This is a genomic window from Corallococcus sicarius (assembly GCF_003611735.1).
Taxonomy (GTDB): Bacteria; Myxococcota; Myxococcia; order Myxococcales; family Myxococcaceae; genus Corallococcus; species Corallococcus sicarius.
The window spans coordinates 1-57,418 of the sequence record NZ_RAWG01000012.1 but is presented as its reverse complement, the minus strand read 5'-3'; the positions used below and the strand labels follow the sequence as shown (position 1 = coordinate 57,418).

The window sequence follows — 57,418 nt, the reverse complement described above, 5'->3', positions numbered from 1 at the left end:
GGGGCTCGAGGCCCTGGACACGCCCGCTGACATGTCAGCGAAGCCGGATGACGTGTCAGCGCATCAGACCGCCTACTCGATGACGTGGGTGGGCCCCGGGCGTCCGAAGTACCAGTTCCCGAACGCCTGCCGCAGGGACACGCCGTTGACGAGGGGGTTGTTGAACGCGGGACTGCGCACGAGCGTGTGCTGCTGGTCGGCCGGGCTGAACACGCCGCTCACCGGCGCCAGGGACTGGCGAACCTTCCACGCATGCGCCACCGCGAAGGCCTGCTCGGAGCTGTCGAGCGGCTCCGTGAGGCCCATCTTCTCGAGCGGCACGGGGTCATACTGGTCCTGGTGCACGAAGAGGGGCGTGCTCAGGTAGGGATAGAGCGTCTGTCCCACGCCGCACCGGCCCGGCTGCTCGGGCTCGGCGGCGGAGCACGAGGTGTCAGCCACGCTGTTCCAGAACTCCGCGAAGATGGCCGCGGCCTCCACGGTGGTCCCGAGCGCGGGGTCATACTGGAGCGTGTCGACCCGCCAGCCCGCGTCGGTGAAGCCCCGGACCCGCTTGCCCGGGAAGGCCGCGCCCAGCCGGTCCAGGTTGAAGAGCACGCCAGCCCCGCCCGCCGAGCCTCCCGCGAGCAGCAGCTCCGTCGCCTGGGCGAGGTTGGGAGCGGGCGTCACCTCGGGATTCACGAGGTCCTCGATGACGGCCTGGACGATGCGGCTCCCCCGGAAGTGGTAGTCGCCCGGCAGTCCGGAGCCACTCTTGTCGCCCGAGTACGCGTCCGAGCTGCAATACGAGAAGAAGACCTGGTTCGCGGTGAAGAAGTCGGGGTTCTCGGCCGGACTGGTCGACAGGAGCCCGCGGTTTGCCTCCATCGTCGGCGGGTCATCGTTCGACGACAGCAGCCGCTGACCCCGGTCCGGGCAGTCCGGGGGGTAGCAGGCGCCACCGCCTTCGAAGAAGAGGACCCAGCGGCTCGCCCCGCAGCCCACGCCGCGCCGCACGTAGTACGAGGGCGCCGAGCCGTCGTTGCACACCGCGCCCCGCGCCGCGGCGTTCCGGATGCTCCTGCGCACCAGGACGTCCGGAGGAGGCGGCGTGGTGACCGGGTCGACGCAGCCGACCGGCGGCTCGGCGACCACGGCGTCGCGCGTCCGGGCGCCGTTGGTGTCGGGCTCCACCGGCGCGGTGGGCCCGCCACAGGCGAGAAGGGACAGCAGGGCGAAGCCGGGGAGCAGGAGGCCTTCGAGGACGTGGGACGGACGGCGCATGAGCAGAAGCTCCGGGATGGGACGCGCGACGTGCGCGGCCCTGCCCTGAACCCCGAGGTTCCGGAAAGGTCTCGCGGCCCTACGTCCGGCCCTCGATGAAGTCCGTGAGGTCGTCGGGCAGCGGCGCCTCGAACGCGACCTCCTGGGGGCCCGGAGCGGATGGCGCAGCGCTATGTTGAATCGCTTTACCTGCCGGCCATGGATGCGCCCGTGTCACTCGCGGCGGTCGGGTAGGGGTTGCCGCAGGCGCCGTAGCCGGCATTCACACAACGTTGGTCGTCGTGGGCTGGCAGGCCGCCGCGAACGCCCGGAGCATCTCTTCATCTGGCTTCGGCGTCTCTTCGAGCAGCGCCTTCACCTGCTCCGCTGATCGCAGGCCAAGCCCGATTTGAGGTCCTTGCCGGGGATCCGGGTCAGGCCCACAGCCGCGCCATCCCGTCAGGGGGGACACTGGGAGATGCAGAACGCCTTGTAGCTGTCGCAGGTGGGCTTCGGCGTGCCGCCACCGCCATAGACGCACTGCATCCACTTGATGTCACAGTCGCTGACGCACTCCCAGCGCGTCACCCCCTGGTGGACCTGCCCCTGCTCCTCGGGACTGACAGTCTCATCCACTTCTTCCGCGCCGCCACAGCCCGCCAGCAGTCCGACTGTCATCAGCCCGGCAATGATTGCCACTCGCATGTGCTTACCCTGGTTGGAAGGTTTGTGCTGCCTTGCCAGGATAGTCCGATTTTTCAACGCCAGACCAGGGAGATCCAGCGCTACCGTGAGAGGCTCTCAATTCCGGCCAAGGTGAACCAAGTCTTTGCGTCGGTGGTCCTTGTTGCTCGTTCCCGTCTGTGCGGTCTGGCTGGGCTGCGCGGGAGGAGACCCCTCGGCTGAGGAAGTGAACCCGCAGGAGGTCGTGCAGGCGGACCCTCGTGAAGGGGCGAGGTTCCACGGAGTCTTCGCTCCAGGCGCCAAACTGCGGCCATTTCTGGTCCCCCAAGCGGAGGAGACGAGCGCGGGGAGTGAGGCAGCGGCCAGGCAGGAGCGGATGAAGCAGAGGACGCCGCGAGTGGATGGGGCAGAGTTGCTGACGAGGACGTTCGACTTCGACGTGTTCGCATGCATGAGGTGTGGAGGCAGGCGGCGGGTCTTGGCGTATGTGAAGGGAGCAGCAGGGGTGAGCGCGATCCTGGAGCACCTGGGGTTGCCCCCGGCGAGTGCGCACCTGGCCCCCGCGCGAGGGCTGGCTCATGGGCTCCCCGTCAGCGTCCCTCACCTCCCGCTCTGCTCCCGCCCGCTACGCCCAAGAGGGCTCTTGTCCTTCCTATGCTCGACGTGTGGCCGCGCATCAAGGACGACATGTCGCGCAGCAAGAAGCTGGAGCTGCTCTTCGCCGCGCACAGCGTCAGTGAGGTGATGGGCCGGGTGTCCTGAGCCACTCCAGCAGCGCGTCGGACTGACGGCGTTCCTCTTCCAGGCGTTCCTGGTCCGGACCCTCGGCCACGCGGCACCTCCGGGCCCAGGCGACCACGCGCCGCGCGGGCGTGTCAAACCCCTGACCCCATCAAGGCCTGGAATCAGCGCTCCCCCAGCTCCCCCACGAGGGGTCGATGAGCGGCTGAATGGAAGCTTGATATCAATGAAAAAGAAGAATTCCATTCTCACCCTGCCTCTTCCTGTTGTATGGGGGCCGCGCTCCATCACAGGAGGGGGAAGACAATGAGACACACCGGGAAGTGGCAGGGCTTGCAGGTGGCCGTGGTCTGGATGGGATTGCTGATGGCGCCCTGGACGGCGAGGGCGCAATCCGTGGACCCGTGCACCGGCGGGCCGGGCTCGGGCGCCGCGGTGGAGATCACCGGCGGCAACCTGGAGATGCCGGTGCCCAACACGGGCAACGACTGGAAGCATACGGCGGGCTCCACGGCGCATACGGGGCGCGACCTCAATGCGCTGGACCTCAACGAGAACGCCACCGCGCCGAACTTCGACAACCAACTGCCGGTGCTGGCCGTGGGCGCGGGCACGGTCCGCTTCGCGGCCTTGACGCCGGCGTCGTGTGGTTACGGCAACAGCGTCATGGTCGAGCACAACGTTGGCGGGAACATCTTCTACTCGCACTACGCCCACCTGGACGCCTCGATGCTGGTGGCCCTGGGCGACGTCGTCCAGCAGGGACAGGTGCTCGGCTACGTCTCGCAGACCGGCAACGCCTCCACGCCGCATCTGCACTGGAGTGTCCGCCAGGGCACGACCCCCCGGTACACGACCCTCAACGGCTATTCGACCGCGAACGCGAACACCCAGGGCCTGTCGTTCACCTCCGACACGCGGATGATCTGGCTGGAGGACTTCCAGCAATCCAATACCTGGCAGGCCGCCGCGTCCAACGCGGCGACGTTCAGCGTGCAGGCGGGCCAGATGCGCATCGCCGGAGCGTCCGGGCTGGGCCTCGTGCAGCACAAGAACCCCATCTTCGTGCGGCCCGACAACGGGCCCTACCGGCTGAAGTACGCCGCCCGGACGGAGCGCTACCGCGCGAACCAGTCCGCCGTCGCGGGGCTGCGCCTGGAGTGCATGGGCAGCGACCGGACGACGGTCCTGAGCACGGTCATCTTCACCTCGGTGCTGGACACCTACGGCGGCTGGTCCGTGCTCTCCTTCCCCGTCACCTTCGGCTCCGGCTCCGGCCAGTGCCCGACGACCACGCGCTTCGTGCGCCCCATCCTCGTCAGCAGCTCCTCCGTGGGAGCGGCCGTCGTGGTGGACTGGGTGGGCCTGGAGGAGCGGGCCCCGGCCGCGAGCGCCGGCACCGAGCAGTTCAACGCCTATACCTACGGCGGGGTCCGCCGCTTCACCTACAACCTGGGTGATACGGCGGCGTTCAGCCGCGTGGAGGTCCTGGGCGCGGCGTCGCGCGCGGCGCTGTCCAGCGCGCCGCAGATCCTCTGCACCTTCCCTGGCAACGCCAGCTCCAACTTCTGCACGCAGCCGCTGAACTCCCTCCAGTCGATCCCCTTTCATGCCCTGCGGCTGTGGACCAGCGCGGGAGCCTTCCGGGACCTGGGGCCGGTGCAGGTGGACGCCTTCACGCGGGCCTACGTCCCGGGCCTGAACAACGCCCAGCTGATGACCCTGGACTTCCAGAACATCCCCCTGTGGGCCAGCTACCCGTTCGCCACCTTCGACAACTCCATCGACAACTATGGAATCGTCAACTACGCGCCCAACGCCGGGCTGATGATCTTCACCCCCGAGGCGCCCGTGACCGGCTTGAAGACGTTCAGGGCCTACTACGGCGGCAACACGACGCGCGCGACGGTCCGCGCGGTGGACCACGCCACGGGCAACCTGGTCGAGCTGGGCTCGGTGACGAGCACGCCGCTGAACTGGGTGACCCTGACCAACGCGGCGTGGCCGGCCACCACCCGGGCGGTCTGGGTGACGTTCGAGCGCCTGAACTACGACAATTACCTGCACGTCGACGAAGTCCTCTTCTCCCCCTAAGCCACCCGGGCTGAGTTCTGTCAGAGGGGCTTGCGTGGCGCGAGAGCCTGAAGCCGTCCGGTCCGCTGCAACCCATGCAGCAACCGGACGGCGTCGGGATAAGAGGTTTCGCGCTCCTTGGTGAGCATCCGGCTGAAGCAGGTGTCCTTCAGGTGCGCCCAAGAGCCTTCAATCCTGTTGAGGGTCTCGGGGGTGTGGATCTGATCCTGAGCATCGCAGGAGCTAAAGAGCGGGTTGGCGGTCGCAGGCCGAGGCGTAGGAGAAATCCCGGCCATGGTGAAGGTGACGCTGGAAGTGCCCGCGGAGGTGGCCGCGCTGCTCAAGGCCATGGAGGACAAGCTGCAGGCAGAGGCAAAGGCAGCCCGAGACTTCGCGCCGGTGGACCCGGAAGGGACGCTGCGCAGCATCTCGGGAGCGTGACGGCGCCTGGGTTCTCGATGGCGGCGAGCGCAGCGCGCCGCAGGTAGTGCCCCGGGTCCTCGCCGCGAAGGCGTGCCGTCTCGATGAGGGAGTAGAAGAGGCCGCGGCCCATTCCCTTCACCATCAACTCCATGTCATCGCACAGCGTGGAGGCAGGCGGCGGGTCTTGGCGTATGTGAAGGGAGCAGCAGGGGTGAGCGCGATCCTGGAGCACCTGGGGTTGCCCCCGGCGAGTGCGCACCTGGCCCCTGCGCGAGGGCTGGCTCATGGGCTCCCCGTCAGCGTCCCTCACCTCCCGCTCTGCTCCCGCCCGCTACGCCCAAGAGGGCTCCTGTCCTTCCTATGCTCTCCGGGTGGGTGTGAGGCGCGTGCGGTGGGCTCGCCACAGGCGAGAAGGGACAGCAGGGCGAAGCCGGGTCGCAGGAGGCCTTCGAGGACGTGGGACGGACGGCGCATGAGCAGAAGCTCCGGGATGGGACGCGCGACGTGCGCGGCCTGCTCTGAACCCCGAGGTTCCGGAAGAGTCTCGCTGCCATGCGGATGAGCTCCGTGCCCTCGACGATGGGCACGTCCACCACGAAGGAGTCCTCGGGCGGGTGGCGCTCGCAGATGGCGAGGTACTCCGTGTGCACGTCACCTCAAGCCCTGGTGGACGCGCAGATTCCCGGAGGACTGCGCCTCCTGAGCGTCGTCCCACGGACACCGGTCTGCCCTGGGATTGTGTCACCGGGATGGATTATACAGGATTGGCAGCTTGTGCTGGAAGTTCTTGTGTTTGCCATGCCCTCTCACGGAAGGCTCCCCCATGCAACGCTCCCCTGGCGCTGGCGCGATTCTGGCCGGACTCGTAACGCTTGGATTGTTGATGACCGGCTGCGAGGCGCAGGACACCCCGTTGCCTGGGGACGCGCCGCTGGGGGAAGCGCTGGGATCGCTGCTGGGCACGGTGGTGGATTCGGATGACACCTGCCGGCTCGTCAGCACCCTGCGCCCCACGTGTGGAGCCGTGGCCCACAAAGCACCGGGCGTCTCCTACGTCTGGCGGGCTCCGTCCTCGGACACGTTCACCTTCTCCACGTCGGATGCCCGCTTTGCTCCGGTGCTGGAGGTGAGGCGCGAGGAGGGCGCGGCGACGTCCCTGGGCTGTGACGACGGCGCAAGCCGTGGCACGGGTGAGGCATCGGTGAGCCTCGCGCTCGAGGTCGGGCAGGCGGTGCGCATCTTCGTGCAGGGGCAGGGCAGCTCCTGCGGCCTCTTCAACCTCCACATCCGTGCCGGCTCGCAGCCGGAAGCTCCGGACCTCAAGGACGCGCCGCTTCCCGATGCGACCGCGGACCGCGAGGAGCCCGCCAAGGGGCCCACGCAACTGCTGGCGGTGGACGTGGCACTCGGCAAGCCCGCGTCCTCCATCACCGAGTACGACGCGAGCTCCACGGCGGCCCTCGTGACGGACGGCGACCCCGCCACCGGCTGGAACAGCGGCACGGTCCGCCCGCACGTCTACGTGGAGGTGGACCTCCAGGGGTTCTACGCCATCTCGGAGTTCCAGCTCGCGCTGGGGACGACCACCGGGAGCGCTCCGGCCAACTTCCAGATCCAGCACTACGCGCAGGGCTGCTGGCAGACGGTGCCGGAGACGGTGGTCACCGGAAACACGGCGGGGACCCTCACCCGGACCCTGCCGCTCTCCACGCCGCTGGTCACCCGCAAGGTGCGCTTTGTCTGCACGGACAAGGTCTCCTGCCGGCTGCGGACGTTCTCCGTCATGGGCGAGCCCTCCACCGAGGCCCAGGCTCCGGCGCCCACGTGCACCGCGGGCACGCAGTCCGTGAAGCGCTCGCCGTCCTATGACTTCCTGCAGTTCCTGCCCGCCACCTACAACCAGGACCCCCAGGCGAAGTTCCCCCTCGTCATCGCCCTGCATGGGATTGGCGGGACGCAGCTCACCCCGGACCGCACGGGCATGTCGACCTCGCCGGAGGGCCTGTCGCGCCGGCTGAAGAATGACGCGACGTTCGCCTCCACCTTCCCGGCCATCGTGGTGTCTCCGCACTGCCGGGAGATTGGCGCCACGACCGGCGACTGCTGGTTCACCCAGGACCGGCTCGACCGGCTGTGGAAGGACGTGCTGGCCAGCTACCGCATCGACCCGGAGCGCATCTACCTCACGGGGCTGAGCGGCGGTGGCATCCGGGGACACCAGTTCGCGGTCAACCATTCCACGGAGCTGGCGGCCTTCGTTCCCATCTGCGCGAACACGAGCTCCGTGCCGTCGACGCAGAAGGCGTTCGATACCGCCGGCAATCCCATCCCTGACACCAACGGTCGCCACATCTGCGACCTCCAGGGCCTGCCCGTCTGGCTGCGGCACGGCACCAGCGACCCCACGGTCAACTACAGCGGCTCATTGGCCTTCAAGGACTACATGGACGTGAAGTGCGGGGCCGGTCCGAGGAAGGCCGTCATGACCCTCTACGCGGGCGCCACGCACAATGTCTGGGATACGACCTACAATGACAACCGGCTCTACACCTGGTTGTTCGCCCAGCACCGCGGCAGCGCGAGCGAGCCCGCGACGTTCCTGGAGCCGACCGCGAAGACGGGCACGACGGTGACCATCACCCAGCCGGCCTCGACCGCGACGGTGACGGGCAGCGGAACGGACCCGGATGGCACCCTCGCGAAGTGGAACTGGATCGAGCTGAGCCGCCCCGCCGGCGCCGCCGCCCCCACCCTGACGAACGCCAACACCCCCACGCTGACCGCGAGCGGCCTGACGACCGCCGGGACCTACAAGTTCCGCTTCATCGTGACGGACAACCACGGCGTGACCGACTTCGCCGACCAGTCCGTGTTCGTCCGGGCCCCCTGAGCTGCGTCCCCCCAGGTGTGCCCTGGAGGGCCCTGGTCCCGAGGGCGGTGCGGGTTTCGGGGGCTTGCGCAGCCAGGAGGTCCGGGGGAAAGCGTATTCCTCCTGCTGACTCCGCTTGCCCCACCTGCCCCCTCTGGATCCGCCCATGAAGCCACTGTGCATCCTGGTCCTGCTGGCCTTGGTCTCGCTGTCGGGATGTGGGGGAGGGGGGCCGGCGCCGGATCCCGGCGTCCCGGACGCGGTCGTCGGCGTGTCCGTGACGGGCACGGACAGGCTGGCCTCCCATGCCAGCACCGTCCTCACGGCGGTCGTGGAGGGGACCGGGACGTTCTCCTCCGAAGTGACCTGGAGCCTCCTGTCCGGCGGCGGCAGCCTCTCCGCCACGACCGGCGCGTCCGTTACCTACACGGCCCCGTTCGCCCGAGCGGACACCGCGGTGACCGTTCAGGCGACGTCCGAAGGGGATCCGTCGAAGCACGGCGTGTTCACCTTCACCGTGGCCCGGGCTCCCGCCGCGAGCTTGTTGGATGGCGCCTATTCAGGGTTTCGCTCCGTGGAGGGCACCTTCATCCCGACCGAGTCTCCTCCTCGCGTGGAGCAGTTCACGCTGGAGCCGGTCAGCGACACCCGGGTCCGGCTCAAGCCCATCACGGGCTTCCCGCAGGGGGTCCTCGTCGACGTCCACGAGGACGGCACGCTGGCCATTCCTCCGCAGGAAGGTCCCGCCAGCCGCTACGACAAGTACTGCTTCCGGCAGCAGTACTTCATGAGGGAGGAGTCCTCCGGGCCCGCGGGAACGGGAACCTGGGATGCCCAGGGGAATCTGTCCCTCACCTGGGTCTCCCAGCGTGAGCTGGAATGCATCGGTCCCGGCGGTCCCTTCCCGGGCACCCACTCCACGTCGACGAGTGAAATCACGTCTGTGTTCACGGGCCGCCGGGATGAGGCGTCCTGGCCTCCGGCGCCCTCGCTCCTCGTGGGTGTCTATGAAGGGACCTACTCCTTCTCGGAGACGACCTCGCCGGACACCGGGCCCGAGACCACCCAGTCCGGCACCAGGGCCTTCACGCTCAGCATTGAGCAGGCTGAAGACGGCCGGTTCCTGCTCAAGATGATCGACGACCACCCGGAGGGAATCCCTGGCACCGTCCAGAACGACGGCCGGGACCTGGGGTTCTCCGCGTTCTCGAAGCCCCCGACCGAGTCGGGCGAGGGCTGCCAGCGTCAACTCTTCATCGGCTGGTTTCCTCCCCCCGCAGGGGCGGGATGGGGGAGTTGGGGCAACCGGGGAGAATTGTCCCTGCTCTGGGTCAGCCGCAGCGAGACCGTCTGCACGGGGCCCGACGGCGCCACCCATCGGACCTTCTCGAGTACCTTCAACACCTTCACGGGCCGGAAGCGGTAGGCGTCGGGTAGCGTGGGCACCTCCTCCGGACCGGATCCTCAAGGAGAAGCCCATGTCGTCAGCGAAGCACCAGCCCATCGTCTCGCCCGCGCTGCCCAAGCCCGCGGGCCCGTACTCCCCCGGCATGCAGCTGGGCCAGTTGCTCTTCATCTCCGGACAGGCCGCCAGGGACCCCGCCACCGGCCTCCAGGCGGAGGGCATTGAAGCGCAGACGGAGCAGGTGCTGCGCAACCTGGAGCGCATCCTCGTGGCCGGCGGCTCCAGCCTCCAGCACGTCCTGCGCTGCGGCGTCTTCCTCATGGACATGAAGGAGTTCGCCCGGATGAACGCTGTCTACGAGCGCGTCTTCGGCGGCCACCGGCCCGCGCGCACCACCGTGCAGGTGGCCGGATTGCCTGACGACGGGCTGCGCGTGGAGATTGATTGTATCGCCTACGTGCCTTGAAGGTGGTTCAAGCCGCCCCGAACTCCGGACTGCTGAACGACCCCGGCGGCGTCACCTCCTGAGCGCGACGCGCCGGGGCTCCGCGCCCACCGTCCAGCGCGGAACTCCGGCGTTGAAGCGAAGGTGCCCTAGAACGGCGGCGGGTAGGGGCAGATCAGCGCGCCGGTGATGGGATGCCGATAGCAGCCCGACGGCAGCTCCGCGGCCTGGGCCGTGCCCGGCACCAGGGTGAGGCCCGCGATGCCAACACCCGCGAACGCGGAGAGAAGGGCAACGATGCGAAGGGTCTTCTTGGACATTCACGCACTCCTGAGAATGGGTCGATACAGCGAGACAAGACTACCAGCTCCCCCTGACTGACAGCAGGGACTGGGAATTCGTCTGGCGTTCACGCACGGTCCGGGAATGCGATAGTCCGGAGCAATCATCACCCCAGGAGCGCGACGCATGGGAATCACGATGTCGCCACATGAGTACGCCACGGCGTTCCGCCTGCTCGCGGCCACCGCCCGGCACCCCGAGAACATCGGACAGCTCGTCGAAACGAAGCTCCTCCCCCGACTGCCGGCGCACCCTTCGCTGCTGGATGTGGGCGCGGGGTCGGGCAGGGTGGCCGAGCGGCTCGCGAAACACTTCGGCTCGCTCACCCTGCTGGAACCCAATCCCGAGCAGATCACCGGGCTCGCGCTGGAGAAGGCGAAGGTCCACCTCCAGCCGCTGGAGCGCTACGACTCACCCGACAGGTACGAACTCGTCGTGTGCTCGCACGTCCTGTACCACGTGCCCTTCTCCGACTGGGGAGGGTTCATCGACAGGCTGCTGTCGCTCGTCCGCCCCGGGGGCTCCTGCCTGATTGCCATGGCGGCCGCCCGGGGACCGACCTACGAGCTGTGTCGCGACTTCGTGGAGCACCTGCTCTTCAGCGAACAGGTGGTGGCGACCATCCAAGAGAAGGGGCTGCCGCACGAAGTGATTCCCACGATGAGCGGGTTCCACGCGAAGACCTTCGAGGAGATGTACACGCTCTGCCGCTTCTTCGTGTTCGAGGGCTGCTTCACGGCGGCGCAGCTCGCGGCCCTGACCGAAGCAGAGGCGCGCGAACTGGATGCGAAGATTCGCGTACACGCCGAGCGCTGCCGCGGCGCGGACGGGGAATACCACCTGGAGCAGGACGAGGACCTCATCCTCCTCCCCCTCAGGGACGAACCCCTGCGTTCCATCGCGTGAAGTCGAATGTCGTGACGAATTAGGTCAAGTGACCTATATCATCCCCCCATGGGGCGCGGAAAGGGCCGTGCCCGTGCGTGGGAGTCGTCATGGGTGCCGAGGGCCGTGTCGTGCTGGTGGGGGGCTATGGCGTGGTGGGCGTCCAGCTCGCGGAGCTGCTGCGGGCGCGTCATCCGGACCTGCCGCTGCTCATCGCCGGGCGCAGGGAGGCGCCGGCCCGGGAGCTGGCCGCGCGTCTGGGTGGGGCGGAAGGGGTCGCGCTGGATGTCACCTCGCGCGAACCGTTGGCGGCGCTGGGGGGCAGGCCCCGGGCGGTGCTGGCCCTGGTCAATGATCCGGACGATGGCCTGCTGCTGGCGGCGACGCGTGACGGGGTGCCCGTGCTGGACATCACCCGGTGGACGTCCCGGATGATGGCCACGGTGCTGCGCCTCTCCGGCACGACGCCGCGCGCGCCGGTGCTGCTGGGCTCCGCGTGGATGGCGGGGCTCGTGCCGCGGCTCGTCGCCATGGCCGCGCAGCGGGTGGGGCCCCTGGCGCGCGTGGATGTGTCCATCCGCTTCGCGCTGGCGGACACGGCCGGTCCGGACTCGCTGGAGTACATGGACCGGCTGGGCCTGTCCTTCGAGGTGACGGAGGAGGGGCAGGCGCGTCAGGTGCTGCCGCTGACGGACGGTCGGCGGGTGACGTTCCCCGACGGCCGGGACACCCGGGTCTTCCGGCTCGACACGCCCGAGCAGGCGACGCTGCCTCGCGTGCTGGGCGCGCGCACGGTGACGACGCGGCTGGGCTTCGACTCGGGCTCCGCGACGTGGACGCTCGTGGTGCTCCAGCGGCTGGGCATCCTCCGGCTGCTCCAACACCCCCGCTGGACGTCGCTGCGCCGGACGCTGCTCACCGGCAGCAACACGGGGGGCGAGGCCGCGTGGGTGGCGGACGTGGAGGGCGCGCGGGGCCAGGTCCGCATCGAGGTGGTGGATCCCCGGGGACAGGCCCACCTCACCGCCGTCGGAGCGCTGCTGGGCGCCGAGCGGCTCCTGGGGCTGGATGGCGCGCCGCCGCCGCCCGCCGGTGTGTGGTTCCCGGAGCACGAGCCCCGGCCCGAGGAGACGCTGGCCACGCTGCACGCCTGCGGCGTCGAGGTCCGGATGCAAGAGCGACCCGCGAGCGAGGCGGCGTGATGCCCCGACGCGCGAGCAGGAAGGCTCCGGCGACACTCCCCTCGGCGAGCCCGCGCGAGGGGACCGCGGTGCACGCGAAGGGCACCGAGCGCGTGGGGAGCATCCTCGACGCGGCCATGGATGTGCTGGTCCAGGACGGCTACGCGGGCCTCAGCCTGCGGGGCGTGGCCCAGCGCGCGGGCGTGAGCCTGGGCAACCTCCAGTACTACTTCCCCACGAAGCAGGACGTGGTGCGCGCGCTGCTGGCGCGCTACCTGGAGCAGGCCCTGAAGCGGGTCCGCGAGCGGGTGGAGGGCGGAGGACGTGAGCCCGTGCAGCGGCTCCGCAAGGCCCTGGACGCCATCCTGGAGGATCAGGACTCGCCCCAGGCCTGTCAGCTCTTCGCGGAGCTGTGGGCGCTGGCCGCGCGGGACGCCATGGTGGCGGACGCGCTCGCGGTCTTCTACGCCGGCTATCGGGCGGGCGTCGCGGAGCTGCTGCGGGAGCTCTCCCCCGAACTCACCCCGGCGCGTCGGGAGCGGCGCGCGGCGCTGCTGGTCGCCTTCCTCGAAGGACTGTCCCTCTTCCGGGGGGGCGGGAATCTGCGCGCCGCCTCGGTGCCGGGACTGGAGCAGGAGCTGCGCGTGCTGCTGGAGCAGGTGCTGCTTCCCCCGGCGGCCACCTGATCCTGCCGAGACGGGACGGCTACACGACGTCCGTGCCCGACGACTTCTTCCCGCCGCCGCCCTTCACCGAAGCGTTCAGGTAGAGGTCGCCCAGGCCCGCGCCAATGCCTTCCCACGCGAAGGACTCCGCCATGCGGCGCGCGTTGTGCGCGAGCTTCCGGCAGAGTTCCGGATCATTGCGCAGCCGGCGCAGCGCGTTCGCGAACTCCTGGGGGGACTCCGCGAGGAGCACGTTCTGTCCCTCCACCACGGGGAGCCCCTCCACCGCGAGGCGCGTGGCCACCACGGGCACGCCCGCCGCGGCGGCTTCCAGCACCTTGAGGCGCGTCCCGCTGCCCGCGCGCAGGGGGATGGCCGTCGCCAGCGCGCGCGCCAGGTGCGGCGCCACGGAGGGGACCGCGCCCGTCACCGTCAGCCGGCCGTCCTCGCTCTCCAGCGCGCGCACGGAGGCGGACGGATTGCGGCCCACCACCATGAGCCGGCCGGGCGCCAGCTCCGACGACACCAGCGGCCACACCTCGCGGGCAAGCCTCAGCACCGCGTCCTCGTTGGGCCACCAGTCCATGGAGCCCACGAAGACCAGGTCGTTGCCCGCCTTCTCCTGCGGGATGAAGTCCGGCAGCTTCACGCCGTTGGGCACCACGTGCACCTGCTTCGCGCCCAGCTCGCGCAGCTGCGCGGCGTCCACCTCCGAGCACGCGAGCACGGAGTCCGCCTGGCTCACGCACGCGCGCTCCAGCTCCTCCACGCGGCGGAACTGCCAGTTCAGGAAGGGGCGCAGGGGCAGCGCGCTCAGGGGCGCCATGCGCGCGAGCAGCTGGCTCTCCACGTTGTGCTCGTCGATGACCAGGTGCGCGGACGGGTTCAGCTCCCGGGCCAGCGGCAGCAGCTGCGCCATGTGCAGGTGATCGAAGTGGATGATGTCGAAGGGGCCCTGCTCCCTCATCACCCGGCGGAAGGCCGCCTGCAGGCACTGGCGCGTGTAGCGGATGTAGGTGAGTGGCGTGCCCCGCAGGAGCGCCCGGGTGCTGCTCAGCGTCTCCCCGGGCGCGATGCGCGGCATGTCCACCAGGTGGAGGCGGGAGGCGGGGACGCCCAGCTCACCCAGCCACCGCGTGAACCCCGCCGCGTCGTTGCCCGGGCGGTGCAGCGCGAGCACGTCGATGGAGAAGCGGGAGGCGAGCGCGCGCACCAGCTCCAGCGTGCGCAGGGTGCCGCCCGTATCCGAGGGAAACGGGACGTAGGGAAGGATGGCAAGGACGCGTCGCACGGTGGAGGTCAGGCCCGGTTCAGGAGACAGGTGGAAGTGGCCTCGTGCTCCTCACCGAGGCCACTGGCTTGGTAAGCACCCCGAAGGGGACCGCCCAGGGGCACAAGGCGCCTTCTCTTCAGTGGCCAACACAATCCAACCTCCCGGCGGCGACCGCGCCGCGTCGCGTCGTCCGCCCGGGCACCGCGCGTACGGGCTCCCGGGTTCGGGAGCCCTCGAAAAGCGCCCCTGATTCCGGCATGACGGTGGGAGGCGGTACGACGGAGGAAGCCATGAGCCTTCAAGAGAGCCAGGGCGCCCAGACGCGAGAGCGCATCGCGCGGCTGCGGCAGGTGATGCGGGCCCACGACGTGGCGGCGGTGTGGGTGCCGTCGAACGACCCCCACCTGTCCCAATACCCGCCGCGCCGTTGGAAGGGGCGCGAGTGGCTGTCAGGGTTCACCGGCTCCCTGGGGACGCTGGTGGTGACGGAGGACTTCGCCGGCCTGTGGGTGGACAGTCGCTACTGGGATCAAGCGGACACCCAGCTGGCGGGCAGCGGCATCGTCACGGTGCGCATGACGAGCGCGCCCGGGCAGTCGCACCTGGACTGGCTCGGGGCCAACGTGACGGCGGGGCAGACGGTGGCGGTGGACGGCATGGTGCTGTCCCTGGGGCAGGGGCGGGCGGTGTCCTCGCTGTTCAAGGCGAAGGGCGTGAAGCTGCGCACGGACCTGGACCTGGTGGCGGAGGCCTGGCCCGACCGTCCGGGGATGCCGGGTGCGCCGGTGTATGCCCATGCGCTGTCACCGGGCCCGCGCGCGGAGAAGCTCCAGGCGCTGCGCGCGGAGATGAACCGGCTGGGGGCGACGCACCACCTCATCTCCACACTGGACGACATCGCGTGGCTGACGAACCTGCGCGGCGCCGACGTGGACTACATCCCGGTGTTCCTCGCACACCTGCTGGTAGCACCGGAAGGCGCCCGCCTGTTCATCACCGAGGGCAAGGTGCCGGACGCCCTGCGCGCGGCACTGGAGCAGGACGGCATCACGCTGGCGCCCTATGCGCAGGCGGCCCCGGTGTTGGGTGCGTTGCCGGACGGAGCGAAGCTGCTCGTGGATCCCCGGAGCGTCACGCACGGCCTGCGGCAGGCCGTGGCGCAGGGGGTGACGGTGGTGGAAGCGCTCAACCCGTCCACCGTGGCCAAGTCCCGCAAGACGCCCGGGGAGCTGGCGCACATCCGCGAGGCGATGGAGCAGGACGGCGCGGCGCTGTGTGACTTCTTCGCCTGGTTCGAGTCCGCGCTCGGCCGCGAGCCCATCACCGAGCTGACCGTCGACGAGCGGCTGTCCGCGGCGAGGGCCCGTCGTCCGGGCTTCGTGTCGCTGAGCTTCAGCACCATCGCCGCGTTCAACGGCAACGGCGCGATGCCGCACTACCGCGCGACGAAGGACTCGCACGCGACGGTGTGCATGCCGGGCACGCCCGCGCGGGGCCTGCTGCTCATCGACTCCGGTGGGCAGTACACGATGGGCACCACGGACATCACCCGCGTCGTCCCCGTGGGAGAGCCCACGGCGGAGCAGCGGCGCGACTTCACGCTCGTGCTGCGAGGCAACATGAACCTGGCCAGCGCCCGGTTCCCCCGGGGCACGCGCTCGCCGGCCCTGGACGCGCTGGCGCGAGCGCCGCTGTGGGCGGAGGGGCTGGACTACGGCCACGGCACGGGCCACGGCGTGGGCTACTTCCTCAACGTGCACGAGGGGCCGCACGGCATCTCGCCGACGATGCCCAACGAGCCGCACACGGCGCTGGAGCCGGGCATGGTCACCTCCAACGAGCCCGGCCTCTACCGCCCGGGCCACTGGGGCATCCGCATCGAGAACATCCTCGCCGTCGTCCCCGCGGAGACGACTGCCTTTGGCGAGTTCCTCCGCTTCGAGACGCTGAGCCTGTGCCCCATCGACACGCGGCTCGTGGAGCGCGGCCTGCTGTCCAGGGCGGAGACGGACTGGCTCAATGCCTATCACGCCACGGTGCGCGAGCGGCTGCTGCCCCATGTCGACGGTCCCGCGCGTGACTGGTTGCTGCAACGGACCGAAGCCCTCTGACGGACGCCGGACGCGCCCGGGCAGAAGCGCTGGACGGCCCCCTCCCGCCTGGACATGCTGGGCGCGCGGGGGGCCGGCCCTGCATGTTCCTGACGTGGATGCACATGCGCTCGACCTGGATGCTCCTGGCTTCTCTCGTGGTCCTTCCCCTGATGGCCTGTGGCGGCGCTACCGCGGGCGACTCCTGCGACGAAGACTCCTGCCCCGACGAGCAGGTGTGCCGTCAGGAGTTCCCCGGCGGCTTCTGCGCCCAGACGTGTACCCAGGAAGGCGTGCAGGGCGGGTGCCCGGAGGACACCGTCTGCGCCACCCAGTTGGGGTCGCTGCTGTGCTCGCCCGTCTGTGAAGAGCAGGACGACTGCCGCGAGAACTACGCCTGCAATGGCGTCAGCGGCTCCGACGTGAAGGCCTGTCAGGTCAAGCTCTGACCCAGGCCGCCCTGGAGCCGTGACGCATCCGGCCAGACGTTGCGGCGCGCGCGGCCGCTTCCATTTCGCCCGCAATGTCTTGCCGCGTCATCCTGGACGTCACCGGGGGATGTAACCCGCGGAGGGGCCATTTCGTAATGCAGCTGTCGGGGGGGACGGGCTTGTGGGTGTTCCCCCGCTAGCAACATTTGCCACGAAATGTAGAGAACCCCTGGAGCCGTTCCCGGCTCCTGAAAGCCAGGAGAGCTCCCATGTCCAGCCCCATTGAGGGTGGCGCGTCCGCTGCCGCCGCTGCTGCTGCCGCCGCCGCCCGCGCTGCCGCCGAGGCCGCTGCCCGTGCCGCCGCCGCGAAGGCCGCCGCCGAGGCCGCTGCCCGTGCCGCCGCCGCGAAGGCCGCCCAGGAGCAGGCGAAGAAGCCCCAGGTCCAGCTCTTCAAGCGCGACGAGTTCTCCGCGGGCACCAACCCCCGCGCCCAGAACCGGCTGACGGGGGAGTCCACGCCGCCGTTCGCCGCGCCCGTCGCCGCGAAGCCCGCGCAGGATGTGAAGGCTCCCGCGCCCCACGCTGACGCGCTGCCGGACAAGCCGGAGGACCTGCCCAAGCTCTTCCCGGAGCTGAAGGACCGGAAGAAGGAGGACCTGCAGAAGGCCTACGACTCGCTCAACAAGCTGGGCACCGGCAGCTTCTCCGAGAAGGCCACGGCGCTGGGCGAGCTGGCCTCGCAGTTCCCGGAGACGGTCCCCAACGCGCTGGAGCGCCTGGGCGTCCAGGACAGCAAGCTCGCGCAGCTGGCGACGAACTCCGACGCGCTGACGTCGCTGGGCACGCTGAGCGACCCGAAGAAGGGCGTGCTCGAGAAGGCCCAGGCCAGCCTCACCCTGGCGAAGTCCGTGGGCGACATCTTCAAGCCGGAGGACCTCAAGGGCGTGCTGGACACGACGCTCAAGGGCCTGCCGTCGGCGGAGAAGCTCATTGGCGCCATCGGCAAGTGGACGGACCCCAACGCCTCCGCCACGGACAAGGCGAAGGCCACGCTGGAGCTGGGCTCGGCGCTCAAGGGCTTCGCCGGGGACAAGTTCCCGGACCTGGCCAATGACTTGCGCAAGCTGGACGGTCCGCTGCGCGCCGCGGGCGCCGCCATCACCCTGTTGGATCCGAACGCGAAGCCGCAGGACAAGGCGCTCGCCGCCGCGCAATTGCTCGCGGAGGTGCCCGACCTCAAGAAGAACCTCACCGGCTTCGCCGACCTGCTGAAGGGCGCGGGCGTCACCAACGCCACGGACGTCGCCCAGCAGGGTGGACGGCTGGCGGACGTGAAGGTGAAGGGGTTGGATCCGTCGCTCGCGTCGAAGCTGACGCCGCAGCAATTGCAGAAGCTGGACGCCACCGCCACGAAGCTGGGCGGCGCCACGTCGCTGGAGTCCGTCCTCAAGGGCGTCACCGACCCGAAGGCGCTGGACACGCTGGTGGGCCAGCTGGACACGCTGGACGCCGCCGCGGGCAAGCGGCTGGTGAGCACCCTGGGCGGCCTGGAGCACAAGGTCCTCAACGAGGCGCTCTCCGACCCGAAGACGGCCGAGCAGCTCACGAAGCTCGCGGGCAAGCTGGATGACGACGCGGGCAAGGTGCTGGCCAAGGCCGTGACGGAGATGGACTCCGGCGCGCTCAAGGCGCTCCTGAAGTTCACCGACGGCGTGGGCGCGGACGAACTCAACAGGACGATGAAGGGCCTGGGGCCGCTCCTGGACAAGGCGGGCAGCAAGCTCGTGGGCCAGGGCCTCAAGGTGATGGAGAAGGTGCTGGGCAAGGTTGGCCTGGAGATCACCGCCGACGTGTCCAGCAAGGTCTTCAAGAACCTGGCGAAGGTCGTCCCGGTGGCGGGCGCGCTGCCCAACGCCATCGACGCGGTGAAGTACGAGAAGGAAGCCGCGGAGCTGCACGGCAAGAACAAGGACCTGGGCTACTTCGCGCACACCATCGCGACCCTGAACGTCGCGGACGCGGGCCTGGGCATCGCGTTGGACCTCACGGGCGTGGGCGTCGCCGCGGACGTGGGCGCCAGCGTGCTCCTGGGCGCGGCCGAGCTGGCGTTGGACATCGGCTTCAGCCAGGAGAAGGCGAAGTTCGAGGCGGATCCGGAGGGTTACGAGGCCCCGGGCTGGATGAAGGCCATCAACCTGGCCGGCGCCGCGGTGCAGGGCCCGGCGGGGCTGGTGCAGCTGGCCGCGTACTACGGCCCGGAGGGCGCCGCGGACCTGGCGAAGTGGGGCGTGGAGACCGCCGCCAAGGGCGCCGTGAAGCTCGCCGAGTTCGCGGGCGTGTCGACGGCGGAGGCGGCGGGCGAGGGCCTGAAGACGACCGCGGCCTTCATCCACAAGATGGCGGACGTGGTGCGCAATCCCTCCAAGTATGGCGAGGCCATCGCGAAGCAGGCGGCGGAGACGTTCAACGACGCGCTCGCCAAGGGTGGGGAGATTGCCAAGGAGGCCAAGAAGGTCCTGGGCAACGTCGTCGACGAGGCGAAGAAGCTGGGCGAGAAGGGCCTGGAGACGCTGAAGTTCATCGCCCAGAACCCGGGCGAGGCCGCGAAGGTGGCGCTCGATGGCATCAAGAGCGTCGTCAACGCGGGCGTGGACCTGGCCACCGACGCCGGCAAGGCGCTCTACAAGTCGGCCGTCTCCACGCTCAATGACTTGCAGGCGGGCTGGGAGAACCTGACGGGCGCCGCGAAGGAGAAGGCGAAGGAGCTCCTCGACGGCGCGAAGAACCTCGTCTCCAACACCGTCAACAAGGCGAAGGCGCTGGGCGAGAAGGGCCTGGAGCTGCTCGCGTGGACGGCCGCGAACCCGGGCGAGGCGGCCACCAAGGCGAAGGAGGCCCTCACCGACGTCATGGCCAAGGGCGGTGAGCTGGCGAAGAAGGCGTGGGACTCCGTGCAGGCGCTCGGCGCGAAGGGCGCCGAGGTGGCGGAGAGCGTCGTGCGCGGGCTGGCCAACGCGGGCGAGAAGGCCGTGGAGACGCTGCGCTACGTGGCGGCGAACCCGGGCGAGGCCGCGGAGAAGGTGCTCGAGTGGACCGGCAAGACGCTGTCGGACCTGGCGAAGAAGGGCGGCGCGGCGGCCAAGGCGGCGGCCACCGCCGTGAAGGACTTCGTCGAGGGCGGCGCGGCCTGGGCGAAGGACCTGGCCACGGACCTGCTCAAGGACGGCGTGGAGGCCTTCAAGGAGGTCGCCAAGGCCTGGAAGGACAACCTCACCGAGGGCGGCAAGGCGGTCCTCGTCGCGCTCGCGGACCTCAACGACGCGGGCGTGGACGCGCTCAAGGACCTGGCCAGCGCGGGCGGACAGCTCGCGGAGGCCGCGGTGGGCCACCTGGACGACCTGGCGCGCAAGGGCGTGGAGACGGCGAAGGACGCGCTCGAGGGCCTGGCGAACCTCCCCGGAGAGGTGGGCGAGCTCGCGGGCGACGCCTTCAACTCGGTGAAGGACTTCCTCGACGACCTCATCCCGGACATCGACATCCCGCTCATCGGCTAGGCGCCCGCTGCGTCCTTCGCCGCGAGGAGGTCCGCGCCCCGCCTCCTCGCCGCGTCCAGGAGCTCGTCACCCAGCTTCGTGCCGCGCACGGCCCGTGACAGCGACAGGGCGCCATACATGAGCGCGATGGCCGCGAGCGCCTTCTCGCGGTTGCGAGCGCCCGGGCCGAGCAGCTCCGCGAACGACTGGACGAACCCCTCCAGCTCCGCCTCCAGCGCGCTCCGGTAGGGCTCCCCCGCGCGGGAGACGTCCGCGGTGATGCTGGGCAGGGGGCACGCGAGCGTGACGGCGTCGCGGTGCTTGCGCGACAGGTAGCGCTCCAGCACCTTCAGCGCGGGTGCCTGGGGCGCGTCCTCCTTCGCCTTGCCCAGCAGCTTGTTCCACGCGGAGCGCGCGGTGCCCCGGAGCGTCTCCGTGAAGAGGTGCTCTTTTGATTCGAAGTGGCCGTAGAAGCCGCCCACCGTGAGCCCGGCGCCCTTCATCACATCCATGATGGAGCTGGCCTGGATGCCCCGCTCCAGGAGCAACCCGGCGGCGGACGCGAGGATGGCGTCGTGCGACTTCTGCTTCTGCTCCGTCTTCTGGGTCATGATGGATGATGGTCGTAATGTTCCGACCCTCATCCGTCAAGGTGACCCAGGGCGACCTGACGGGCTCCCGGGTTGGATGGACGGCTTCTGCGCGGGAAGCATAGTCTTGCCTGGAGCGGTGTGCGGAGGAAGCAGGCGCCTGGGTGCCTCTGTCCATCCAAGTCCCGCGGGGGGAGTTCCATGGCGATCATCCAGCGGCAATCCGGCATCCAGATCGAGGTGCCTGGCGACGCGAGCGTCTCCGATATTCCTTCCGCGGATGTCTTCACAACGCCGAAGTCCTCTGCCCGTCGCGGAAGACCTGACCTGCCCAGGGGCCCCATCCCCCTGGACGGTGGTGGGACGGTGGCGGGGGCCGATCCTGTGGCGGCGAGCATGCAGGGACAGGACTTCGTCCAGGTGGATGCCTTTGACGTCTCCCTGCCGGCCCGAGCCGTCCGGGTCCGTGGGGAGCCCGGCAGTGTCCGGGTGTCGCTGGAACTGCCGGAAGAAGACCGCGCCGTGGTCCTCCTCGAATCGGGGGGCGTCTATGCGTGGCGCTGGCCTGAGGCCTCCGAGGCCCCAGTGGTCTCCACCCGCCGAAGCAGTCCCCTCCTGGAGCCCGCGCGGCGCCGATGGGTGTTCGACCTGTCGACGGACACCGCGGGAGGTGGCGTCGCGGAGGTGCGGAAGACCCGCGGGCCCCTCACCGAGTTCATCGGCGGCAGGGTGCGTGCATTCGTCCTCAAGTTCGTGGCGCGTTTCGCCGTTCAGCAGGCGGTGACGTTCCTGGAGCGCGACACGCGCCGGGGCCTGGTGCTCATGGAGGGGGCTGACCCGAGCCGCTGGCGTTTCGTCGCGGACCTGGGGGACGTGAGGCTACCCAGGGGACGGCCCACGCGCATCCTGCTCTGGGTCCACGGCACGTTCAGCACCACGAAGGGAAGTTTTGGTGCGCTGGGGGCCTCGGAGGGCGGGCGCGCCTTCCTTGCCGCAGCGCTCCGCTCGTATGACCTGGTCATCGGCTACGACCACTCCACCCTGGCCGAGGATCCCTATGAGAACGCCGTGGATCTACTGGCGCGGCTGGAGTGTGGCGGCTTCGACGTTGCACCCCGCATTGACGCGGTGGCCTTCAGCCGGGGGGCGCTGGTCCTCCGCAGCTTGATGGAGTACCTGCTGCCAGCGTCCCGGTTGGGGGCTCGGGTGCGCCGAGCGGTGTTCGTTGGCGGGACGAACGGGGGCACCCGGCTCGCGTCGCCCGCGAACTGGGAGAAGTTCGTGGACCTCTCCACGAATCTCGCGGTGGCGGCGGGACGCGCGGTGTCATTCCTGGGGGCGCCGGTCGCGGGACTTGTCCTGAGCGAGTCCATCAGCACGCTCGGGTCGCTCGTGAAGTACCTGGTGGTCGCGGCCACCCAGGAGCGGCGGGTCCCCGGGCTGAATGCAATGGATCCGGACGGTCTCTTCATCCAACAGCTCAACACGGAGCAGCCGGGTCAGCCCAAGGCATCGGAATCGCTCTGCTTCGTCGTGTCCTCCGACTTCGAGGTCGTGCTTGGAGGGGCCGGCGCCCCAGAGCTTCCGGAGCGATTGAAGCAGTGGATGCTGGATACCCTGGCGGACAGCCTGTTCCAGGAGCCCAATGACCTCGTCGTCCATACGAAGGCGATGTATGGGATTGATGCGTCCGTGGGTGATTTCGTGAAGGATCGGCTCGACATTCCACGCAATCCGCACGTCTACCACACGATCTATTTCACGCGCCCGGAGGTGGTAGGCGCGCTGGCCCGCTGGTTTGAACTGGGGTCGCCGGACTTCGTGACGGGAGCGGTGAGACACCTCGCGCCGCCAGAGCCCATGACTGCGGGCGCGGATCCCTCCGTGCTGTTCACGGATGGGGGCGTGAAATACGGGGAGCTGTTGAAGGACATCCACCGCCAGCAGCCGGACTATGTCGTCGTTGAGCGGCACAAAGGGCCTACCACCTATCACCATGCCTTCCGTTCCGACGAACTCTTGTCGTTGGACAGGCCGCAAGCGGCGACTGTCAGAGCGAAGTTGGCGGGACTCCCCCTCCACGAGGCACTGGGCACGACGACGATGGCCCTGCATGAAGAGTCTGCTTCGGGACGGTTGGACACCGGAGGACCCATTCCGCCCCCAGCGCCGGTGGATGCACCGGTGACGCAGCGCCGCGTCATCCTCTTCGACGAGGGCACTCCCTGGGCCGTGGTCGAGCCCGCGAGTGCACTGCCATCCAGTCTGCAACTGGGGAACATGGAGCGCCGGGTCGTGCGTGGCGCGCTGCCTGAATCCCCGGGCGGGCTGCCCGGTAACGTGCGCCTCCCTCTTGCTACCGCGGAGTTGCCTCTCACTTATCAAGTATTGACTGAAAATTTGATGGCGAGTCCCCCTCCGGAGTGGCCCACGCCGGCCCCGGCTGTGGCTGCCTTCTTCGTCTCTGCCTCCATGCCCAAGGCGGTGCAGGTGGGGCACACAGCGCATGTCTTCGTCACCGTGTCGCGAGATGCGATTGAAAGCGCGGTCGAGGCGCTGACGGCTGAGGCCGCGGCGGAGGTCGCGCTGGACCAGAAGCTGACCGTGCAGCTCGTGGCCAAGACGAATCTCACCCTCGAAGGAGAAGTACGCGTCACCCTCGACCCGGCGAAGCGTCGTCGCTTCGACCTTGTCTTCGATCTCCAGGGGACGCACGAGGGGATGGGCGAGCTGTGGATCCTCATCCGCCAGGGCGCGGAGGCGCTCGCAAGGCTCGTGTTGCAGCCAATCATCTCTGCCACCTCAACAACCGGGCAGGGCTCCATCGCGAAGGTCGCGGAGGTGCTGCCTTCCAGAGGAGGTCGCTTCCCCGTGCTCCAGATCTTCGAGACGAGCAGTGGGGATGTGTCGGGCTATCATTTCGCGCTCGACCTGGGAGACGGCGGGTTCGTCACGGGCGACTCCAAACCCTTCAAGGGCGACCGGGGTGCGTACGTGGCGGGCATCTACACGGCCATCGAGGATGCCTGGATCAGCCACAAGGACGATGTCGAGGCCTTCGAAGAGTCGCTCCGAGCGTATGGCGGGGTCCTCTTCGACGAACTGGTGCCCGCCCCGCTCCAGCAGGCACTCTGGCGCGTGCGGGACACCCTGGGGGCCATCCAGGTGGTGTCCGAGGAGCCGTTCATCCCGTGGGAGATCGTCCATTTGAAGCCGCCCACTGAGGGAACAGGCGGGCCAGGTCCCCTGCCGCCGGAGGTGCACTTCCTCGCGCAGAAGGGATTGGTGCGCTGGCTCCACGACCGTGGCCCCGCCGCGAGAGAGTTGCTCGTGCGCGAGGGCCGCGCTCATCATGTCGTGCCGGTCTATCCGGCCGGGCAGTACGAATTGCCCGAGGCGCAGCGAGAGGTCCCCTTCCTGGAGAAGCGGCTGGGCGCGCGTCCCGTCGAGGCGGAGGTGAGTACCCTTCGCAAGCTCCTGTCCTCAGCGGGGACCGTGGACCTGTTCCACTTCGCGGGGCATGGCGTGGCGGAGGCCCAGTCGAGGGGAACGGAAGCGCCGCGCACCCAGCTCATGTTGCAGGGCCGTGTCGAGCAGGGCCAGTACGTTCCGCTCTATCTGGATGCCATGCTGGTTCAACAATATGCGCGGCTCATTGGGCCCGACGGGCACCAGCCCCTCATCGTCCTCAATGCCTGTCAGGTCGGGCGGGCGAACTGGCAATTGACGAGCATGGGTGGGTTCGCGGAAGCCTTCATTCGCGCGGGCGCCGGCGCCTTCGTGGGTCCCCTCTGGTCAGTCGGCGATGGGCTGGCGCGCACCTTCATGACGGCCTTCTATGAAGCCCTGCTCCAGGGGGAGCCGCTTGCCCGGGCGGCTGGCCTGGGCCGCGAAGCGGCGCGGAAGGCCGGGGATGCGACGTGGCTCGCCTACGCCGTGTACGGCCACCCCGAGGCGAACCTCCGCCGGGAAACCGAAGCCGTGAGGAAGGGGAAGGCGGGGGCCGCCAAGAAGACGGCCACGAAGCGCGGGGGCGTGCGCCCTTAGGCAGGGGCTGGCTCGGGCGGGCTCAGGGCTTCTTCTTGCGGGAGCCGTCCTCGTGGAACTCGGCGTCCTCCGTGAGGCCGCCATCCGGGTTCCAGCGCTTGCGCGCGGTGACGCGGCCCTTCTTCCACTGCGAGTCCTCCACGAGGACGCCGTTGTCGGCCCACACCTGGCGCTGGCCGTCGGCGTCGCCCTCGACGAAGTGCTGGCGCTGTTCGGGGCCTCCGTCGGGGAGGAAGGACTCGGTCAGGCCGTCGGGCACCCAGCCGCCGTAGCCATGGCCCTGGCGCAGGTGCCGCCGCTCGCTCAGCGAGCCGTCGTCGTTGAAGGTGGATTCCACCGCGCGGCCGTCCTTCACGGCGAAGTCCCGCTTGCGCTCCCCGTTCTGGAAGTACTCCACGCGGTGGAGTTCCTCGCGGCCCCTGCGGGTGATGACCTGCTTCTTCGAGCCGTCGTCGAAGAACTCCGTCTCGTCACCCTCCGCCTTGCCCTGCGCGTAGGTCGTGGTGCGGCGGACCTTCCCCGCGCGGTACTCCGTGGTGACGCCGTCGCGGACTCCGGCGACGAACGCGGTGGAGACGGTGCGCTCGCCCTGGGCGTCGAACGCCTCCGTCAGGCCTTCACGCAGGCCGTTCTTCAGGGGGATGACGGCGCGCTTCTGGCCCGTCGGGTGGAAGAACACGAGCGGCGAGGGGCCCTTCCAGACGCAGTCCTTGAGGCCCGCCTCGCGCGAGGACCGGAGGCCGCACCCGGCCTCGGTCAGCCGCCCGCTCTCGTCGTAGTTCGCGTAGGTGCTCTTCGCGTCCTCCGGCTGTTCGTCCGTGCGCCGGGAGACCTTGCCATTGGGGTGGTAGCGCAGCGATTCGCCCCGGGTGTTGTCGTCGGCGTACTGCGTGCTCTCCACCAGCCGGCCCTCCTCGAAGCGCTTGAAGCCGCCGTGCCGCTGGCCGGCGCGGTACTCCTGCTCCACGGACCGGCCGTCGGACCAGCGGCGGATCTCCCAGCCGTCACGCTTGCCGTCGCGGAACGAGACCGTGTGCGTCTCCTTCTGCGTGTCCTCGTCCACGCAGCGCACGGTGCCGGTGAGCTTCGCGGTGGAGTTACCGTTGTCCAGGTTGATGGGCTTGCCCTTGAACTGACAGCGCTCCACGGCCTGGGACGCGGCGGGCAGCAGGGACAGGGACAGCAGGAGGAGACGCATCATGGAGGGCGTACGCATGGAGCCCCCGAGGATAGCCGGCTTCCGGGCCTGACCCGCTACGTGCGCGGCGGGAATCCGGAAGGTGCTTCAGACGGACTGCATCACTCCGGTGCGAGGCCGCGCGACGCCGCCGTTGGCTTCCAGTGTGGTGCGCTGCTCGCGGCCGATAGACATGCGTCCGGTTCCGAGGAGCCTCATTGCTTGTAGAGTCGACGCTCGCGACTGCCGGAGATCCTTCATGTGTGAGCACGTGTCATTCATTGAGCGCCAGATGCGATGGGCGGTGCTTTCGCTCGTGGCGGTGTTGCTGGGCGGCACCGTGCTCATCCCCCGAGGGGTGCGGGCAGAGGCGCAGCAGGGGATGGTCCAGATGTACGTGCGCTCCGCGCGCCAGCTCTACGACAACCTCGAATATGAGCGCGCGCTGGAGCAACTTTCCCGCGCCCGGGCCCATTCGACGGGTGAAGCGGACGACGTGCTCTTGTCGCTCTACGAGGGCGTCCTCCTGGCGGACCTGGGCAAGAACGAGGCGTCCACCACGGCCTTCAAGGCGGCCCTCCTGCTCCAGCCGGAGGCGAAGCTGCCGGTGAAGGTGTCGCCCAAGGTGGAGCGCAGGTTCGAGGACGTGCGACGACAGGTGCGGCGCAAGCTGGCGAATCAGGCAGCGAGGGGCGTGGACCCTGGAGCACCCCCGGGGCTGGAGCCCGGTGCGCAGGCACGGCCCGTGGAGGAGACGCCGGCCGTGGTCGCGTCCCAGTCAATGCCTGTCGCCCAGGCCGAGCCTTCCCCTGCCAGCGCGGAGGTGTCCGGACGCAGGGGCCTGCGGGAGCGCGCCTGGATTCCCGCGGCCGTGGGTGGAGCGTTGCTGGTGGGCGGTGGTGTTTCCTATCTGCAGTCCCGGCATGAGCGGTCCCGGCTCCGGAACGACGATGAAAGCATCGAGACCGTCCAGGACCTGGACCGAAGCGTGTCGCGAGGACGGACCTCCCAGACCGTGGGCCTGGTGCTCGCGGGGGCGGGCGTGGTGGGGCTGGGTGTGTCCGCGGGCATGTACCTGCTGGGGGCGCCCTCCGCGCCAGCGAAGGTGGGTTGGAGCCTGGGCACGGATGGAACGTCTGCCCTGGTGTTCGGGAGGTGGCCGTGAACGCGGCCCTGGGGCGCGCGTTGTGGGTGGGCTGCCTGCTGGCGGTGCTCCCAGGCTGCACCGACTTCACGCACGAGCGAAGCGAGTTCTGCCTGCGCAACCCGGACATCTGTGACGCGCAGGCCGTCGATGCGGGAGACGGCGGGGACGCGGGTGATGATTTCGATGCGGGCACTCCGGATGCGGGCACCGCGGACGCGGGCCCGTTCCTTCCGCCCTTCTTCATCGAGACACCCCCGGCTTCATCCCATGTGGATGCGGGAGGTGCCCTGAGCTTCCGGGCCACCGCGGAGGATCCGCAGGACGGCGGACTCCAGTTCTCCTGGACCGCGAGCACTGGCACGCTGGGCCCCGCGCAGCAGAGCGCCACCACGAGCCAACGCTCCTGGACCGCCCCCGCATGCTTGAATCCGAAGGTCACCGCGTCCTTCACGGTCACCGCGGCCAATGACCGGGACCTGTCGGCCACTGCCCGGTTCTCCGCGGTCGGGATTCCAGACTGCCCCACGTGGTCCCCCACCGGCAGCATGGCCAAACGTCGTCGGGTGCCCGAGGCGACGCTGCTGCTCACGGGCAAGGTGCTGGTGACGGGGGGCCCCAACGGAGGGGAAATCCCCGCCATGGCGGAGCTCTATGATCCGGCGACGGGCCTCTGGACGTCCACCGGCAGCATGGCCAAGGGCCGATATCAGCACACGGCGACGCTGCTGCCCTCGGGCAAGGTGCTGGTGACGGGCGGCGCTGGCGACAGTGGGCTCCTCGCCACGGCGGAGGTGTACGACCCGGGGACGGGCCTCTGGACGTCCGCCGGCAGCATGGCTTCGGGTCGCGAAAACCACACGGCCACGTTGCTGCCCTCGGGCAAGGTGCTGGTGATGGGCGGGATTGTCGGCGGTGTGCCCGCCGCCACGGCGGAGGTGTTCGATCCGGCAACGGGCACCTGGGCCACCACGGGCAGCCTGTCTCCCGGCCGCTACAGCCACACGGCGACGCTGTTGCCCACGGGCAAGGTGCTGGTGACGGGCGGCTATGGCGACGAAAGCGAGCCCCGCGCCACGGCGGGGCTCTACGATCCGGCGACAGGCACCTGGTCCGCCACCGGCAGCATGGGCTCAAGCCGTGGCCACCATGCCGCCACCTTGCTGCCCACGGGCAGGGTGCTGGTGACGGGGGGCAATGGCAGCAGTCTGTCCCTCGCCTTGTCGGAGGTGTATGAGCCGGCGACGGGCCTCTGGTCCTCCATCGCCAGCATGCCCACGGGCCGCAGCCAGCACACGGCGACCCTGTTGGCTTCGGGAAGGGTCCTGGTGACAGGCGGGCAGGGCGGCGGTGGGTTCCTCTCCACCGCCGAGGTGTATGACCCGGCGACGAACACCTGGGCCTCCACCGCCAGCATGGTCACGGGCCGCGGCTCCCTCTCCGCCACGTTGTTGCCCACGGGCAGGGTGCTGGTGACGGGGGGCATGGGTGACGGCGGAGCCACCCTCACGGCGGAGGTCTACGACCCGGGAACGGGGACCTGGGCCCCTACGGGAAGCATGACCTCCGACCGCACCGAGCACACCGCGACGTTGCTGCCCTCCGGCAAGGTGTTGGTGACGGGAGGGCGGAGCGGCACCAACACCTACCTGGCCACCACGGAGGTCCATGACCCGGGAACGGGCGTCTGGCTTTCCACCGGGAGCATGGTCGCGGGCCGTAGCGCGCATACGGCCACGCTGCTGCCTTCCGGCAAGGTGTTGGTGACGGGAGGGCGGAACGCCACCGTGGCCTCCCTGGCCACCACGGAGGTGTACGAACCGGTGACGGGCACCTGGGCTTCCACGGGCAGCATGGCCACGGGCCGCAGACAGCACACGGCGACGTTGCTGCCCTCGGGCAAGGTGTTGGTGACAGGCGGGCAGGGCCCGCTCGCCACGGCGGAGGTCCATGACCCGGTGACGGGCCTCTGGACGTCCACTGGCAGCATGGCCACGGGCCGCAGCGCGCATACGGCCACACTGCTGCCGTCAGGCAAGGTGCTGGTGACGGGGGGCTCTGATGGCTCGGTGCCCCTCGCCATCGCGGAGGTCTACGACCCGGGAACGGGCACCTGGAACTCCGTGGCTGGCATGGCCACGGGCCGTAGCGTGCATACGGCCACACTGCTGCCTTCCGGCAAGGTGCTGGTGACGGGAGGCTATGGCAGCACCTTCCTTGCCACCGCGGAGGTCTACGACCCGGGAACCAATGCCTGGGCCTCCGCCGGCAGCCTGGCCTCGGACCGATACCTCCATACGACCACGCTGCTGCCCTCGGGCAAGGTGCTGGTGACGGGCGGCTATGGGAGCAGGGGGCGCCTCGCCACGGCGGAGCTCTACACGCCGGAAAGGCGCACCTGGGCCGTGACGGGCGCCTTGTCCCTGAATCGTGAGTCCCACACGGCGACACTGCTGCCCACGGGCAAGGTCTTGGTGACGGGGGGGGCTGGCAACAGCGGGTTCCTCACACTCTCGGAGCTGTACGTCCCCTGAGTCGAGAGTGCGAGGCTCCACCCTTCAGCGCGTGGCGACGGCCGGCGTCTGCGGCTTCGGCTCCACGGTGGCCTTGGCGGCGTCGATGGCGGCGTTGATGTCCAGCTTGCCGCCGGTGATGACCTTGCCCTTCAGGTCCGTGTCCTGCTCCACGGTCTTGATGAGGAGGTCGCGCACCTGCACGGCCGTGAGGTCCGGGTTCTCCGCGAACATGCGCGCGGCGGTGGCGGCCACCGTCGGCGTCGCCATGGAGGTGCCGCTCATCTCCTCCCACTGGTTGCCCGGCACGGTGCTGAGCACGTCCTCGCCCACCGCGGCCAGGTCCACGACCTTGTCGCCGTGCGACGAGAAGCGCGCCAGCTTGTCGTTGTTGCGGTCCATCGACGCCACGGTGATGACGTTGGGCAGGTCGATGTTCGCCGGCATGTCCGGCACGTTGTTCATGTTGCTGCCATTGCCGTTGGCCGTCGCGGCGACGAGCAGGATGTCCGCGTCCGCCAGCTTCTGCACCGCGGCCGTCCAGCGCTCCTGCGACGCGGCGTCCCGGTAGGAGTTGCCGAAGCTCGCGTTCGCGGCGCGGATGTTCACGCCGTGCTCGGTCTTCATCTTCACCAGGTAGTCCACCGAGCGCTCGAAGTTGGTGAGCAGGTCGGCGCCGTCGTACAGGCCGCCCACGCTCAGCACCTTGGCCTTGCCGGCCGCGATGCCGGTGTTGCCCTTGCCGTTGTCCTCGGCCGCGATGATGCCCGCCACGTGCGTGCCGTGGTCCGTGCCGTCGCCCTTGAACGGGTCGCCGCCGCCGTCGCCCACGTTGAAGCCGTGGACGTCGTCCTTGATGCCATTGGCGTCGTTGTCGATGCCGTCGCCCGCCACCTCACCCGGGTTCGTCCACATCGCGTCGTCCAGGTCGGTGTGCTTGAAGTCCACGCCGCCGTCGATGACCGCGATGATCGGCTCGCCCGTGAGCTTCGGCTTCTCCTTCGACGGGTCCACCTTGTTCGTCGCGCCCGGCTTCACCGCGACGTTGGAGGATCCGTAGGTGAACGCCGACGCCGGCACGCTGGCGCCCGGAGGCGTGGGGCGGCCCGTGGGACGGTCCACGAAGTTGCTGGGGCGCGCACCCTGGGTGTCGAAGCCGTCACGCACCGTCAGGGCCTTGGCCTTCGGCGCCTTCGCGGAGGAGGACTCGCCCGTGCGGGCAGTGGGGCCAACGGACGGGGGCGACTTGCGGTTGATTTCCATGATGATCCTCCGTGGGGGGGCGGAGCGGCGTTCGACTCCCACATTGTCGCAGCGCGCCAGCCAAAGTTTCCTCCCCCTGAAACACATCGAATTCTTCGAGGGCCTGCCCCCAGCCTGTCGATTGGACCTGGAGGGCCGGCGCGGCCAGTCTCCGGCCCCATGACGCCCATGATTCGACGCTGCGCGCGGTGGGGGACCCTGGCGGTCCTGGGTTGGGGACTGGCGTGCACCCGGGCCGTGGGCGTGCCCGCGAGCACCCCGGCGCGACCGTCACTCGTCGTGCTCGTGGTGGTGGACGGGCTGCGCTACGCGGACGTGGAGCGCTGGCGCGAGCACTTCGGGCCGGGCGGCTTCCGGCGCCTGCTGGAAGACGGGGCGGTGTTCGACAACGCCCGCTACCCGTACGCGACGACGCAGACGTGCGTGGGGCACGCGACCGTGGCCACGGGCACGCTGCCGGAGCGCCACGGCATCGTCGCCAACACCTGGTACGACCGGGAGGCCGGCGCGAAGGTGAGCTGCGTGCTCGACGCAGAGAGCCCTGCGCTCGATGGATCCGGCGGCGCCGGCATCTCCCCGAAGCGGTTGGGCCTGCCGACGTTGGGGGATGCGCTGCTCGCCGCGCGCCCGTCGTCGCGGGTGCTGGCGGTGGCGCTCAAGGACCGCGCGGCCGTGATGCTGGCGGGCCACCGGGGCAGCGCGTACTGGTGGGGGAAGGACGGCTTCACGACGAGCCGTCACTACGCCCAGGCCCTGCCGCGGTTCGTGGCCACCTGGAACGCGGGGCGCCCCCAGCTCAACGGCACGTCCTGGGAACTCAGCGCGGATCCCTCGCTCTACGCGCAGCTGGGCCCGGACGACGACGCGCACGAACTGCCGCCGCCGGGCTTCGGGCGCGTCTTCCCGCATCCCATCCCTCCGGGCGATGGCTTCCTCTACACGCCCTCGGGCGTGGATCAGCTCCTGGACTTCAGCCTGTCCGCCGTGCGCGCGGAGCACCTGGGGACGCGGCCCGGCGCGGTGGACCTGCTCGCGGTGGGCCTCTCCACGGTGGACGCGGTGAACCACGCCTATGGACCGGACAGCCACGAGGCGCTGGACACGTTGCTGCGCGTGGACCGCGCGCTCGCGGGCTTCCTCTCCGCGCTGGACCGGGAGGTGGGAAGGGAGCGCGTGCTCGTGGCGCTCACCGCCGACCATGGGATGGGCAGTGCGCCGCAGCCGGGAGGGCGGCTGGATGGCGCGCGGGTGACGCAGACGTTGGAGGCGGCGCTCGATGCGGCGTACGGCGCGGAGACCTGGCTCCAGGCCTTCACCACGCCCTACCTCTACCTGCGCCCCGAGGCCTTCGCGGCGCGAGGCGTGCGGCGCGAGGACGCGCTCGCGGTGGGGGCGAAGGCCATCGCCGCGCTGCCAGGCGTCGCGCAGGTGCTCACCGACACGGAGGCCCAGTCCCAGGATGGCCAGGGCCTGACGGCGGCGGTGCGCGCCTCGTACTTCGCTCCCCGGGCCGGCGACCTCACCGTCCTGCCCGTGTCCGGCGTGCTGCTGGCGCCCGACGCGGACTGCGCCGGGTGGCATGGCGCGCCCTACGACTATGATCAGCACGTGCCGCTGATGGTGGCGGGCCCGGGCCTCAAGCCCGCGCGTCATGCCCGGCCCGTGTCACCCGCGGACGTCGCGCCCACCCTGGCGGCCTGGCTCCAGGTGCCCCTGCCCGAGGCCTCCGGGACGCCGCTCCCGGAAGCGACGCCCCCCGCACGCTGAAAGGCGCACAGGGGGCGTGCCTCCGCTGCACGCGGGCACTACCAGATCTTCACGCGCTTCTCCGGCGGCAGGTAGAGGCCCTGCCCGGGCTTCACGTCGAAGGCCTGGTACCACGCGTCCGCGTTGCGCACGGTGGCGGCACGGAACGGGCCCGGCGAGTGGCCGTCCGTCACCAGCAGCCGGCGCAGGAGCGCGTCGCGGTACTTGTTGCGCCACACCTGGGCGAAGCCCATGTAGAAGCGCTGATCCCCCGTGAAGCCCTCCAGCGTGGGCGCGGGCTTGCCGTTCAGCGACATCACGTACGCGTCCCGCGCGATGGAGATGCCGCCCACGTCGGCGATGTTCTCTCCCAGCGTCAGCTCACCGTTCACCGTCACGTCGGGCAGCGGGCGGTAGGTGTTGAACTGGGCGGCGAGCGCCTTGCCGGCGGTCTTGAACTGCTCCAGGTCCTTCGGCGTCCACCAGTTGGCAAGCTTCCCCTGCGCGTCGAACTGCGCGCCCACGTCGTCGAAGCTGTGGATGATCTCATGGCCGATGACGGAGCCGATGCCGCCGTAGTTCACCGCCGGATCCGCGTTGGGGTCGAAGAAGGGTGCCTGGAGGATGGCGGCCGGGAAGATGATGGAGTTCTGCTGCGGCGAGTTGAGCGCGTTCACCTCCTGCGGCGTCATGAACCATTCCTTGCGGTCCACGGGCTTGCCCAGCTTCGCCACGTTGCGCTGGTACTCGAAGAGGTTCGCGCGCTCGGCGTTGCCGAAGGCGTCCCCCTTCACGACCTCCAGCCCAGCGTAGTCGCGCCACGTGTCCGGGTGCCCGATGCCCACCTGCACCGTGCCCAGCTTCTCCTTGGCGCGGGCCCTGGTCTCCGGCGACATCCACTCCAGCGCGTCGATGTGGCGGCCCAGCGCGGCCAGGATGTTGCGCACCATCACGTCCGCCTCGGCCTTGGCCCGGGGCGGGAAGTGCTTCGCCACGTAGCGCTTGCCCACGGCCTCACCCAGGGCGTGGTTGGTGTGCTCCACGCCGCGCTTCCAGCGCTCGCGCAGCTGCTGCGTGCCGGAGAGCGTCTTGCCGCTGAACTCGAACGCCTCGTCCACGAACGCCTTGGGCAGCACCGGGGTGCCGTGCACGATGGCGTGGAAGGCCAGGTAGTCCTTCCACGTCTGGAGCGGCTCGCTGCCCACGAGCTTCGCGATGCCGGTGAGCGCGCTCGGCTGCCAGACGATGAAGTCCGTCTGCTGGGACAGCCCCGCGCCCGCGAACCACGCCGCCCAGTCCAGGCCGGGCGCCTTCTTCGCGAAGTCCGCCTGCTTCCAGGGGTTGTTCGTCTTCGCCACGTCCTGCGTGTCCTGGGCGGACCAGTGCGCCTGGGCGATCTTCTTCTCCAGGCCGTAGATGGCCTTCGCCTTCGCCTCGGGGTCGGGGATGCCCGCGTTCTTCAGCTGCGCGGCGATGTGCTTCTGGTACTTCTCCCGCACCTCTTTGAAGCGCGGCGTGTCCTTCAGGTAGAAGTCGCGGTCCGGCATCAGCAGGCCGCCCTGGAGCAGGTACGCGACGTAGCGGCTGGGGTCGTTCAGGTCCTCCGCCACCCACAGGCCGAAGAGGCGGTCGGTGGTGGTCTGCCCGGTGTTGAGCGCGTCCACGTCCGCGCGCAGCGTGGTGCCCAGCAGCTGGGCCAGGTCCTTGCGGTTGGCGACGGCCGCGATGCGCTCCAGCTCCGGCTTGAGCGGGGCGGTGCCCTTGGCCTCGATGGCGGCCTCGTCCATGAAGCTGGCGTAGTAGTCACCCAGCTTGCGGTCCTCGCTGCCCGGCGCGGCGTCCGACTTCGCGGCGGCCTCCAGCAAATCGCGCGTCTGCTTCGTGGCCTCCTCCGCCAGCCGCGTGAACATGCCCATGGACGAGCGTTCGGCGGGGATCTCCGTGGTGTCCAGCCACTTGCCGTTGACGTAGCGGTAGAAGTCGTCGCCCGGCTTCACCGACGGGTCCATCCCGGGCGTGTCGATCCCGAAGCTGCCGTAGACGGGCTTGGGCGGGGCAGGGGGCGCGGGCGGCGGCGTGGTCGCGGCGGCCGGCGCGGAGGCCGGCGTGGAGCCCTTCTCGGCGGGCGCGGAGGACGCACAGGCGGTGATGAGCGCGGACGCATAGACGCCGAGCGTCATGCGCGCGACGCCAAACGGCGGTCTGGAACGGGACGTCATGGAAGCTCCTGGATGGACCCCAACGGGGTGGCGCACTCTGGCGCAGGGGGTCGCGCCGCCAACAGCGCAAACGCCGCTTTCATCCCAGGAAGCGCGTGAAAGGTGGGGCGCGGCCTCACCGCCCCGGGACGGCGGCCCCCCGGGGCGTGGCGTCCTCGCGACCCGCCCGCACCACTGGCAGCTACTTGCCGATGGTGGCGTAGTCGCCCTTGAGCGCGACGCCCGCGACCATGGTGCCCGCGTGGCACTCAATCTCGGTGGCGCTCTTGAACTCCACCTTCTTGTAATAGCTCACGACGTTGACCACCGCGTTGGCGCCGTTCTTCTTCGCGCCCTCCTGCAGGGCGATGAGCGCGGAGAGCGTGGCCCACTTGCAGGCGAACTCGTCCGACTTGCCCACGGCGTTGGTCTTCTTGTTCGTCACGTCACTGCCCAGCGTCTTCTTCACCGAGGGCGTCTTCTGGCCGTCCAGGTAGATCTTCACCGTGCCGTCCAGCTTCTGCTTCGCCTCGGGCAGTTCGAACACATCCGCCAGCTTGATCTTCACCACGGTGTCGCGCGCGAGCGCGGGGCTCGCGGCCGTCAGCGCCAGCAACAGGAGGGTTTTCTTCATCGCGGGTTCTCCAGGGGTCAGGGCCAGCGGCGGAAGATCAACGACGTGTTGATGCCACCGAAGGCGAAGTTGTTGCTCATCACCAGGTCCGTCTGAAGGGGACGGCCCTCGCCCATGACATAGTCCAGGGGCGCGCACTTGGGATCCACCGAGTCCGCGTCCAGGTGCAGCGTGGGGGCGAACCAGTCCGAGCGCATCATCTGGATGCTCATCCACGCCTCCAGCGCGCCGCAGGCCCCCAGCGTGTGGCCCATGTAGCTCTTGAGGGAGGAGAGGGCGACCTTCTCCCCGAACACCGCGAGCGTGGCCGCGCTCTCCGCGGCGTCGCCCGTGTCCGTGGCCGTGCCGTGCGCGTTGACGTACGGGATGGCGGAGGCCGGGACGCCCGCGTCCTCCAGGGCCAGCCGCATCGCCTGCGCCATGGTGTCCGCGTTGGGCTGGGTGACGTGACGGCCGTCGCTGTTGGTGCCGTAGCCCAGCAGCTCCGCGTGGATGGTCGCGCCGCGCGCCTTGGCGTGCTCCAGCTCCTCCAGCACCAGCGTGCACGCGCCCTCTCCCAGCACCAGCCCGTCGCGCTGGGCATGGAAGGGCCGGGGCGACTCGTGCGGCGCCTCGTTGTGCTTCGTGCTGGTGGCGAAGAGGGTGTCGAAGACGGCGGCGCCGGTGGCGTCCAGCTCCTCCGCGCCGCCCGCGAGCATCGCCACCTGCCGGCCCAGCTTGATGGCCTCGTACGCGTAGCCGATGCCCTGGCTGCCGGAGGTGCACGCGCTGGACGTGGTGATGATGCGCCCGGTGATGCCGAAGAAGACGCCGATGTTCACCGCCGCCGTATGGGACATCATCCGCAGGTACGTCGTCGCGGTGATGCCCTCCGTCGTCTTCTCGGTGATCATCTTCCCGAAGTCGCCCATGTTCTCCGGCGTCCCCGCGGACGAACCGTAGGCGATGCCCAGCTTCCCGCCCTTCACCAGCGGGTCCCCCAGGAGGCCCGCGTCCTGGAGCGCCAGCTCGCTGGCCCGCGTCGCCATCAGCGCCACGCGGCCCATGGTGCGCGTCGTCTTGCGCGAGTACGTGGACGACGGCAGTTCGAACGGCGCGGCGGGCGCACCCAGCCGCGTGTGCAGGCCCTGGTACTGCTTCCAGTTCTCCATCACCCGGACGGCGTTCTGGCGCCCGCGCAGCCGCGCCTCCACCGTCCGCCAGTCGTGCCCCAGCGGACTCAGGGCCCCCACTCCGGTGACGACCACGCGCCTCATCCGACCATCCCCCCGTTCACGGAAATCACCTGACGCGTGATGTAGCCGGCGTCCTCGGCCATGAGGAAGCTCACCGCGGCGGCGACCTCCTCGGGCTTCCCCACCCGGCGGGCGGGGATGATCTTCAGCGCCTCTTCCAGGACCTCCGGCGGCAGCATCTCCGTGTCGATGAGGCCCGGGGCCACGCAGTTGACGGTGATGTTGCGCTTGGCCAGCTCCACCGCGAGCGCCTTCGTCGCGCCGATGATGCCCGCCTTGGCGGCGCTGTAGTTCACCTGGCCCCGGTTGCCCATCAGGCCGGACACCGACGCGAGCGTGACGATGCGGCCCGGCTTCTTGCGGCGCACGAGCGGCATCGTGAGCGGGTTGAGCACGTTGTAGAAGGCGTCCAGGTTGGTGTGGATGACGCTGTCCCATTCGTCGGGCGTCATCGACGGGAAGGCGTTGTCGCGCGCGATGCCCGCGTTGCACACCACCCCGTAGTAGCAGCCGTGGGCCTCCACGTCGGCCAGCAGCGCCGCCTGCGTCCCCGCGCGGTCCGCCACGTCGAACTGGAGCACGCGCGCCTCACGCCCCGCGTCGCGCACGAGCGCCGCCACGGCGTCCGCTTCCTCGCGCCGGCTGCGGCAGTGCACCACGACGTCGAAGCCGTCCCGCGCCAGGCGCAGCGCGATGGCGCGGCCGATGCCCCGGCTGGAGCCCGTCACCAGCACCGTCTTGTCACCCATCTGTGTTGCCCCTCCTCACGTCCTGCCCGGCGGGCGGCTCGAACACCGTCAGCGCCGCCGTGGCCACCGTCTGCGTCCCGATGGTGATGGTGCAGTCGAACTGGCCCAGCCCGTTGTCCGCGAAGAACTGGCGGTGCACTTCGACGCGCAGGCACTCCCCCGGCCGGAAGACGGGGCGGCTGCACTCATAGCGCCGGGTGCCCAGGAGGAAGCCCACCTTCGGCGCCTCCCCGCGAAGCCGCGCATGCCAGCCGGCCCAGGCCGCCACGGCCTGGGCCATGTACTCGATGCCCACCCAGCCGCCCACGGCGCCGTCGGCGAAGAACAGGCTGTCCTCGCGCACCGTCACCTCCGCGAGCAGCGTCTCCGCGTCGCCTTCCAGCACGCGGTCGAGCAGCCGCATCCGCCCGCCATGGGGCACGAGGTCCGCGATGGGCAGGTCGATGGGGGTGCGCATCAGGCGTTCTCCAGCACGAGGGCCGCGTTGCTGCCCCCGAAGGCGAACGAATTGCTCAGCACGGAGCGCACCGGCCGCCCCAGCGCCTCGCCCGGCTTCACCAGCGACAGCGCCGGCAGGGTGGGGTCCGCTTCGCCGTCCCAGAAGTGCGCGGGCAGCTTGCCCTGCGGGTTGTCCACCAGCGTGAGCCACGCGAACGCGGCCTCCAGCGCTCCGGCGGCGCCCAGCGTGTGGCCGGTGAGCGGCTTGGTGGAGCTGGCCTTCACGTCCGGGCCCAGGAGCGCGTGCACCGCGCGGCTCTCCATGGCGTCGTTCTGCACCGTCGCGGTGCCGTGCAGGTTCACGTAGTCCACGCGCTCCGGGGACAGCCCCGCGCGCGTCAGCGCCTCGCGGATGGCGGTGAGGGCGCCCCGGCCGCCGGGCTCCGGCGCGGAGATGTGGTGCGCGTCGGAGGACTCGCCCCAGCCGGAGAGGCGCACCGGCCCCGGCTCGCGCGTCATCAGGAACAGCGCCGCGGCCTCGCCAATGTTGATGCCGTGGCGGCGGACGCTCATCGGGTTGCAGCGCTCCTCGCTCACCGAGTCCAACGAGCGGAAGCCCGCCACGGTGAAGCGGCACAGCGAATCCACGCCGCCCGTCAGCACCGCGTCCACCGTACCCGCGCGCAACAGCCGCGCCGCGCTGGCGAGCGCCTTGGCGCTGGAGGAGCACGCGGTGGAGATGACGTAGGACGGCCCCGCGAGCCCCAGCACGTGCGTGAGCGCCTGCGCCGGGGCGCCCAGCTCCTGCTGGCACAGGTGGAAGGATGCGGGCAGCTGGCCCGTGGCGTGGTGGCCCGCGATGGCGGCCTCGCCCTCGCCGATGCCGGAGGTGCTGGTGCCCAGCACCACCGCCACGCGCTCCGGACCGAACCGGGCGATGGCGGCGTCCACGGCGGGACGCACCTGGGCGAGCGCCGTGAGCAGCAGCGCGTTGTTGCGGCTGTGCAGGGCCTTGGGCAGCGCGTCCTGGGCCACAAGCCCAGCGGTGACGACGCCCAGGTGCAGGGGGCGATCCGCGAACCCGGCGTGGGAGGCCACGCCGGTGGGGGCGGTCGCGAACAGGGCCTGGGCCACCGCGTGCTTCCCGGAGCCCAGGGCGCAGACGAGGCCGAGCTGGTTGAGGAAGACGGGAGGCATCATGGAGACAGTCACTCGTCCGCGAGGCGCGAGTCGATGGTGAGCTGGTAGTGCTCGGAGAGGTTGGTGAGCAGGGTGCGCCCTTCCCAGCGCGGGCTCCCATCGTAGCGCACCGTCACCCATTCCCTGCCGTCCTTCGACAGGGTGCGTTGTCCCGGCCCGTCCTCCAGCGTCCAGCCGGCGGGCAGGGCAGCCCGCACGGCTTCGGCCGGCCAGTAGACGAGCTGCACGTCCCGGAGCACGGGCCCGGACTGGAACTGGGCGGGCAGGCGGGGGTCGCGCTCCTCCTCCAGGGCGGCGCCGTTCCACCGCAGGGTGAGGATGCGCTGCCCCAGGGCGAAGCCGGCCAGCTGCATCAAGCCGGCGTCCACCTCCAGCAGGGCCTCCAGCGAGCGGGGGCCGCCCGGGTCCGCTTCATGGGCGAACACCAGGCGCTGGGTGAGGCTCACCGTGGCGCCCAGGGCCGCGGGGGCGAGCCGAAGCTCCGGCAGGGTTTCACCGGGCTTCGACTCGGGCGGCCTTGGGCGCGGGGTGGCGCAGGCGACGAGGCCCGCGAGCGCGAGGAGGACGCTCAGGCGGCGCACAGTTCCTCGAGCACGCCCAGGCGCCGCTTGCTGTCCGCGACGTAGGGGTTGTTCTTGTCCCAGGCGTAGCCCGCGAGGATGGCGGAGATCATCTTCCGCACGTCCGGGGACGCGTTGGGGTGGAAGATGACGTTCTGGAAGCCGCCCTCGTACCAGGACTCCACGAAGGTGCGGAAGGTGTCCACGCCCGCCTTGAGCGGCTTCGCGTAGTCGCGCTCCCAGTCCACCTTCTCCCCGGCGAACTGGCGCGCGAGGCAGGCCGACGCGAGGCTCGCGGACTTGAAGGCGATGGTGACACCGGAGGAGAAGACCGGATCCAGGAACTCGCCCGCGTTGCCCAGGAGCGCGAAGCCCGGACCCCACAGCGACTTCACGTTGGCCGCGTAGCCGGTGAGCTTGCGCGCGGGCGTGTCCCAGACGGCGTCCTTGAGCAGGTCCTGGAGCGCGGGCGCCTCCCGGACGATGGCCTGGAGCCGCTCCGTGTCCGTGCCCTGGTACTGCTCCAGGAACTCCGTCTTCGCGACGACGCCCAGCGAGCAGCGGCCGTCGGAGAAGGGGATGGTCCAGTACCAGACGTGCACGTGCTCCGGGTGCACCGTCACGCGGATCTTGTTGCGGTCGAAGCTGCCCGGCGGCGTGCGATCCAACACGTGGGTGAAGATGGCGCCGCGCTTGGGGAAGTTCGACGGCGTCTCCAGGTTCAACAGGCGCGGCAGCACGCGGCCGAAGCCACTGGCGTCCAGGAGGAAGCGGGCGCGGACGCGGTACGTCTCACCCTCGGGGGAGCGCGCCGTCACCTCCGGCTGCTCGCCGCTGACGTCCACGGAGAGGACCTCGTGGCGGAAGCGCACGGTGGCGCCCTTGCGCTCGGCGCCCTTGGCGAGGACGTGGTCGAAGTGGGCGCGCTGCACCTGGAAGGTGGTGCCCCAGCCGGGGCTGAACTTTTCGCGGAAGTCGAAGTCCGTGTACCGGTCACCGCGCTGGAAGGCCGCGCCGTTCTTGTACTGGAAGCCCGCCTCCACCACGTCCTGGAGCAGGCCGGCCTCCTCGATGTACTCCATGCTCTGGGGCAGCAGGCTCTCGCCGATGGAGAAGCGCGGGAACTGCTCGCGCTCCAGCACGAGGACATCACGGCCCTGCTTGCGAAGGAGGCCCGCCGCGACGGAGCCCGCGGGGCCCGCGCCAATGATGAGGATGTCCGCCGATTCAGTTTTCAAGGTGTGGCTTTCCTGGTTGGGAGTCGGAAACAAGGGGTGAGGATCCAGATGGTGACCTCGCCCAGCAGCATGGCGAGACCGAACGAGCGAAGGGCCGGCGTGGCCGACAGCGCCAGCAGGCCGAAGGACAGGAGCGTGCTCACGCCGGCCAGCGCCACCGCGAGCCACGCGGAGCCGTCACCGGGGTGCTCCAGAAGGAAGATGCCGTAGTCCACGCCCATGCCCAGCAGCAGCACCAATCCCAGCACGGTGAAGAGCTGCAGGGGCGCGCCCACCCAGCCGAAGAGGGCGAGCGTGAGGAGCGTGCCCAGCACGGACGGCAGCCACGCGCGCCACGCCTGGCGCCCGAAGCGGGCCATGAGCGTGAGCAGCACCGCGATGTAGCCCGCGGCGATGAGCCCGCCCATGATGCGCCGGTAGCGTCCGAGCAGGCCGGAGATCTCCGCCGTCTTGTCCACCCAGCGGATGCCCTCCAGCCCCTGCGCGACGGCCTCCAGCCGGGGCAGCACCTTCGGGTCGTTGAGGCCGCGCAGCATGAGGACGCTGTACTGCCGGGCGCCCAGCGTCCCCAGCCACTGCTGCCGGATGGCGGAGGCGGCGGGCCCGGCGAGGAAGCGAGAGGGGGTGAGCGGCGTTTGCGCGAACGCGGCGCGCGTGGGGGCCTCGCCCGTGGAGGCGGCGACGGCGGCCACGGCCTGCGCCTCCGCGCGAGCGCTCAGGGCCGCGTCCTCGCGCTGCTGGGCTTCGGAGGGAAGCCAGTCGGACACGGCGCGGTAGCCCGCGAACACCTTCTGGGTAACGAGCGGATCCAACCGCTGCTTCAGCGCCGCCTCGCGCGCCAGCACCTGTTCGTCGCTGTCCCCCTCCACGAGGAAGAACTGCGCGGGGCTGGGCAGTCCCAAGAGGCGCCCCAGCTCGCGCTGGTCGGCGATGAGGTTCGGGGGCGCGCCCTGCAACTGGCGCAGGTCGTCCTGGGGCTTCAGCCGGAAGAGTCCCACGGCCACGAGCACCGCGAGCCCCGCGCCCGTCAGCCACCAGCCCCGGGTGGACGTGACGCGCGGCCAGCGGGTGATGGAAGCGGAGAAGCGCTCGGAGAAGGCGGTGACGGGCAGGGCGCCCCGGTCCAGGGACGGGAACCAGCACACCACCGTGAGGAACGCGGCGGTGAGGCCCGCGGCGGAGAACACCGCCATCTGCCTCAAGCCGGGGAAGGGCGCGACGCCCAGCGCGAGGTACGCCACCACGCTGGTGATGAGCGCCAGCGCCATGCCGGGCAGGAGCGAGCGCATCACCGGGCCGCGCTCCGAAGGGGCCTTGCCCTGGCGCGCGGCGAAGTAGTGGAAGCCGTAGTCCTCCGCCACGCCCACGAGGCTGGAGCCGAACACCAGCGTGAGCAGGTGCACGCGGTCGAAGAGGAGCGCGGTGACCGTGAGCGCCACCGCGCAGCCCAACAGCAGCGACACGCCCACGAGCAGGATGGGGCGCAGCGACCGGAACGTCAGCCACACCAGCAGCAGCACCGCCGCGAGCGAGCCGAAGCCGATGGTGGACATCTCCCAGCTCGCCTGGGCGGCGGCGGCCTCCGCGTACAGCGGCACGCCCGCGGCCACCAGCCGTCCACCGGGCACCGCCGTCTCCACGCGCGAGCGCGCCCGCTCCACCGCGGCGGTGACGCGCGCGCCGTCTCCCAGCGCGAAGGCGGACACCTTGCTCTTCCAGGTGAGCAGCACCCACTCGCGCCCCTCGCCCGACAGCCACAGGCGCCCGTCGCGAGGCCGCGCGGACGTCTCCGCCGCGCGGGCCTGCCACCAGTCCGGCCACAGCCCCAGCGGATCCACGTTCCAGTCCGTCAGCTGCGCGCCCGCGGGCTGGTACAGCTTCATCAGCGCCGTGCCGCCCAACTCGTCCGGCGTCGCCCGCGTGAGCCATTGCCGCTGCGAGGGCGTGAGCAGCCGGTCTCTGTAAGGCCGGTAGAAGTCCACCGCCTGGTCGAGCGCGGACGTGTCCACCACGGCGGGCTCCAGCACATCGCCGGACTGTCCCAGCGCCTGGGTGGCCGCGTCCGCCGCCTGCTGCGCGGCCGTCCAGTCCTTCGCGCCCACCAGCAGCACCACCTGCCGGCCGGCCTCGTCCGCGAGCCTGCGCGTGGCGGCGTCCACCTCCGGCGCCTGCTCATCCTCCGGCAGGAGCGCGAGCACGTCGGTGTCCAGGTGGGCCCCGCGCCAGAAGGACACCTGGTGCACGCCCACCGCGAGGACGACCAGCGCCCAGAGGATGGCCAGCCTATTTGCCAAGGCGCCCGGCTTCCGTGGCATCCGGTGGCGGCGTCTGGGCCAGCGCGTCGAACAGGATGACGCTGGAATCCCCGCGGGTCTCCTCCAGGTGCACCTGGCGCACGTACCCGTCGCCCTCCATGCGGATGTGTTTGAAGACGCGCGCGAGCCCCGCGTCCGTGGGCGTCAGCTCCAGCTTCCAACCGGTGGGGCCCACCAGCGCGCCCTCCACCTTGAAGCGCTGCTGGAGCGTGGCCACGTCACCCGCGAGCAGCGCGAAGAGCAGCTCATTCATGGCCGCCAGCGCTGGCTCCTTCGTGGAGTCCAGGTGGTAGGCCGCGCCGCCCGCGCCCTGTTCGGCGCTCAGGGACTTGCGCGTGAGCGTCAGCGTGGAGGCGAAGGGCGTGCGCGTGTTCCAGAGCACGCCCTGGTCGCGGGCGAGGAGGAAGTCCCCCTTCGACACCAGCGGCTTCTTGAAGCCCGCCACCGTCTTCTTCTGTTCGAACTTCCCGCGCACGAGCGGCGCGTCCACCAGCCGCGCGCGCACGTCCTTCACCAGGTCCGCGGCGTGGGCGCTCAGGCCCATCAGCAGGCAGGCCACCAGGACGAGGGGCTTCATTCGGGCCACACTCCCAGCTTCTTCCAGAGGATCTCCGGGCAGACGAACTGCATCTCCCCCGTGGCCAGGGACACCGCCACCTGGAGGGTGTGGGCCTGGTTCACCTTGCGCCCGGTGGCCGCGTCGCGCAGCACGTAGTCGAAGCGCAGCCGGTTCTCCCACTCGGTGATCTCAACGCGCACGATGATCTTCTGCTTGTAGGAGATGGGCGACACGTACTTCAGCCGCATGTCCACCACGGGCCAGCCGTAGCCTGACTCGCGCATCTGCGGGTAGTCGTAGTCGAAGCGGCGCATCAGCGCGCAGCGCGCCAGCTCCAGGTACTTCACGTAGTGGCCGTGCCAGACGATCTCCATCATGTCGAAGTCGTGGAACGGCGGTTCGATTTCGATTTCGCAGCTCAGGTCAGGCTTCATGCAGGCTCCACTCCCGACGGCGGATGGCGACGAGCAGCGCCTGCAGCTCCCCATCCAGCGCGCGGTCCTCCACCAGCAGCGGGATGCGCGCTTCCAGGTCCGCCTGCATCCGGGCCAGCGCGGGGCCGGGCTTCGCGTCCGGGTCCAACCGCTGGCGCAGGGTGACGCCCTGCCGGGCGGCGATGAGCATCGCGGCCACCACCTGCTCGGTCAGCTCCAGCACGCGCAGGCAGTCGCGCGCGGCGATGGTGCCCATGCTGACCTTGTCCTGGTTGTGGCACTCGGTGGAGCGGGAGAAGACGGACGCGGGCATCGTCTGCTTGAGCGCCTCCGCCGTCCACGCGGAGACGCTGATCTGCGCCGCCTTGAGGCCGTGGTTGATGGCCGCTCTTGGGCCCGTGGACGCGGAGAGGTTGGCGGGCAGCCCGTGGTTGAAGCGCGGGTCCACGAGCAGCGCGAGCTGCCTGTCCAACAGGTCCGCCACGTTGGCCACCGCCGTCTTCAGCCCGTCCATGGCGAAGGCGATGTGCCCGCCGTAGAAGTGGCCGCCGTGCAGCACGCGCTCGCCGTCGGGGTCGATGAGCGGGTTGTCGTTGGCGCTGTTCAGCTCGTTTTCAATCTGCGTGCGGAAGAAGGGCAGCGCGTCCTCCAGCACGCCGATGACGTGCGGCGCGCACCGCAGCGAGTACCGGTCCTGGAGCCGCTGCTCGTTGCGCGACGGCCGGTCCGACACGAGGTCCGCGCGCAGCCGCGCCGCCACGCGCTGCTGGCCCGCGTGGGGCTTGGCCGCGAAGAGCGTCTCGTCGAAGTGGTGCGCGTTGCCGGCGCTCGCCAGCACGTTGAACGCCGTCAGCCGCGTGGCCAGCCGGGACACGTACTCCGCCCGCTCCCACGCCAGGCACGCCAGGGCCGTCATCACGGCGGTGCCGTTCATGATGGCCAGCCCCTCCTTCGGCCGCAGCTTGAGCGGCGCAATCCCCAGCGACGAAAGCACCTGCGCCGCGGGACGCCGCTCGCCCCGGTGCCACACGTCGCGCTCGCCGCACAGCACCGCCGCCACGTAGGACAGGGGCGTGAGGTCGCCGCTCGCGCCCACGGAGCCCTCGGCGGGAATCATGGGCAGCACGTCGTGCTGGAGGAGCAATTCCAGCTGGGTGAGCAGCGGCACGCCCACGCCGGAGAAGCCCTGGCACAGCGAAGCCAGCCGCGTGGCCAGCACCGCGCGCGTCTCCTCGGGCGTGAGGAACCGGCCCGCGCCGATGCCGTGGTACGTGTAGAGGTGGTGCGGCAATTCCGCGACGAGCGCGGGCGGGATGGACACCGTCACGGAGTCGCCGTAGCCGGTGGTGACGCCGTAGATGACGCCGTCCTCCGCCAGGAGCCGGTCCAGGAACGCGGCGCCCTTCGCGATGCGCTGGCGGAAGGCGGGGGCGATGCCCAGCTCGGCGGGGCGCTCACGCCGCGCCAGCGCGCCCACGTCCTCGAGGGTCAGCCGTCCGCCGTCGAACCGCACGGGAAGGTCAGAGAGTGGGGGGCTTCGCGGAGACATTCACCTGATCCCAGAAGGGAAAGAAGTTGAACCAGTCGTAGGGCGCGCGCTTGAGGAGCGCCGTCACCTGGCCGGCGTAGTGGCGCGCGCAGTCGGTGAGCGCGGCCTCGCGCTTGCCCCGGGGAAGGACGACGCGCTCGAAGAGCCGCTCGAAGTGGATGGTGTAGCCGTCCCCCTCGTGGATGCACCCGAGCAGGTACAGCGGACACTTGAGCAGCGACGCCAGCACGTAGGGACCCACGGGGAAGGGCGCGGAGTGGCCCAGGAAGTCGACGCGCACGGTCTGGCTGGCATTCACCGGGATGCGGTCGCCCGCGATGACCACGAACTCGCCGGCCTCCACGCGCTCGTTCAGGGCGACGGCGGTGGCCGGGCCCATGTCCGTGACTTCCATCAGCCGGAAGTCGTTCTCCGGGTTGAGGCGCTTGAGCAGGCGGTTGAACTGCTCCGCGTGCAGCGTGTGCACCAGGATGTTGAGCTTCACCTCGCCGCGCCGCTCCGCCATGGAACGGCACAATTCCAGGCAGCCCATGTGCGCGGTGACGATGACGCCGCCCCGGCCCGCCTTCGCCGCCTCGTAGAACTCCTCGCGCCCTTCGGTGCGCACGCGCTCGAAGCGGTAGCGCCCGCTGACGGCGAGCAGCTTGTCCAGCATCGTCTCCGCGAAGGCCACCACGTGGCGCACGCTGTCGCGCCAGTGGGGCTTGTGGCCCAGCGCCCCCGTCGCGGCCTCCAGCCGGTCCAGGTACTGGAGCGACGCCTGGCGCAAGAGCGGCCGGCTGAGCCAATGCGTCAACACCACCGGGTAGAGGCAGACGCGGAAGGGCCAGCGGCCCAGCAGCCGGTGGACCCAATAGAGGATCCAGATGCCGGCGACGAAGGTCGTCTCCCCCATCTCCGCCCAGTGGCGGGACTTCATCTCGCCACCTTCCGCCACAGGAGCAGGGGCAGCCGCACCAGCATCCCGAAGAAGAGCCGGGCGTGCATGCCGGAGATGCGCACGTTGTCCCAGAGCACGTCGAAGTGGGAGATGCCGTCGGTGGGGTAGCGCACCTTGGTGGGCTGGTTGAGGATGCGCATGCCGCGCCAGAACAGGCGCACCAGCACCTCCACGTCGAAGTCCATCCGCTTGCCGATGCGCACCGAGTCGATGAGCGCCACGGTGGGCGCCAGCGGATAGACGCGGAAGCCGCACATCGAATCGCGGATGGCGAACGACAGCGTGTTGATCCACACCCAGATGTGCGTGGCGTAGCGGCCGTACAGCCGGCCCTTGGGTACCGACTCGTCGTAGACGGGGGTGCCGCACACGAGCGTGTCGGGGCTCGCCTTCGCCAGCTCCAGGAAGCGCGGGATGTCGCTGGCGTCGTGCTGGCCGTCCGCGTCGATTTGAAGCGCGTGGCTGTAGCCGCGCTCCTTCGCCGCGCGCAGGCCCGCCATCATCGCGCCGCCCTTGCCCTCGTTCTGGGGCAGGCGGACCACCTCCACGCCAGCGCTGTCCTCGCGCGCGAGCCCGTCCATCACCGCCGCGCAGCCGGGCTCGCTGCCGTCGTCCACCAGCACGCACGGCAGGCCATGGCCGCGCACGGCCTTCACCACCGCGCCCACGGCCTCGCCGTGGTTGTAGACCGGAATGACCGCGCAGACCTTCATCCCACCCCTCCACCCAACACGATGCGGCCGCTGGCGTGGGCGCCTGCGTCCGACGTCAACTTGAACCCCAGCCGTCCGGACTCCGCCGCCCAGGTGAGCTCCAGCGTCAGCCGCGTGTCGGGCGGGATGACCTGCTGGAACTTCAGCGTCTCCATCCGCAGGAAGTCCGGCGGCAGCGCGAAGTGCTCCCGCCCCAGCAGCAGCGCCCACTCCAACTGCACGACGCCGGGCAGGATGGGCGTGCCGGGGAAGTGCCCGTCGAAGTAGGGCGAGCCCGCCTGCGCCTCCACGGACAGCAGCACGCGTTCGGCCGTGCGCTCCAGCACGTGGAAGGGAGGACGCCTGGGGTCGAAGAGGGCGGCGAGCGCCGCTTCGGTGGATTTGCCCTGCGGGTTGACCGGCATGGCCTCCAGATATCGGAACCGGCGCGGCAAGGCACTGGACTCGAAATGCGGGGCCAGCTTCTCGCGCAGCGCCTGGCTCAGGGAGCGTCTGCCCCCTGCCTCCTGGAGTCGCCAGCCCTCCGCGTCCGGCACCGCCACCACCGCCAGCGTCACCCGGTGGCCGTCCGCCAGGGGCAGCACCCGCGCCTCGCGCAGAAGCCCCCCGTCCACCAGCGCCCGCTCCATGGCGCTCAGCGACACGCGCTTCTCCTCCAGCTTGAGCAGCCGGTCGCGGCGCCCCAGCAGCTCGAAGCCGCCGGGCACGGCCCGGGCCCGGTCCTCCGTCGTGAACCACGCGCCTTCGGCCAGGTCCAGGTGGGGCGAGCGGACGGCGAGCACGTCGTCGTCAGGGGAGCCAGAGCTGGAACCGGAACCGGAGCCGGCGCGCACCTCCACGCCCGGCATCACCCGCCACGACGCGGCGTCGTCGGTGTCCCGCCTGCGCCACGCGACGCCTCCCGTTTCAGAGCTGCCGTAGACCTCCACCGGCGCCCGACCCAGCAGGTCGCGGCAGGCCTGGAGCGCTTCGGGGCTCAGCGGCCCGCCCGAGGAGAACAGGCCGCGCAGGTTCCCGCGCACCGCGGCCCAGTCCAGCGAGGCCGGCAGCCGCTTGAGGTGCGCGGGGCTCGCCACCAGCAGCGCGGGCCCCGCCGCCTTGAGCGCGGCCACGATGTCCTCCGGGTAGGGCAGCCCGTGCGCATCGAAGGGCCGGCCCGACGCCAGCGGCCACAGCACCCGGAACAGCAGTCCGTAGATGTGCTGGTGCGACACGGTGGCGAGCACGGGCGCGTCCCCGGCTTCGGCGTCGAACAGCGCCCCCAGCGTCGCCACCTCGCGGGACAGCTGCGACAGCCGCTTGGGGATGGCGGTGGGCTCCCCGCTGGAGCCCGACGTGTAGACGACCAGCGCGGCCAGGTCCGGCGACAGGGGACGGAAGTCCGCGACGGCATCCGGCACGGGCGTGAGGGGCGTCAGGCCCGCCGGGCCCCTGCCCGCGAAGCCGTGTACGTGGGCCCTGAGCGCGTCCAGCGTGGCGGGCCGCGCGTCGGCGGGAAGGTAGACGCACACGCCCGCGTGCCACGCGCCCAGGAGCGCGGCGGCGAAGTCGAAGGTGTCCTCCAGGAAGAGGGCGTGCCGCAGGCCTCCGTGCGCGTGGAAGGCGGCGCGCCAGCCCGCGGCCCGGGCCTGGAGCGCGGCGAAGTCCAGCAGCTGCTCGTCGCGGCGGGCCACGGGGTGACCCGGAGGACGGCCGTGGACGAGGAGGTCTTCGAGCGCGAGCGCCTCAGCCATGGACGTGCCGTGCGCGCACCCGCTGCCGCACCACCCATTCGCCGGCGAAGAGCAGGCCCATGAGGCCGTAGGCGACGAGGCCGTTGTAGAGCGCCCAGGTGGCGTCGCTCGCCCAGAGCGCGGTCCCGAGCGCGAGGCCGCCGTTGAGGACGAAGAAGCCGCACCACACCTGCGTCACGCGGCGCGTGTACGCCACGCCCGAGGGCGGCAGGTCCTTCTCCCGCAGCCGGGCCAGTCGCTCAATCACGCTGGGCGGATAGGCGAGGCTGGTGGCGAAGACGGTGAGCAGCACGCTGTTCACCAGCACCGGGTAGAGCTTCAAGGGCAGCGCGTGGTTGCCCAGCATGCTGGACCCCGCCAGCACCAGCGCCCCCACGGCGGCCGCGAGCCACATCTTCTCCCGCGTCGCCACCGCGCGCACCACCGCCATGCCCGCCAGGGGCAGCGCCATCCAGCGGGGCTCGAAGTGGCCCAGGCCCAGATAGACGAGCGGCGGGTACGCGAGGCTCAAGAGCCCCAACAACACCGGACGCAGCCGCTTCACGCGGCGGCGGAGTCGCTGCCGAGCAGGCCGTGCAGCGCGTCCACCACGTCCTGCAGCGTGCGCACGGAGCGGAACACCTCCGGCGGCACGCGCTGGCCGGCGACGGGCTTTAGGCGCACCAGCAGGTCGATGGCGTCGATGCTGTCGATGTCGAGGTCATCGTGCAGCCGCGCCTCCGGGATGATGCGCGACGGTTCGATGTCGAAGGTTTCCTGCAGGATGGCGCTCAGGCGCTCGAACAGCTCGGACTTGGTCATGACGGCTCCGCTTTGGTTCATAGGCATCAGGACTTGGTGCGGTGGGTGCTGACGAAATCCGCGAGGGCCCGCACGCTGGCGAAGTGGCGGCGGTTCTCCTTGGAGTCGCTCGCGAGCACGACGCCATAGGACTTCTGCAGCGCCAGGCCAAGCTCCAGGGCGTCAATGGAGTCGAGCCCCAGCCCCTCCACGAACAACGGCGCGGCGGGGTCGATGTCGTTCGGCGTGAGGTCCTCGAGGTTCAGCGTCTCGATGACCAGACGCTTGATTTCGTGTTCAAGCTCCAGCATGGCCCTGGCTCTCCCGGGAGAAATGGTCGTGCAAACGGGTGGTCAGCTGGCGCGCGGCCTTCGCCGCTTCGCCCGCGTCCGCGTCCTCGGGCGACACGCGGATGTCGTCCTCCACGCGGATGATGAAGTGCATGGGGCGCTCGGGCACCTTCCACCAGGGGACGCCCTTGGTGAGGCCACTCGGAGACACCCGGATGGTGACGGGCGTGATGTCGCAGGGGCCGCGCACCGCGATGTTGGCGGCGCCGCGCTGCAGCTGCATGGGCCCGCGGACGGGCGTGCGCGTGCCCTCCGGGAAGATGATGAGGTTGTTGCCGGCCTTCACGGACGCGATGCAGTCCTGGATGAGCCCGGGCCCGGAGTCGTTGCACAGGTAGCGCGTCGCCCGGATGGGGCCGCGCATGAACGGGTTGTTGGCCAGGCTCGCCTTCACCACGCAGTCCGCGTTGGGCACGAGCGAGATGAGGAACACCACGTCGATGAGCGTCGGGTGGTTGGCCAGGATGAGCAGCCCGGAGCGCGACAGCTTCTCCACCCCCTCCAGCTCGTAGCGCAGCACGCCGAGGAAGCGCATGTAGCCCACGAAGAAGCGGAACGAGTGGTGCACCGCCAGCCGCGCCAGCCGCGTCTGCCGCCCGGGCTCGCGCACGAACAGCTGGAGCAGCGGGAAGTAGATGAGGCGCAGCGCCAGCCCACCCAGCCCGAACGTGGCGAAGGACAGTCCGGTCGCGAAGATGCGCCAGGCGCGCTCGAGCCTCTCAACCATGACGTTCCCACCGCCAGTGTCGAGCGCCCACCGGGTGCTCCCACCGCGACGCCCGCGCGGCGCCCGTCACCAGGAAGCGCAGGGCGCGCAGGTCCGCCGGCAGTCCGCCCGGTTCCGGAGTCTCCGGAGCCTCGGGAGCCGCCACGGCCCGCGCACCGGCATGGCAGCCCAGGTGGATGGCGTCCGCGCCCGTGCTGGCGGCCAGCAGACAGGCCCAGGCGCGCGGGAACTCCAGGGACTCGGAGAAGTGCTGCCAGGGCGCCGGCACGGGCTCGTCGTAGAGGACGACCATCACCCGGGGGACGCCGTCCGCCAGCAGGCCGCACGCCTCCGTGAACGCGGCCTCCACCGTCTCCTCGCCCGCGGCGATGGCGCTGTAGGAGGACGCGTCCCCGCGCGCGATGGAGTAGAGCGCGCCGATGGCGTTGTGCACCGACAGGCTGAAGGACGTGGGCGACAGCGGCTCCGAGCGCGCCAGCTGCGTGAGCAGCTCCACCGAACGGCCCAGGTCCCCGTAGCGCGACGCGAAGAGCACCGGCGCGTCGGGGGCGGCCACGTGGGCCTGATAGGAGGCCTGCAACGCGATGCGCCCCAGCCGGTCCACCCGGCGGCGCATCATCGCGGGCATCTCCGTCAGCGCGGGCGTACCTTCGGCCGGGAGGGCGTGGGGCTTCGTGAGCCAGGCTTCCCAGGCGGCCGGCTCCACGAGGCCAGGGGCCCATGCGGCCCAGCGCTGAATGGTGAATCCCATCATCTTGACGGGGAGGCCCCAAGCGCTCCCAATGGCAACCTTTAGCAAACCATCCACAGGGTGACAATTGGGCGCCCGACCCGAGCCAGCGTGCAGGCGGGGGGTTGTCCTGTGCCCTGCCCGGCGTCCCCAGCAAGGGGCTGCTTTTGCTGGAGAAACGCGCACGCGAGCCTCGGCGTTCAGGGTCTTGCAGGTTTGTCCAGGGGGGTGGCCCATCCCCCGCCCCCCGCAGGTCGGAAGAAACCCTTCCGGATGATTCGGAACGACACGCGAAGACGGGTCGTTGCCGCGGCCTGGGACGTCCAGCACGGCTCCCTATTCACTCCCCGACGTGCGGCCCTCCCCTGGGGGTGACGGGCAACTGGAGTCAGGGCTCGGCGGGGAACAGCGCGCGCAGCTCCCGGAGGGTGCGGGGGCTCGCGCCGCGGGGGCCGGTGACCCAGATGCGCTCCGGCTCCAGCGCCAGCTCGCGCCAGGACACCGCGCCGCCGTCGGGCAGCACCACCTCGCCGTCCAGCCGCACCACCGAGTGGCGGCGCGACACCGCCTCCAGCCCGAAGAGCAGCCGCTCCACGTCGGACCAGTGGGCGGGGGAGAACAGCAGGTCCACGTCCGACATCGGCCGCAGGAAGGACACGCCGGAGCGGTGCTGCCAGGCCAGTGAACCGAACACCCGCACCGTGAGGTCCAGCGCGGCGCCCAGGGCGACGACGTCCTCCATCGCGGAGCGCCACGCCTCGGGCGCCGTGGCGCGCGTCTCATTCAGCGTGGGAGGCGGCATCCAGCGCTCCACCGCCGGCAGGCCCACGTGCAGCGCGAGGTGACGGCGGTCGGGCAGGGTGAGGCCCAGCCGCAGCTCGTCGTCCTGGTCCAGAAGGTCCTGGCGCGCCACGGCGAAGGGACGGCCGTGCTCCCGCCACTCCGTCACCTGCCGCAGGACGTCCGGGCCTGGCGGGGAGCGCAGGTGATGGGCCCAGTCCGTGCCCAGGTACACCCAGTCGTGTCGCGCCGGACGTTCAGCCGGCATCGAGGCCAGTCCCCTCTGTCCGGGGCGAGCCCGGGCGTCCTTCCGCGGCGCGGGACGGGGCGACCTTCGAGGCTCGCGGAGGCGGAAGGAGGGGCAGGAGCACTGGCGACATCCGTGACGGGTTCATTACCCGGATTCACGCCCCGGGTGGGGCCCAACCTGCACACATCGACGTGAGAGAGGTCGGGGAAGCCACTCCTCCACACGTCTCCCCGGAAATCCGGGTGGGAGGTCCTGCGCAGGGCAGGGGAGGCTCCCACGGTGGAGTGAACCCCACCGCGTGAAGCCTGCAACCTCCGGCACCGGACGCTTCATCCCGGCACGCGGCGGTCCGCTGGCGCGCGAGATCAGCGGGGCTGCTGGACGACGGGGCGCGTGGCGTGGACGTGCTGCCTGCGCATGTCGATGAGGATGTCGTACTGACGCGGCTCCGGGGCGATGGGGCCGGCGGCGAAGCGGTAGAGGCCGCTGACGTCCGCTTCGCGGGGAAAGCGCTCCTTCACGAGCGCCTTGAGCATCTCCTTGGCCACCCACTCGGAGTCCACGGACACGGAGCCGAACTCGTCCAGGTAGCGGAACGGAGCGGAGGAGTCCGTCTGCTTCGCGGTGAGGACGAAGACGCGCGGCTTCTGCGCGGGCACGACGAGGCTCGCGCCCTCCTCCATCAGCGCCAGCTCCCGGCCCTGGGGCCGCGCGAACAGCTCCAGGGACTGCTGGTGCGCGAGCAGCGCGCTCACGGCCACGAACGCGGTGAGCAGCAGCGTGGCCAGCCGCGGCCCATGCCGGGGCCAGACGGTGCCCAGGTTCACGAGCGACGCGGCGAAGAAGACGGCCCACACGCCGGTGAGCGCGTTGAGCGTGCGGTAGGTGGGCCAGCGCTCTCCGGCGAGGAAGCTGACCGAGTACGCCGCGGCCGACAGCGTCACCAGCGCCAGCAGCCAGCGCCCCACGCCGGTGAGCCCCGAGCGGCGTCCCTCCACGGCGACGCCCAGGCCCAGGAGCGTCAGCGTCAGCACCACCATGGACCAGTAGCCGTCCATGTCGCCGCCCAGCGTCTCGTTGAGCGCGGACAGGGCGAGCGCGTTGGGGAACACGTGCGTGAGCGCCCAGAGGGTCTTGTCCACCCAGTGCTTCTCGAAGACGATCCGCGTGGAGGGCGTGAAGACGCCCGTGGCGAACATCACCTTCGTGATGAGGTACGCGAGCACCAGCCCCAGGCCCATCACCCACAGGTGCTTCGCCATCCAGCGCGCGGTGTCCTTCAGCGACGTGTCGCGCCGCACCACCAGCGCCGCCGCCAGCAGCACCGCGTAGAACAGCCCGCTCACCTGGTAGATGAGCGTCGCGGCGGCCATGGCCACCACGGCGCCCAACGACCAGCGCCCCGGATGCGACGCGGGCGCCTGCGGACTTCCGATGCCGCGACGGGCGAGCGCGAACGCCGTCAGCCCCAGCATCAGCGCCACCGCCTGCGGCCAGCAGATGCCCCAGTTGGCGATGACCTGCGCGGACGGCGTCAGCGTCAGGAACCCCGCCAGGAGCGCCGCGGAGGTGGGGCGCCAGCCCTCCTTGCGCAGCATCAGGAAGACCGCCGCCGCGAGCACGCCCAGCCCGGCGACCCCCAGCAGGCGCAGCCCCGTCAGCCCGTCAATGCCTCCCGCCGCGCGCGCGGACACCTCCAGCATCCAGCCGTAGAGCGGACGGCCCTGCGCGGCGCAGACGCGTAGAATCTTCCCCGGCTCCTCGCGCGCCTCGCGCAGGATGGCGTAGTCGTCGCGCAGGCCATACCGGTGGATGACCGCGCTCCAGTAGATGGGGAAGGGGAGCAGCAGCAGCAGCGCCACGGTGCTGGGAACCACCAGCGCGCGGGGCGTGGGACGGGTCATCAACGGGAAGGCCATCGAGGTTGACGCACTGTAGCAGAAGCCACCCCGCGACTCTCCCTGGAACCGGGACACGCCAAGGTTCCAATCACGGTGAGAAGCGCGGAGTCCCAACGACTTTCACGGAGCGACGTCGGCGTCCTCGTTCTGCTCGGTGTGCTCGGTGGCCTCTCCGAACTCCGGGCCTGTGGGCTGGCGCACCACGTTGAGCACGGGCCGCGCGTCGGCGAGCGACGCGGTGAAGAGCGAGGGTTGCTCGGGATCCGCGAACACCGTGGCGAAGTCCTCCGCGCCGAGCCCGCGCGCGAGCCGGGCCGCGAAGGAGTCCTTGAGCAGCCGCACGTAGTACTCGACGTCGTAGTCGCGCGGATCCTCGCCGGCCGGGGCGCCATGCGCGGTGCGGGGCGTGGGCTCTGCGTCCTCGGCCTCCGGTTGCGGCAGCAGGCCCGCGCGGCCTCCGGTGGCGCGGTAGATGCGCACGCGCTCGCCCAGGGACCAGTGCTCGCGGCCGTTGGTGAGCAGGGCTTCGTAGGGCAATTCGCGCCGCTGCTTGCGCGTGGACAGGTACTGCGCGGGCGCCTTCGTCAGCCGCACCTGGGCCGTCACCTCGTAGGTGGGCACGCGGCGCCTGCGCAGCGCCATCACCATGTCCACGTAGGTGTCGCGCACGGCGCTGACGTCGCCGTCGAGCAGGTGCTGGACGGCACGGCGCAGGAAGTCTTCTCCGTAGCGCTCCGCGCGGCTGGAGCGGAACGCCACGCCGCGCAGCAGCAGGGGGCCCGCGTAGGGTTGCAGCGCGTAGTTCTTGGGCTCGTGCGACAGCATCGCGGCGTAGCGCCCGTCGAACTCCAGGCGCACGCGGGGCGGCAGCAGGGCCGCGACCTCCGACACCACCCGGCGCTCGTCGACCTCCGTCCACGTCTCCGGCACTGAGAAATAGACGCCGTCCGTGTCGGCCTCCAGCAGCGTCACGCCCCGCGCGGCCAGCTCGCGGCACAGCAGGCCCAGCACCTCGCGTCCATGCCGCGTCACCTCGTTGGCGGCGTGCACGTCCGAGAAGCGCGTGAGGCCCGCCGCGCCCAGGTAGCCGTAGGCGGAGTTGATGACGATCTTCATCGCCGCGGAGAGCGCTTCGTGGGTGTGGCGCTCCGGGGAGCCGGGGGGGGCCTTCTTCGCCTTCGCCTTCGCGTCCAGCCGCTGGTCCACCAGCCGGTCCACCAGCGCGAGCAGCGCGTTCAGCCGGTCGCGCTTCGGCCCGATGCGGTACTGGCGCATCAGCGACGGGTAGAGGCTGGCCACGTCCGCCTTCACCACGTGGCGCGCGACGCCGGTGGCGAACAGGTGCAGCGCCGCGCCGCTGTGGGACGTGCCGTCGCCGGACTCGTGCGCGGGCAGCGCCGCGCCCGCCCTCAAGTACGCGCGCACCAGCAGCGGATCCAGCACGCCGGTGGCCGGGCCCGCGTCGGCCAGCCGCTCGTACCGCCGGGGCGCCATGCGCGCGAGCGCGAACACCGCGCCGCCCAGCAGGTGCGCGAGCCCCGCGGCCTCCTTCACGTCGTCGCACGCGTAGCGGCGCACCCGCTCCGGATCCTTGCTGAAGACTTCGTACACGCGCGCGCCGGGGATGAGCTCGCGCTCCGGCCCCGCGAGCCCCAGGTGCTTCGCCACCGCCTTGAGGCCGTGGCCGGGCAGGTCGCGGGCGGAGAAGTCGTGCCGGCGCACGGCGTCCAGCGTGTCGATGAACTCGCGGCCGGGCACGGTGTAGCGCGCGCGGCGCATGGCGTCCGCCTCGCGGCCTCCAGGGCCCCGTCCGAGCGCGGCGCCCCGGGCGGAGGGCCGGTGGCGCAACCCCGGCAGGCCCGCGCGTCCCAGCGCCAGCGGCACGTTCAGCCGCTTCGCGCGCTGGTCCAGGAAGGGCAGGTCGAAGCCGTGCAGGTTGTGGTTCTCCACCACGTCGGGGTCCGCCTCGCGGATGCGGGCGACGAGCCGGCGCAGGAGGTCCGCCTCGCCCGCGTCGCCGTCCGCCGTCACCTCCAGTGTTTCCGTCCGGCCCTCCGGATCCCTCAGCGCGACGAGGAAGATGCGGTCCTTCGCCGGGTCCAGGCCGGTGGTCTCCAGGTCGAACTGGAGGCGGCGCAGGTCGTCGAACACCAGGTCGCGGAAGTACGTGCGCCCGGTGGCGACCAGGTATTGCTCCTCCGGGGGCAGCACCAGCACCGACTGGGGGCCCAGGTCGCGCAGGTGGCCCACCCGCTGGCCCAGCCGCGCTGACGCGCCCCGGAGCACCGCGGCCCCCAGCGCCCGGCCGTCCTCCGCGCTCACCAGGTAGCGCAGCGCCCCCGGCCCCTCCAGCTCTCGGAACGTCACGACGCCCGCCGCGCCTGCTCCAGCCGACGGGCCCTCCGGCAGGAGCCCCGCGCCCAGGTGCTCCAGGTCCTGGAGCGACGCGAGCAGCAGCCAGGGCCGGTAGCGCGCGTTCTCGCGGAGCCGCACGGTGGTCCCCGGCTGCCGCTTCCACACGAAGGCCCGTCCGTCAGGCTCCGCCCACACGGACACGATGCCGGGCGTGGGGTCCCATCCCCACAACCACTCCTCCTCCATCGGATGGGGGGCCGGATGGGCCGCGGGTGGGGGGACCATGGG

45 protein-coding genes are annotated in these 57,418 nt (G+C 70.6%); 15 read left to right on the top strand and 30 right to left on the bottom strand.

Features of this window, described 5'->3' with window-relative positions; translation table 11 throughout:
• Positions 1-72: 72 nt before the first annotated feature.
• Complete coding sequence (locus D7X12_RS03200; protein ID WP_120623786.1) at positions 73-1,263, bottom strand: pectin acetylesterase-family hydrolase; 1,191 nt, start codon at positions 1,261-1,263, stop codon at positions 73-75.
• Positions 1,264-1,701: 438 nt separating this feature from the next.
• Positions 1,702-1,947, bottom strand: coding sequence for a hypothetical protein (locus tag D7X12_RS03195; RefSeq protein ID WP_120623785.1), 246 nt, complete (start codon positions 1,945-1,947; stop codon positions 1,702-1,704).
• Between the two features lie 1,026 nt (positions 1,948-2,973).
• Between D7X12_RS03195 and D7X12_RS03185 the strand changes: the two genes are divergently transcribed.
• From D7X12_RS03185 to D7X12_RS03160, 5 genes are all read left to right on the top strand, one after another.
• On the top strand, positions 2,974-4,761 hold the full coding sequence (locus tag D7X12_RS03185; protein ID WP_158619945.1) for a M23 family metallopeptidase: 1,788 nt from the start codon (positions 2,974-2,976) through the stop codon (positions 4,759-4,761).
• 273 nt (positions 4,762-5,034) lie between these two features.
• Positions 5,035-5,181, top strand: a complete 147-nt coding sequence (locus D7X12_RS42780; RefSeq protein ID WP_158619944.1) for a hypothetical protein — start codon at positions 5,035-5,037, stop codon at positions 5,179-5,181.
• 865 nt (positions 5,182-6,046) lie between these two features.
• On the top strand, positions 6,047-8,053 hold the full coding sequence (locus D7X12_RS03170) for a PKD domain-containing protein (protein ID WP_158619943.1): 2,007 nt from the start codon (positions 6,047-6,049) through the stop codon (positions 8,051-8,053).
• Positions 8,054-8,198: 145 nt separating this feature from the next.
• The gene (locus D7X12_RS03165; protein WP_120623782.1) at positions 8,199-9,458 is read left to right on the top strand and encodes a hypothetical protein; all 1,260 of its coding nucleotides are present in this window, start codon (positions 8,199-8,201) and stop codon (positions 9,456-9,458) included.
• A 52-nt stretch (positions 9,459-9,510) separates the two neighbouring features.
• Positions 9,511-9,903: a RidA family protein gene (locus D7X12_RS03160; protein ID WP_120623781.1), complete on the top strand. Its 393-nt coding sequence runs from the start codon at positions 9,511-9,513 to the stop codon at positions 9,901-9,903.
• 128 nt (positions 9,904-10,031) lie between these two features.
• Here D7X12_RS03160 and D7X12_RS42775 read toward each other — a convergent pair whose 3' ends face one another.
• Entirely contained in the window at positions 10,032-10,202 is a 171-nt protein-coding gene (locus D7X12_RS42775; RefSeq protein WP_158619942.1) for a hypothetical protein, read from the bottom strand.
• Positions 10,203-10,350: 148 nt separating this feature from the next.
• On the opposite strand from D7X12_RS42775, the gene D7X12_RS03155 reads away from it, so the two are divergent.
• The 3 genes from D7X12_RS03155 (at position 10,351) to D7X12_RS03145 (ending at position 12,976) form a co-directional block, all read left to right on the top strand.
• Positions 10,351-11,130: a class I SAM-dependent methyltransferase gene (locus D7X12_RS03155; protein WP_120623780.1), complete on the top strand. Its 780-nt coding sequence runs from the start codon at positions 10,351-10,353 to the stop codon at positions 11,128-11,130.
• 89 nt (positions 11,131-11,219) lie between these two features.
• Positions 11,220-12,311: a saccharopine dehydrogenase family protein gene (locus tag D7X12_RS03150; protein WP_120623779.1), complete on the top strand. Its 1,092-nt coding sequence runs from the start codon at positions 11,220-11,222 to the stop codon at positions 12,309-12,311.
• Entirely contained in the window at positions 12,311-12,976 is a 666-nt protein-coding gene (locus D7X12_RS03145) for a TetR/AcrR family transcriptional regulator (RefSeq protein WP_120623778.1), read from the top strand. Before D7X12_RS03150 ends, D7X12_RS03145 begins: the two co-directional genes overlap by 1 nt.
• A 19-nt stretch (positions 12,977-12,995) precedes the next feature.
• Here the strand turns inward: D7X12_RS03145 and D7X12_RS03140 are convergent, their stop codons facing one another.
• Positions 12,996-14,246 (bottom strand): glycosyltransferase family 4 protein, encoded by a 1,251-nt coding sequence (locus D7X12_RS03140; RefSeq protein ID WP_120623777.1) that lies wholly within the window; start codon positions 14,244-14,246, stop codon positions 12,996-12,998.
• Positions 14,247-14,518: 272 nt separating this feature from the next.
• Between D7X12_RS03140 and D7X12_RS03135 the strand changes: the two genes are divergently transcribed.
• From D7X12_RS03135 to D7X12_RS03120, 3 genes are all read left to right on the top strand, one after another.
• Positions 14,519-16,339 (top strand): aminopeptidase P family protein, encoded by a 1,821-nt coding sequence (locus D7X12_RS03135; protein ID WP_120623793.1) that lies wholly within the window; start codon positions 14,519-14,521, stop codon positions 16,337-16,339.
• Between the two features lie 104 nt (positions 16,340-16,443).
• Positions 16,444-16,767, top strand: coding sequence for a hypothetical protein (locus tag D7X12_RS03130; RefSeq protein WP_147443506.1), 324 nt, complete (start codon positions 16,444-16,446; stop codon positions 16,765-16,767).
• Positions 16,768-17,018: 251 nt separating this feature from the next.
• Complete coding sequence (locus D7X12_RS03120) at positions 17,019-20,303, top strand: Dauer Up-regulated (protein WP_167508972.1); 3,285 nt, start codon at positions 17,019-17,021, stop codon at positions 20,301-20,303.
• On the opposite strand, the gene D7X12_RS03115 is transcribed toward D7X12_RS03120, so the two are convergent.
• Positions 20,300-20,893, bottom strand: a complete 594-nt coding sequence (locus D7X12_RS03115) for a TetR/AcrR family transcriptional regulator (protein WP_120623773.1) — start codon at positions 20,891-20,893, stop codon at positions 20,300-20,302. The two genes, D7X12_RS03120 and D7X12_RS03115, sit on opposite strands and share 4 nt — an antisense overlap.
• 180 nt (positions 20,894-21,073) lie before the next feature.
• Between D7X12_RS03115 and D7X12_RS03110 the strand changes: the two genes are divergently transcribed.
• Positions 21,074-24,919, top strand: coding sequence for a DUF7379 domain-containing protein (locus tag D7X12_RS03110; RefSeq protein WP_120623772.1), 3,846 nt, complete (start codon positions 21,074-21,076; stop codon positions 24,917-24,919).
• Between the two features lie 22 nt (positions 24,920-24,941).
• Here the strand turns inward: D7X12_RS03110 and D7X12_RS03105 are convergent, their stop codons facing one another.
• A complete protein-coding gene (locus tag D7X12_RS03105; RefSeq protein WP_147443503.1) occupies positions 24,942-26,120 on the bottom strand; it encodes a toxin-antitoxin system YwqK family antitoxin in 1,179 nt (392 codons plus the stop codon).
• Positions 26,121-26,388: 268 nt separating this feature from the next.
• Here D7X12_RS03105 and D7X12_RS03100 point away from each other — a divergent pair, with 268 nt between their 5' ends.
• Together D7X12_RS03100 and D7X12_RS03095 are read left to right on the top strand one after the other, a co-directional pair.
• Positions 26,389-27,261, top strand: a complete 873-nt coding sequence (locus tag D7X12_RS03100) for a hypothetical protein (RefSeq protein WP_147443502.1) — start codon at positions 26,389-26,391, stop codon at positions 27,259-27,261.
• Positions 27,258-29,774, top strand: coding sequence for a Kelch repeat-containing protein (locus D7X12_RS03095; RefSeq protein ID WP_244224322.1), 2,517 nt, complete (start codon positions 27,258-27,260; stop codon positions 29,772-29,774). Before D7X12_RS03100 ends, D7X12_RS03095 begins: the two co-directional genes overlap by 4 nt.
• 24 nt (positions 29,775-29,798) lie before the next feature.
• Here D7X12_RS03095 and D7X12_RS03090 read toward each other — a convergent pair whose 3' ends face one another.
• Positions 29,799-31,016, bottom strand: coding sequence for a S8 family serine peptidase (locus D7X12_RS03090; RefSeq protein WP_120623769.1), 1,218 nt, complete (start codon positions 31,014-31,016; stop codon positions 29,799-29,801).
• 168 nt (positions 31,017-31,184) lie between these two features.
• Between D7X12_RS03090 and D7X12_RS03085 the strand changes: the two genes are divergently transcribed.
• Positions 31,185-32,783, top strand: coding sequence for an alkaline phosphatase family protein (locus D7X12_RS03085; protein ID WP_158619941.1), 1,599 nt, complete (start codon positions 31,185-31,187; stop codon positions 32,781-32,783).
• A 38-nt stretch (positions 32,784-32,821) separates the two neighbouring features.
• Here the strand turns inward: D7X12_RS03085 and D7X12_RS03080 are convergent, their stop codons facing one another.
• The 23 genes from D7X12_RS03080 to D7X12_RS02970 form a co-directional block, all read right to left on the bottom strand.
• Positions 32,822-34,981 carry a M13 family metallopeptidase gene (locus D7X12_RS03080; RefSeq protein ID WP_120623767.1) on the bottom strand — a complete coding sequence of 720 codons (2,160 nt, stop codon included), beginning with the start codon at positions 34,979-34,981 and terminating at the stop codon, positions 32,822-32,824.
• Between the two features lie 181 nt (positions 34,982-35,162).
• Positions 35,163-35,594 carry an excinuclease ATPase subunit gene (locus D7X12_RS03075; protein ID WP_120623766.1) on the bottom strand — a complete coding sequence of 144 codons (432 nt, stop codon included), beginning with the start codon at positions 35,592-35,594 and terminating at the stop codon, positions 35,163-35,165.
• 17 nt (positions 35,595-35,611) lie between these two features.
• Entirely contained in the window at positions 35,612-36,850 is a 1,239-nt protein-coding gene (locus D7X12_RS03070; RefSeq protein ID WP_120623765.1) for a beta-ketoacyl-ACP synthase, read from the bottom strand.
• Positions 36,847-37,578, bottom strand: a complete 732-nt coding sequence (gene fabG / locus D7X12_RS03065; protein WP_120623764.1) for a 3-oxoacyl-ACP reductase FabG — start codon at positions 37,576-37,578, stop codon at positions 36,847-36,849. Before fabG ends, D7X12_RS03070 begins: the two co-directional genes overlap by 4 nt.
• On the bottom strand, positions 37,571-38,035 hold the full coding sequence (locus tag D7X12_RS03060) for a hotdog family protein (protein ID WP_167508971.1): 465 nt from the start codon (positions 38,033-38,035) through the stop codon (positions 37,571-37,573). The genes fabG and D7X12_RS03060 overlap by 8 nt, the downstream gene beginning before the upstream one ends.
• Entirely contained in the window at positions 38,035-39,216 is a 1,182-nt protein-coding gene (locus D7X12_RS03055) for a beta-ketoacyl-ACP synthase (protein WP_120623763.1), read from the bottom strand. The genes D7X12_RS03060 and D7X12_RS03055 overlap by 1 nt, the downstream gene beginning before the upstream one ends.
• An 8-nt stretch (positions 39,217-39,224) precedes the next feature.
• Positions 39,225-39,797: a DUF3261 domain-containing protein gene (locus D7X12_RS03050; RefSeq protein WP_120623762.1), complete on the bottom strand. Its 573-nt coding sequence runs from the start codon at positions 39,795-39,797 to the stop codon at positions 39,225-39,227.
• A complete protein-coding gene (locus D7X12_RS03045) occupies positions 39,785-41,014 on the bottom strand; it encodes an NAD(P)/FAD-dependent oxidoreductase (RefSeq protein ID WP_120623761.1) in 1,230 nt (409 codons plus the stop codon). The genes D7X12_RS03050 and D7X12_RS03045 overlap by 13 nt, the downstream gene beginning before the upstream one ends.
• Entirely contained in the window at positions 41,011-43,308 is a 2,298-nt protein-coding gene (locus D7X12_RS03040; protein WP_120623760.1) for an MMPL family transporter, read from the bottom strand. The genes D7X12_RS03045 and D7X12_RS03040 overlap by 4 nt, the downstream gene beginning before the upstream one ends.
• Complete coding sequence (locus D7X12_RS03035) at positions 43,298-43,906, bottom strand: LolA family protein (protein WP_120623759.1); 609 nt, start codon at positions 43,904-43,906, stop codon at positions 43,298-43,300. Before D7X12_RS03035 ends, D7X12_RS03040 begins: the two co-directional genes overlap by 11 nt.
• A complete protein-coding gene (locus D7X12_RS03030; protein ID WP_120623758.1) occupies positions 43,903-44,322 on the bottom strand; it encodes an acyl-CoA thioesterase in 420 nt (139 codons plus the stop codon). Before D7X12_RS03030 ends, D7X12_RS03035 begins: the two co-directional genes overlap by 4 nt.
• Positions 44,312-45,835, bottom strand: a complete 1,524-nt coding sequence (locus D7X12_RS03025) for an HAL/PAL/TAL family ammonia-lyase (protein ID WP_244224321.1) — start codon at positions 45,833-45,835, stop codon at positions 44,312-44,314. Before D7X12_RS03025 ends, D7X12_RS03030 begins: the two co-directional genes overlap by 11 nt.
• Positions 45,836-45,842: 7 nt before the next feature.
• Positions 45,843-46,790 carry a lysophospholipid acyltransferase family protein gene (locus tag D7X12_RS03020; protein WP_120623756.1) on the bottom strand — a complete coding sequence of 316 codons (948 nt, stop codon included), beginning with the start codon at positions 46,788-46,790 and terminating at the stop codon, positions 45,843-45,845.
• Entirely contained in the window at positions 46,787-47,524 is a 738-nt protein-coding gene (locus D7X12_RS03015) for a glycosyltransferase family 2 protein (RefSeq protein ID WP_120623755.1), read from the bottom strand. Before D7X12_RS03015 ends, D7X12_RS03020 begins: the two co-directional genes overlap by 4 nt.
• Entirely contained in the window at positions 47,521-49,257 is a 1,737-nt protein-coding gene (locus D7X12_RS03010; protein ID WP_120623754.1) for an ApeI family dehydratase, read from the bottom strand. The genes D7X12_RS03015 and D7X12_RS03010 overlap by 4 nt, the downstream gene beginning before the upstream one ends.
• Entirely contained in the window at positions 49,250-49,801 is a 552-nt protein-coding gene (locus tag D7X12_RS03005) for a COG4648 family protein (RefSeq protein ID WP_120623753.1), read from the bottom strand. The genes D7X12_RS03010 and D7X12_RS03005 overlap by 8 nt, the downstream gene beginning before the upstream one ends.
• Positions 49,798-50,058 carry an acyl carrier protein gene (locus D7X12_RS03000; protein ID WP_120623752.1) on the bottom strand — a complete coding sequence of 87 codons (261 nt, stop codon included), beginning with the start codon at positions 50,056-50,058 and terminating at the stop codon, positions 49,798-49,800. Before D7X12_RS03000 ends, D7X12_RS03005 begins: the two co-directional genes overlap by 4 nt.
• Before the next feature lie 26 nt (positions 50,059-50,084).
• Positions 50,085-50,348 carry a phosphopantetheine-binding protein gene (locus D7X12_RS02995; protein WP_120623751.1) on the bottom strand — a complete coding sequence of 88 codons (264 nt, stop codon included), beginning with the start codon at positions 50,346-50,348 and terminating at the stop codon, positions 50,085-50,087.
• The gene (locus D7X12_RS02990; protein WP_120623750.1) at positions 50,335-51,114 is read right to left on the bottom strand and encodes a lysophospholipid acyltransferase family protein; all 780 of its coding nucleotides are present in this window, start codon (positions 51,112-51,114) and stop codon (positions 50,335-50,337) included. Before D7X12_RS02990 ends, D7X12_RS02995 begins: the two co-directional genes overlap by 14 nt.
• On the bottom strand, positions 51,107-51,865 hold the full coding sequence (locus D7X12_RS02985) for a beta-ketoacyl synthase chain length factor (protein WP_208718790.1): 759 nt from the start codon (positions 51,863-51,865) through the stop codon (positions 51,107-51,109). Before D7X12_RS02985 ends, D7X12_RS02990 begins: the two co-directional genes overlap by 8 nt.
• A gap of 367 nt (positions 51,866-52,232) precedes the next feature.
• A complete protein-coding gene (gene mdcG / locus D7X12_RS02980) occupies positions 52,233-52,892 on the bottom strand; it encodes a malonate decarboxylase holo-[acyl-carrier-protein] synthase (protein ID WP_120623748.1) in 660 nt (219 codons plus the stop codon).
• Positions 52,893-53,239: 347 nt separating this feature from the next.
• On the bottom strand, positions 53,240-54,778 hold the full coding sequence (locus tag D7X12_RS02975; RefSeq protein ID WP_167508969.1) for a hypothetical protein: 1,539 nt from the start codon (positions 54,776-54,778) through the stop codon (positions 53,240-53,242).
• 117 nt (positions 54,779-54,895) lie between these two features.
• Positions 54,896-57,376, bottom strand: coding sequence for a DNA polymerase domain-containing protein (locus D7X12_RS02970; RefSeq protein ID WP_120623789.1), 2,481 nt, complete (start codon positions 57,374-57,376; stop codon positions 54,896-54,898).
• Positions 57,377-57,418: the final 42 nt, after the last annotated feature.

What these genes read in the sequence shown, in the direction of transcription:
- D7X12_RS03200 (WP_120623786.1), bottom strand. Translation starts at nt 1,263, where the DNA reads ATGCGCCGTCCGTCCCACGTCCTCGAAGGCCTCCTGCTCCCCGGCTTC.
- D7X12_RS03195 (WP_120623785.1), bottom strand. Translation starts at nt 1,947, where the DNA reads ATGCGAGTGGCAATCATTGCCGGGCTGATGACAGTCGGACTGCTGGCG.
- D7X12_RS03185 (WP_158619945.1), top strand. Translation starts at nt 2,974, where the DNA reads ATGAGACACACCGGGAAGTGGCAGGGCTTGCAGGTGGCCGTGGTCTGG.
- D7X12_RS42780 (WP_158619944.1), top strand. Translation starts at nt 5,035, where the DNA reads ATGGTGAAGGTGACGCTGGAAGTGCCCGCGGAGGTGGCCGCGCTGCTC.
- D7X12_RS03170 (WP_158619943.1), top strand. Translation starts at nt 6,047, where the DNA reads ATGACCGGCTGCGAGGCGCAGGACACCCCGTTGCCTGGGGACGCGCCG.
- D7X12_RS03165 (WP_120623782.1), top strand. Translation starts at nt 8,199, where the DNA reads ATGAAGCCACTGTGCATCCTGGTCCTGCTGGCCTTGGTCTCGCTGTCG.
- D7X12_RS03160 (WP_120623781.1), top strand. Translation starts at nt 9,511, where the DNA reads ATGTCGTCAGCGAAGCACCAGCCCATCGTCTCGCCCGCGCTGCCCAAG.
- D7X12_RS42775 (WP_158619942.1), bottom strand. Translation starts at nt 10,202, where the DNA reads ATGTCCAAGAAGACCCTTCGCATCGTTGCCCTTCTCTCCGCGTTCGCG.
- D7X12_RS03155 (WP_120623780.1), top strand. Translation starts at nt 10,351, where the DNA reads ATGGGAATCACGATGTCGCCACATGAGTACGCCACGGCGTTCCGCCTG.
- D7X12_RS03150 (WP_120623779.1), top strand. Translation starts at nt 11,220, where the DNA reads ATGGGTGCCGAGGGCCGTGTCGTGCTGGTGGGGGGCTATGGCGTGGTG.
- D7X12_RS03145 (WP_120623778.1), top strand. Translation starts at nt 12,311, where the DNA reads ATGCCCCGACGCGCGAGCAGGAAGGCTCCGGCGACACTCCCCTCGGCG.
- D7X12_RS03135 (WP_120623793.1), top strand. Translation starts at nt 14,519, where the DNA reads ATGAGCCTTCAAGAGAGCCAGGGCGCCCAGACGCGAGAGCGCATCGCG.
- D7X12_RS03130 (WP_147443506.1), top strand. Translation starts at nt 16,444, where the DNA reads ATGCGCTCGACCTGGATGCTCCTGGCTTCTCTCGTGGTCCTTCCCCTG.
- D7X12_RS03120 (WP_167508972.1), top strand. Translation starts at nt 17,019, where the DNA reads ATGTCCAGCCCCATTGAGGGTGGCGCGTCCGCTGCCGCCGCTGCTGCT.
- D7X12_RS03115 (WP_120623773.1), bottom strand. Translation starts at nt 20,893, where the DNA reads ATGACCCAGAAGACGGAGCAGAAGCAGAAGTCGCACGACGCCATCCTC.
- D7X12_RS03110 (WP_120623772.1), top strand. Translation starts at nt 21,074, where the DNA reads ATGGCGATCATCCAGCGGCAATCCGGCATCCAGATCGAGGTGCCTGGC.
- D7X12_RS03105 (WP_147443503.1), bottom strand. Translation starts at nt 26,120, where the DNA reads ATGATGCGTCTCCTCCTGCTGTCCCTGTCCCTGCTGCCCGCCGCGTCC.
- D7X12_RS03100 (WP_147443502.1), top strand. Translation starts at nt 26,389, where the DNA reads ATGCGATGGGCGGTGCTTTCGCTCGTGGCGGTGTTGCTGGGCGGCACC.
- D7X12_RS03090 (WP_120623769.1), bottom strand. Translation starts at nt 31,016, where the DNA reads ATGGAAATCAACCGCAAGTCGCCCCCGTCCGTTGGCCCCACTGCCCGC.
- D7X12_RS03085 (WP_158619941.1), top strand. Translation starts at nt 31,185, where the DNA reads ATGATTCGACGCTGCGCGCGGTGGGGGACCCTGGCGGTCCTGGGTTGG.
- D7X12_RS03080 (WP_120623767.1), bottom strand. Translation starts at nt 34,981, where the DNA reads ATGACGTCCCGTTCCAGACCGCCGTTTGGCGTCGCGCGCATGACGCTC.
- D7X12_RS03075 (WP_120623766.1), bottom strand. Translation starts at nt 35,594, where the DNA reads ATGAAGAAAACCCTCCTGTTGCTGGCGCTGACGGCCGCGAGCCCCGCG.
- D7X12_RS03070 (WP_120623765.1), bottom strand. Translation starts at nt 36,850, where the DNA reads ATGAGGCGCGTGGTCGTCACCGGAGTGGGGGCCCTGAGTCCGCTGGGG.
- fabG (WP_120623764.1), bottom strand. Translation starts at nt 37,578, where the DNA reads ATGGGTGACAAGACGGTGCTGGTGACGGGCTCCAGCCGGGGCATCGGC.
- D7X12_RS03060 (WP_167508971.1), bottom strand. Translation starts at nt 38,035, where the DNA reads ATGCGCACCCCCATCGACCTGCCCATCGCGGACCTCGTGCCCCATGGC.
- D7X12_RS03055 (WP_120623763.1), bottom strand. Translation starts at nt 39,216, where the DNA reads ATGATGCCTCCCGTCTTCCTCAACCAGCTCGGCCTCGTCTGCGCCCTG.
- D7X12_RS03035 (WP_120623759.1), bottom strand. Translation starts at nt 43,906, where the DNA reads ATGAAGCCCCTCGTCCTGGTGGCCTGCCTGCTGATGGGCCTGAGCGCC.
- D7X12_RS03030 (WP_120623758.1), bottom strand. Translation starts at nt 44,322, where the DNA reads ATGAAGCCTGACCTGAGCTGCGAAATCGAAATCGAACCGCCGTTCCAC.
- D7X12_RS03020 (WP_120623756.1), bottom strand. Translation starts at nt 46,790, where the DNA reads ATGAAGTCCCGCCACTGGGCGGAGATGGGGGAGACGACCTTCGTCGCC.
- D7X12_RS03015 (WP_120623755.1), bottom strand. Translation starts at nt 47,524, where the DNA reads ATGAAGGTCTGCGCGGTCATTCCGGTCTACAACCACGGCGAGGCCGTG.
- D7X12_RS03010 (WP_120623754.1), bottom strand. Translation starts at nt 49,257, where the DNA reads ATGGCTGAGGCGCTCGCGCTCGAAGACCTCCTCGTCCACGGCCGTCCT.
- D7X12_RS03000 (WP_120623752.1), bottom strand. Translation starts at nt 50,058, where the DNA reads ATGACCAAGTCCGAGCTGTTCGAGCGCCTGAGCGCCATCCTGCAGGAA.
- D7X12_RS02995 (WP_120623751.1), bottom strand. Translation starts at nt 50,348, where the DNA reads ATGCTGGAGCTTGAACACGAAATCAAGCGTCTGGTCATCGAGACGCTG.
- D7X12_RS02990 (WP_120623750.1), bottom strand. Translation starts at nt 51,114, where the DNA reads ATGGTTGAGAGGCTCGAGCGCGCCTGGCGCATCTTCGCGACCGGACTG.
- D7X12_RS02985 (WP_208718790.1), bottom strand. Translation starts at nt 51,865, where the DNA reads ATGGGATTCACCATTCAGCGCTGGGCCGCATGGGCCCCTGGCCTCGTG.
- mdcG (WP_120623748.1), bottom strand. Translation starts at nt 52,892, where the DNA reads ATGCCGGCTGAACGTCCGGCGCGACACGACTGGGTGTACCTGGGCACG.
- D7X12_RS02975 (WP_167508969.1), bottom strand. Translation starts at nt 54,778, where the DNA reads ATGACCCGTCCCACGCCCCGCGCGCTGGTGGTTCCCAGCACCGTGGCG.
- D7X12_RS02970 (WP_120623789.1), bottom strand. Translation starts at nt 57,376, where the DNA reads ATGGAGGAGGAGTGGTTGTGGGGATGGGACCCCACGCCCGGCATCGTG.